Source organism: Lysobacter sp. P5_C4 (assembly GCF_054049695.1).
The window spans coordinates 170,599-226,057 of sequence record NZ_JBFULX010000001.1 but is presented as its reverse complement, the minus strand read 5'-3'; the positions used below and the strand labels follow the sequence as shown (position 1 = coordinate 226,057).

Here is a 55,459-nt window from a genome sequence, read left to right as displayed (position 1 = left end):
CGCACGCGACGCCTGCGGCGAAGACAACGCTACAAACGAGGATCACGAATGCGCGCATCGACATTTCCCATGACGACACACGATGCAACGCTACATCCGCGGGCGGAGCGGACAATGGATGAGCAACTCCCGAAGTGGCATCACGAACCCGACTGCGCGTTCCAGCGCATCGCCGGGGCACCTTCACGATGGCGATGGTGAGCGGCGGGAAAAAAGCGACAAGCGGTGTCCGGCTGTGTCCGCTTGTCACAAAGTCGCGACGTTCTTTCGGTTGCAAGCGCCGCTGGCTGTACGCCTGAGTACGGCAGGTTTGCGAGGTCGGCGCGGACAAGGATGGTTTGCGAATGAGGGGTTGCGACGAAGCGCCGCCGCGACAGGGTCTCCTCCACAGATGGGCGTCAGCGTTTCCGCACAGACGAGGCCGGCATGACGCCGGTGCGGGCAACGACGGCCCCGAAGGCGCCAGTCATGAAAACAAGAAAACTCGAAGCGGCGTTGGTCGGTGCGTCGACCTTGGCCGTGATCCTCTCGGGATCGATACTGGCGGTCGCGCAGAGCGGCCCGGGCAACATCATCGTCGACCCGGGCCCGCCGGCTATCACGCCGGCATTCCTGTTCGAGCCCGAGGTGACATTCGATTCCTTGAAGAATGTTGCGCTGTGGCGAGAACTCGAACAACTGCTCGACAACCCATACGCGATAACGCGCTGCAACGTCGAGGGCAATGCGCAGGGTTATCCCTCGTACTGTTCGACCATCCGGCGCAGGCCATCCTTCCTGCCTGCCGGTTGCAGCTACGATGTCACCACGGGTTTGCCACGGTGCAGGAACAACCTGCTGCCGCCATTGCTCTTGCACCCGTTGAACTACAACCCGACGACGGGTGAAGAATTCCATCTGCTCAATCCGGATTTTGCCGGCGTCGACGATTTCGCCGGCCTCGGCCCCATCACGGCCGGTGCGGATCGAATCGACCCGGACGAACCTGCGATCGATTACAACAGCCCGCTCGTGGCAGACACGCCGACGTGCATCATTCTTGAGGGTGAAGAATTGTGCGGCGGAAGCCCCGGTGAACCGGCGAACTACTCGCTGCCCGCGGTGTGCGGCAACAATCCGCTCACCAACTTCGTCGAGTTCCGCGCAGCTTGCGCGGGAAATACGGGGCGCCTGTACGACCCCGCGCGCGGCGTGATCACCTCACTCGAAAAGCCCACGGTCGATGGCGACTTCGCCATCAATTCCATGGCCCGCCTGGCGGCGGACCCGGCGAATTTACAGCCCTCGAATCCGAGCGATTACTACCGGAACATCACCTTCGCGACGGTGATGGGCAAGGCGCTGTTCTGGGACATGCAACTGGGCAGCGATGGAGTGCAGTCCTGTGGCACCTGCCATTTCGCCGGCGGCATCGACACCCGCACCAAGAATCAACTCAATCCCAACCATCTCGGCGGCGATTCCGATCTCGAAATCTTCGCCAATCGCAACAACGGTACTGAACCACAGAACGTCAACCAGGACGTCGTGGCCAGCGACTTCCCGCTGCACAAGATCGCCGATCCCGACAACCCGGCCGAGCCGCAACTCGACCCGCAGGACGTGATCAGCGATACCAACGACGTCATGTCCTCGATGGGCGTGCAGTTCGCGCGTTTCGGGGATATCCCGACGCCGGGCACCGCCGCATTCACGCCAGCGACCAACGGCGTGCGGGCCTTGTTGCCCGATGTCGGCATCGCCGATCCCGACCCGATTCCGCTGTTCCAGGGATTGCGGCGCGTCGAACCACGCAACACGCCGACGATGTTCAACGCCGGCTTCAACTTCGACAACTTCTGGGACGGCCGCGCACGGCACGATTTCAATGGCGGCAGCGTGTTCGGCGCTTCCGATCCGCAGGGACATGTCTTCTTCAATCGCGCCAACGGCACATTGGTGCAGACGCGGCAGATCATCCGCTTCTCATCGATCGCCTCGCTGTTGACGGGGCCGGCGCTGTCGGAGTTCGAGATGTCTTTCCTGGGTCGCAGCTGGCCGAAGATTGGCAAGAAGCTGTTGCAGGGCAACGGCACCGCCGCACGCCCGAACGTCACGCCGCTTGCGAACCAGTTGGTCTCCACGAGTGACAGCGTGCTCGGGCCGTACTCCAATCGTGGCGGCTCCTGGTGCCAGGCGCTTGGTCGTCCCACCGGAGCGAACCGCCCCGGTCTGTGCCTGACCTATCGCGAACTGATCGAGCGGTCCTACCGCCAACGCCTCTGGAACAACACGACGCAGCATCTCAACGGTTCATCCAACCCGTGCAATGGCGGCGCATCGAATGGTGTCGTGACCCCGGCCGGTTGCGATCCGTTCGACGGCTACGTGATGACGCTCGCAGCCGGTGCATCCACCCCGGCCAACACGAACCAGTTCACGCAGATGGAGGCGAACTTCTCGCTGTTTGCGGGGCTGGCGGTGCAAGCCTGGATCGAAGTGCTGGTGTCCGACGACACGCCATTCGACCGTTTCATGGACGCCAATCCGGACGTGTTCAAGAACCTGGGCGAAGCGGGCGAGCCGGGCCTCGTGCTCGACATCCCGCTGTGCTCGGCGACAGGCAATGTGCAGCCGTGCATGCGGCCGGTGGAGGGCTTCCGGCGCACGACGCCGCCAGCCGGCACGCCGGACCCCCTGTTGGGCATGGACCTGTTCTTCGGAAGCAACCTCACCTTGCGCAATCCGGATTTCCGATCCGCGCGCTGCGGTGAATGCCATGCCGCCGGCAACCTGACCGACCACACGTTCGAGGCAAGCAACCAATTGTCGCTGGGCGACTTCATCGCGGAGTTCTCCATCCCCGGCGTCGAGTTCACGATCGAGCCGTTGGGTCGGTCGCGCAACATCACCGGTTTCCTGCTCGAAGCCGAGATCAATGGCAACGCCCAGGACGCGATCGAACGCAACATGATCAATCAGTCGCTGTTCCCCAATCCGGCCGATGGTCTGTCGTACCCGGACGGTGCGGCGTTCTTCGACAACGGTGTGTACAACCTCGGCGTTCGTCCCATCGACGAAGACGAGATGCGTGGCGGCCTCGATCCCTGGGGCTGGCCGCTGTCGCTGTCGGTGCTGATGATGAAGAACGTCGGTGGCGTGAATCAGCAACCGAACCAGCCGATCGCCGACTTCGATGCCACGGCCGGCGTGACGGGCGGTCTGTTCGAGGAATCCCCGCAGGACCAGACGATCAATCCGGGCTTCGAGGAAGAGCCGGCGAATCCGCGGTTGCCGCCTTGGCTGGCCCCGTGGGTGAACCACGTCAACGTCGGTGACGCGCATCCGGAAATCGACGAAGTGTTCGGCGGCCTCAACACACTCATGGAGACGCCGATCATCGAGGGATTCATCGACGTGCTCGGCCCGTTCAATCCGGCGGCTGTTCTCAACGAAGGCACCAACGACGCCACCAGTCCGCTGATGGGGACGTGGCCGACCGTCAACCGCGTCGGGCGCATGGGCAGTGTCAAAGCGCCGCAGTTGCGCAACATCGAGTTGACCGGACCGTACTTCCACAACGGCGGCAAGCTCACGTTGCGGCAGGTCGTGGACTTCTACTCGCGCGGTGGCGATTTCCCGATCACCAACGCCGCGCACCGCGACTTCAACATCCTGAGCCTGAGCCAGGACGTGCAGGCGCAACTCAGCGAACAGGAGAAGAATGCGTTGGTCGACTTCCTGCTCAAGCTCACCGACGAGCGCGTCGCGCGCGAGCAGGGTCCGTTCGACCGTCCGGAAGTCTTCGTGCCGATCGACGGCCGCGCGCCGCGCAATTCACTGGGTCGCGCGCAGTTCCTGACGGAGAGCAGCACGCCTGTTGCTGCCTGCGGAGGCGCGCCGTGCTTCATGCAGGTGACCAACGTGGGTGCGGCGGGCCATGCGACTCGGTTGCCGTCGTTCCTGAATATCGCTCGTACTCGCCAGCCCGGACCGAACAACGATCACTTCGATCGTTGACACCGAGCCGGAGGAGCCGCGCCATCCCTGCGCGCTTGCAGGGATGGCGCTTTGAGGGGGGGCATGAACGGTTATCGCGTCTCCGCCGTACTGTTGATGATCGCTGCCGCGATGCTGGCATACCGCGCCCTGCGCGTAGATGCCGAAGCACCGCCGGCGCCCCCGCCGAAAGTCGCGCAGGCCGCGGTCTCCGCGCGGCACGCACCCATCGCGCCGACGCCTCGCGCGCAGGGGCAACACATCGCACGATTGGTCCCGCGCAAGGAGGAGTTCGTCGTGGCATTCCGACTGGACTCGACGCTCACGCGCGGCATGTATCTCGGCGATCGTTGGGTGTCACCCGAGCGCTATCACTTCGCGCAGCCGGGCGACATCTACGTAGTGCAGGCGAAGATGCAACGCGTCGATCCACGTAGCGAACGCAACGACATCGTGTCGACGTTCGATGCGCTGGACAAGACGATGATCGACGTGGCGCCCGGCGGGAAGCCCAATGAATGGACACTGGTCGTCATGAAGCCCGGCACGAGCCGGGTGATCGCGAAGTCGGGTGAACATACCCGCGTGCTGGATGTACGCGCCCGGGAAGTAAATGGCGGCATGCAGGTTGAGATCAATCAGTGACCCATGCGGCGGATGAGGGCGACATGGCACCAATGAGCGCGTTTCGATGTGCAAACGGGGACTACCTGCTCGTGCCCGTGTCCGCGGCCGCCCAGCAGGGCGGCGACGATCGGCCTCTGTCCCGTCTTGGCACGGTGACCTGCCGTCACCTTGACGAAACGGTTCGCGCCACCATCGGGCTGCAGCTTGAGGAGCAGGGATTTGCGCGCATCTCACGGGCGCAGTTTTTCGCACCCAACGACAGTATCTAGAAGACAAGCAGTGGATGGGAGCGTTGCTTAGTGGGGCGGAAAACGAAGACGTTGGACCAGGACGTACGGCGGAAGGCCGAGGACGTGGTGACGTTTGTCCGCTGGGGCGCTGAAACGAAAACGCCCCGCGAAGTGTTGTTCAAAGCAATTGCGTCCAGCCACGCACCTTTGGAGCCGTAACGTCGCTTCGCACACGCCTAACTAGTCTGTGCTTCCGTCTCGCTGCTCTCGCGCTGCTCCAGAATCTTGGCGACCTGTGCGTCCGCGGCAACCCGATGTTGCAGGGACTTGCACATCTCGACACCCGCCGATGTCAGTGCAAGCCCTTCCTCAGCCTCAACCACCAACCCGCTTTCGATCATTCGATCTCGCACTACGGAGTCACCATCCGTCAGGGCGGATTGCTGAGAAACCCTCTGCAATACATCAAGCAACGCGAGGTCTTCGAGGGAGATTATTTGGTTCATGCCTTTCCGATGTGTACGTGCAGTGAGTGTTGCCGGGATCAAACTATAACAACCGGACGGCTCCGGCGAGTCCAGGGATCAGGCCGTCCGTCGGTCATGTCCCTTGTTCGAAACTGTTCGCGCTTTGGCTGGGGCCACGAAGCTGGCCACCCGGCGCGTGAAGGCTCGTTCAGCGTCCTGTTGCTGGTATTCACACGAACCCAGCCTGCGCTGCGTCCTTGGCCCCGCTCAAAAATGCCGTACAAACTCTCAATCCTGCCTTGCTGGGATGGCGAAGGTTCAATCTTGGAACTCAACTACGCTGGGGCCGTGCCCTTCGGTGAGCGGTCCCGCGCGCTCGACGACATGTCAGCGATGCTGACTTCAACCACGATGCGTCGCATCCTCGTCGACTTCTCGAAGGCTCATTTGCATGGTGGAAACGATGCGGAACGTGTCGATTTTCTTTCGAAGAGCATCACCGCGCAGGGCTTTGATGGGTGCCGCGTGGCCATGATTGGGCTGAGGACAGAGGATGCGCGAACAGTCGATACCACTGCGCAGGTGCGACAATTGAACGCGCGCCAATTTTCAAGTCGCCAAGACGCGCTGGATTGGTTGTGTAATTCGATCCGACCTCAGTTCATTTCGTAGAGGCGAAATCTGTTCGGCCTCGGCCCATAGCAGCCCCAATTGACCACGTCCAGCCATGGCATAGTCACGCCACGCCACGCCCAGTCGCCACCTACAACGAGCAAGATCCCTGACCTGAAGCCGCGAGCGCGGAATGCCGCGGCAACATTGTCCCCGATGCTGTCCGCAACAGCAGCGGCGCTAGCGCCCTGGAACTGGCCCATGGCCGCAGTTGTGGATCACGTAGTCATGTCCGGCGTCAGTCCTGTGGACCTTCGCTAGACCAATGCGTGCTGTCTCCCGCCGCACGCGTGTAATGGGATGAGACGGCGCCTAGAGAGAGATCGTCCTGCGGTACGCGCACCTGGCGGCGGATCACCTGCGGGGCGCAGCGTGCCGGATCGACGACACGTTTTTGGCACAAACGAAAAGCCCGCAACGAGTGCGGGCTTTGCGTAACATCTTGAATCGCATGGTGGCCGGGGAGGGAATCGAACCCCCGACACGGGGATTTTCAAGGCACAGTCGAAGTTTGCGAGTTTCTAAATCAATCAGCCACTTACGGCGCTTGCCCCCTGTTCAAACCGTAATTGAAGTGTTGGTCAACGCACTTGGGTTGGGCCACAGGATGTCCGCTTTCGACCCATTGCGGACACTCGCCGGCTGTGCGCCGATCGATGGAGGCATGCAATCATGCGGCCAACCTTCGGCGCTCCTGACCACCCGCATGCTCCGCATCGCTTCCGCATTTCTCGCTCTTGTTGCCCTGTTCGGCTGCGCTCCGAGCGAAGCGGTGCAACCTCCGGTGAATCCACGCGCCATCGCCGTCTTGGTCTCCACCGATCCGTGGCTGATGGTCATTGGATCGGACACACCAAGGGTTGCGCTCTACGACGACGGGTACGTCATCTACGCGGAACAGACATCCGAGGACCAGTACGTGCACATGGCGGCGCGTCTGACGCCGTCCGAGCTGGCTCGCGTCAAGGCCAAGCTCCTCGCGTTCACTACCGATCCTGTTCCCACACAAATCAACCTGCGACCTGGTTGGACCGATCAACCAGAAACCAACATCGCCCTCGATGTCGACGGACACAAACTGATCACCTACATCAACGGCCGACTTGGGCCGGTCGAGGAACTTGACGGAACATTGCGCAAGCCGGCCAACGCCGACCCGCTGCCCGCACAGGTCGAAGGCTTGATTCAATACCTATCCGAGTTTCGCGTTGCGAATGCCAAGCCATGGGTCCCCGAACAACTCGAGGTGATGCTCTGGGACTACGGCTACGCGCCGGAAGCTTCGATCCAGTGGCCCTCCGACTGGCCGGGCTTACATGATCCGACCACGCTGAAGCGCGGAGACGACTCCTATTCCGTCTTTCTGCCAGGCAAGCAGGAGGAGAAGTTGATTGAATTCCTCGCGACCCGGAAGGACAAGGGTGCGATTGAAGTCGACGGCAAGAAGATGGTCGCCTCCTATCGACGGGTATTCCCGCGGTGGAAAGACGCGTTTCGCGGGTAGCTGGGGCGCGGAGAATTGGTGTCTGACCCTGCCTTCTGCGGAGGAAGCCGAGTGACCGCTTTCGACCCAAAGCAGACATTCCACAATGGCACTCGGACCCGCACAGGATCACGGAATGAAAATCAGCGATCAAGCTGTCCTAGCCAGGTGTGCGCAATGACCAGCGCGGTTAGTTTTGACCGATATTGGGGTACGCGCCTGTCACGCATTGAGAATGATTGCCACGCTATGACCGTCGTCTTTGAGCTGTATTGGACGGCTGACGCGAAACCTTGCGGGGCGCGCTTGCGATTCAATGGTGTTTCAAAATTTGATTTCACGGCTGAAAGATTGTTCAACAGTGATGTGGTCGAGTTGATATCTCTGGAAGGCGAGGTCGTGAACAGTGGCCTTCGGGTTATGGGCGAGCTTTCGAACTACGAGTTCACGATTATTTGCCAAAGCGTCGATGAAAAAGATATTTGAGTGAGCAGCTCACCGCTGGCGCGTCTCTGCGGCTTTGGACGTCCGCTTTTGGCCGATAGCGGACGCTCAAGAGGGGCGGGGGTTTGCAGACTTCTTGCAGACACGAAAAGGCCCACAAAGAAAGTGCTTGATTCTGCTGCATTAGGTGGTGGCCGGGGAGGGAATCGAACCCCCGACACGGGGATTTTCAAGGCACAGTCAAAGTTGGCGAGTTCTTAATTCAATCAGCCACTTGCGGCGCTTGCCACCTATTCAAGCCGTAGTTGAGTCGTCCTCTAGGGCAGTTGAGCGAGGCCACGGATGTCCGCTATCGGCCAGAAGCGGACATCCCGTCTATTCGGCAGGGTCGAGCTGCACGCCTTCATTGGTGTTCGCACCAGTTGGCTGCGGTCAGCCCCTACCGCACTGCGGTATCGATAACGCTTTCAGCAACGATATACCGCGACGGGACTTCATTCTTTCTCCACCGATAGACCCCGTACAGATCTATGGTGACGTTGCTCGCTCTTGGCCCTGGATAGCCTTCCCAAACGAGGTTCATCATCTTCTCTATCTCGGGCGCGCCCTCTAGGTTGCTTGGCACGTCCAGTACGACAACCGCGTCTTTGCAATTGTCGTCATAAAGCAAGATAACCGAATGGGCAGAAGGCCTAACCATGGATTTTAGGTGAACTCGACTGCCTGCGAACTTTTCCGGGTTTGCCACCAGCTGGCATACGCTCGTATGAACCAACGCATTTTCCGTGTTCGACGTAGGCGAGCTTGCGCAGCCAGTAAACAGCGAACCGAGAACGCTCGCGAGTCCAAGCAACGCCATGTCCATCAACCGTTTCATCGCGCCCCCTTTGATACGGCGTCACGGTATGCGGACGCGGTCCGGCCAACAAGCCCTTCGAATGCCTGCACCTCGAATAAGGATCGAATGTCCGCTTTGGGTCGAAAGCGGTCACCCAAGCTCGATGTCCGCTTTCGGCCAAAAGCGGACATTGGCTTCCCGGGTCTCACTCGCCATCAGTGTTCCAACCAGCTCGCCCACGGCACATCGCTGGGGTGAAGCGCGATGCCATCAAGAACGAGCGCTCGCAACGGAGCTGCTTCCTCCGAGGCAAGAACGCGCCCGTCGATCACGATGTCGACTGGCCCGAAAAGCATGAACTGCCCTGCTGTTGCCGGGCGGAAACGCTGCATCAAAACAATCGGCTCGTCCATGCCGTGAGTCCAGGCGGAAACGATAAGCACGTCCGCGTTTATGGTGCCGCCAGGCTCGGACCACAAACCCTCGCGACCGAAGCCCCAGTCGTCGATGTGTTCTTTGAACTCCGCAAGGCTGGCTTTACCGTTTTCGATAGCCTCTGCTTGCGACTCGGCCTCAAAGGGGACCAGTTCCCGATTGTCGTCCTTCGTGACAATCGCGAACGGGCAGACAAGTTCACCTTCGCCCAGATCGGACGCAATCAACGCGGCGTGCGCCAACACCATGCCGCCGAAGCGAACTGATCTATCGATCGGCGAACGTAAGGTGCGTTCAACGTGCATTGGACGGTGGGGCCCCCGATTCCTGAGGCCGAGATGATAGACCGGACCAAATGTCCGCTATGGGTCGAAAGCGGTCATTCGAGGTCAGGGCTTATCCCGTAGTTCTTCCGGAAGCGGTGGACGAACGTGCGGAAGGTCTTCTTCCCGAGAAGCTCCGAACGCCATGTAGTTGGCGCGACCCTGGGTGAGGCTGAGGTCGCCATTGGGGCCACCCCGCATGACGTCGGCGTCGAAATCGTCTTGGCCGTCGTCCTCCCAGTAGCAGACAGCGCAGACTTGGAATGTTCCGCGCTCACGCAGCGTCTTGTAGGCGCAACATGGGCAGCGAAGTGGAAGTTGATTTTCAAGACACATGCATGGTTCCCGGTGGATGAGCGGTGCCCGCATGTCCGCTTTCGGCCATAAGCGGTCATTCGTTACCGGCTGCGGCGAGAGCAAGCAGCTCATTGATTGCGGCCATCGAGAATGCCTTGGTGTACACAAGCTCTCTGCGCCCGCCTTTGATCTGCACGTAGACGCCAATTGGAATTCCTGAAATGGGCGCCACACGCGACGGGAAAATCGCGCCGATGTCGCTATACGGCACGCCCCAGGCCCGGCGCCACGAGCGATACGCGATGCCGGACGACGAGAAGGTCAGCCGATAGCGAGAAAGCCAAAGAAACGCTGTTGCCATGGCCGYGAGGCAAAACACAACGGGCATCACCATGCCTTTGGCCTGAAACTCCACCCAACCGAACTTCGCGAGCACAGCGGCAGCCGGCACGAGCGGAATGCCGAGCAGCGTTAGCCAAAGCGCGTAGCTTCCGAAGTCGGCGCGATAGACGCGGTCAGTTTCCATCCGACGAGATTATCCGACACGACGCCAGCCGCGGTGGTCGAACTGCGGGCCGCGCGCCCCAATGTCCGCTTTGGGTCGAAAGCGGACATTCGGCCACCTGGCCCGCCCGGGGCTACAGCCGGTCACGTAGTGACCACTATTGACCCAAACGGACATTCCGATCCCCGCTGATACGATGCAGGCAATCTGCGATTGGGCGCAGGTTGGCCTATTCGATACCAGTGAAGGAACGCGTATGAACCTGCAGGATTTCCTGAAACGAGCGTTGGTCGAGATCGTCAACGGCGTGGCTGACGCAAGTGAAGCCGCGCACGAGAGCGGGGCGAGCTTGGGGTCGTTCAAGTTTTATGGGCGGACCGACTTAGTGGGGAGAATCACCGACAGCCGAGGGCGCCCTGTCGCCCACGTTGAGTTCGACATCGTCTTGGCCGACGGAACGGCCACTGACACGAAAGGTGGCATCGGCGTCTACTTGGGCGCCGTGGGTCTGGGCTCGCAGGGCGCTTCTCATGGGGAGTCTTCGACGCATTCTCGGGTGAAGTTCTCGGTCCCAATCATCTTTCCTCCCGCGAAGGGGACCGATAGCGACGGAACTTTTTCCTGAGGCAGCGGGGCTAAGTCGTGGCCAAAAAACGCGTTCGAGTGAATGTCGCGGGGCGAAAAATAGCTCTGACTCCCGATCAGGCTGCCAGGATCAATTCGAGAGTTGCCGAGTTTGCGCGACTTGAGCGATCGATCCATGGTCTCTTCAGCGAGCGATGGATTCCAAAGTATCTCAGGCGAAGCGGGCTACCCATTAGCTGGTCCTGGGCGCACGAGCTTAGCGTCCCCGAGCTTGTCTATTTTCTTTCGCAACTAACCGATTCTGCGGAACTGCTGGTAAAGGCTGCGGGCGAGAACAGATACGAAGACCTGCTAAACGGCTTGGATAGCATAGAGGCAGACGAAAGCAACTTGCGATGCAAACGGCGAAAGGTCGTTGTTGTAGTCGCGCTGCTGATTGCGCTCTCTTACTCTTGTCGATCCATCGGCCTCTATTCCCTGTCAATTCCAGAGCTTGTGAGCAAGGGATTGGATGGTGATGCGGTTGCGCTTCGGCACGCAGCCTCAGTTGATCCAAGCGTAATAACAATGCCGTCCGTTGCGTCACACCTGGCCAAACTCCAACTCGGAGGAGATAGGAGAGCATTGGCGTTGGTCTTGCGTGCTGCGGTAAAAGGTCCGAGTAAGCAACTGCAGCCAAGCTGGCAGTTGCGATACATGGAGCGCGTTTTTAGAGAAGGCGGGACGGTCGAATCGTACGGACGGGACGCAGTATTCCGCTTGGTCACTGAGCGCCTAAGACTTTACGACTCGCGTGGCGCCGACCCGTTCAAGGGACTCTTTACTGCATTTGAGCGATGGGAAGAAAGCGCAACCACATAGTTTTGCTATTCCGTGTGGTTTGGCCCAGGAAAACCAAGGCATAGCTTCCATGTTGCTCCAATTCCGGAGCGACTAGGAAGAATGCGATGAACGGGGAATTCGAGTGCCGCCATGCGGCGGACGACGGCCAGAAGGCCGCGGGAGCGGCCTTGGCCGGAGCCGCAGCGGGTGCGCCACCCAGTATCACAGCACCCGCAAACTGCATCAGACCGCTCCGGCATGGGGTGGACAGCTTGTATCTGTCCTTTCCCGGATCAGTCGACCCAGAGCTTGCAGTCTGGTTACAGCAGTGCAAGGACCGCGCTCAATCGGCAAACGAGCATGTCGCTTCACTTGCCGGGATTAGCCTTCAAGATCACCAGTTCTTGGTGATGCCGCGCGGCCGGGGGAGGTTCGCCTTCGTGCTGGAAGACAACTGGTTCTCTATCCAACTGTCCAATGCATCAGCGGGAGTCTTGCCGTTGGCGTTGGTGCAAATCCGAAGTGAGTATTTGACCGCCGTTGGACCCGAAGAAGCAGTGCGCGCAATTACAGCGCTGGTTGAAAAGATGGGGCAGTTGAGCGGTCCGCCGAAGATCAGCCGCATCGATCTCTTCGCGGACTTCTGTGCTGACTATGACCTGGCATCACTTCCCGGGCACCACTGGGTGAAGCGCTGCAAGACGCGGGCGATCCACGAAGAAGGCGATGCGCGAACCGGCGTAACGTTTGGCCCCGGCAATGAAGTCAGTGCACGTCTTTACAATAAAACGCGCGAGATTCAGAAGTCCGGAAAGGACTACATGCGACCGTTGTGGGCAATGGAGGGTTGGAACGGGCAGGAGGATGTCTGGCGCATGGAGTTCCAGATTCGCCGCGAAGGCTTACCGGAGCCGATGCTGGGACCAGCCAGTGAAGCGCTGGCCATGTGCGGCAATTTGTGGGGCTATCTTTGCGCGGAGTGGTTAAGGCTTGCGATTCCTTCGGAATCAGACGACACCCGCAGCCGGTGGCAGACCCATCCGGTGTGGGAAGACTTGACTCGCTTGTGGGATATCGACCCGGAAGCGCCGCCGATGACTCGGGTACCCAAGCGCCGTCTCCCTTCTGATGACCGCCTTTTTCGACACGGAATTTCGGGCCTGTCGGGCTACATGGCGCGCGAAGGCATCACCGACTTCGATCATGGATTCGGGGAGTTCCTGCACGCGATGGAGGCGTACTGGAGCGACCCGCAGCGCCAATTCCCGGAAGGATTGCAGGACTACATCCGCCGCAAAACGAAGGCCAAGGCGCGTCGTTACAACGTGCGCTTGGACGACCGATGAGCGGGGGTGTGCCATGCGCTCATTCGACCTGGAGGAAGCCGCGCGCTTCCTCCGCATGTCGCCCGCCGTCCTGCGCCAGCATGCCCGCCAAGGCCGACTTAAAGCGGCCAAGCCGGGCAAGCGCTGGGTATTCCTCGAAGACGACCTTGCCGCGTATCTCGGCCAGCTTTACGCTGGCCGCAGGCAAGCGCCGCTAAGTGGCTCCAACCGGGAGAAATCCTCATGGGGGCTATACAGACGCGGTGATGTCTGGTGGGTCCGAATCACCGCACCAAACGGCACGCGAGTACGCAGTTCTACTGGGACTGACAACGAAGCCCACGCGCAGGAGTACCACGACCGGCTCAAGGTCCGGTTGTGGGAAGAGCAAAGGCTAGGAGTCAAACCCGAGCGAAGTTGGCAGGACGCGGCCGTGCGATGGGTGAAGGAAACACGCGACAAGCGAACGCATGGAAAGGATGTGGCGAAGTTGCGGTATTTGCATCGCTTCTTGGGTCACTTGCAATTGTCGCAAGTGACTCGGGATGTGGTCGATGCAATCGCGGAGCGAAAGACGCGCGAGTCGAGTCCGAGCAACGCGAACCGCTACCTGGCACTCATCCGGGCGATCCTGAGGCGCGCACGGGACGAATGGAATTGGTTGGACACCATTCCGAAAGTCCGGCTGTACCGGGAACCGAAGGGGCGCATTCGCTTCTTGTCCCCGGAGGAGGCACAGCGGCTCCTTGCGGAGTTGCCGACGCACCTTCGGGACATGGCGCAATTGGCACTCGCCACGGGCCTGCGACAGCGCAACGTGTCCTTCCTGCGGTGGGAGCAGGTGGACATGGCCCGCCGTGTTGCATGGATCCATCCAGACGAAGCCAAGGCCGGACGGGCCATTGGCGTCCCACTCAACGAGTCCGCTGTCGAGGTCTTGCGCCGGCGGCTCGGGCAGGACAGCGCGCACGTCTTCACCTATGAAGGGAAGCCCGTGGCGCGGTGTTCGACGAAAGCGTGGAAAGCGGCGCTGTCACGGGCCGGGATCGAACGAACGTTTCGCTGGCACGATCTGCGCCACACCTGGGCGTCGTGGCACGTACAAAGCGGAACGCCGTTGCAGGAGCTAATGGAGCTAGGCAGTTGGGCTAGCTACGAGATGGTCCTGCGGTACGCGCACCTGGCGGCGGATCATCTGCGGGGCGCCGCGTGCCGGATCGATGACACGTTTTTGGCACAAACGAAAAGCCCGCAGCGAGTGCGGGCCACGTAAAACCTTGAAATCACTGGTGGCCGGGGAGGGAATCGAACCCCCGACACGGGGATTTTCAATCCCCTGCTCTACCAACTGAGCTACCCGGCCAGCGAGCCGCGCATGTTACGGAAAGGGCGGGGGCAGGGCAAGCCGGATGGCCGCTGAATAGCGTGCGGGCGGGCTTGAACCGCGTGCGTTGCTCGGGAGCAAGATGCATCAGGCGGCCCCGCAATGAGGCTGCGATATGGAGGTTCCAATGAAAGGCCAGCTGCTTTCCGCGATCGCGGCGGTCTCCGCGACCCTGGCGCTCGCCGCATGTTCCTCGGGCATGACGCGCGCCGAGCGTCTGTCCCTCTACGAAGCCAACGCCGGCGCGCCGATGGCGAAAATCAACTACTTCGCGCCGCAGGGCTGGGAGGAAGTCGACAGCAACCACATCGTCGTGACCATGCGTCCGAAGGAAACCTATCTCATGCGTCTGAGCGGCCCGTGCCTGGATTACGACAACGGCGCGGCGGCGATGCTCATCTCCACGCAGACAGGCAGCTGGGTGCAGGCGAAGTTCGATCGCGTGGCGTTCGGCGGCTCGCCCATGCATTGCCGCATCGAGGAGATTCGCCCGCTGGATGTCGATGCCGTGCGCGCGCAGCGCAAGGCGATGTCGATGTGAGGCCTCAGGCGTCGGGCGCGACGTAACCCGCGGGTTTGTCGGCGCCGTCGCCGAAGAGGTACTTCTCCATCTCGGCCTCGAGCATCGCGCGATGCTTGGGGTCGAGCGGGGACAGGCGATTTTCGTTGATCAGCATCGTCTGGTGCGCGAGCCACCGTTGCCAAGCCGGCTTGCCGACGTGTTCGAACACGCGCTTGCCCACCGGGCCGGGCCAGGGAATGAAATCGAGGCCGTCGGCCTGGACCTGGTCGACGACGCAGAACACGGTACGTGGCATTTCATTCTTCCAATAGTTTGCGGACCGGCGCGGGGAGCCCGAGCGTGCCCAGCGACGCGCGTGGGATCCAACGCAAGTCGTCATTATCGCTCGCGCGCGGTGCCTGCGTGTTTCGCCACCGCAGCGGCTGGATGTGCAGGCGGTAATGCGTGAACCCATGCGCGACGGGCGCCAGCGTTTCGGCGGTGTCAAACTCGGCGGCGATGTGTTCGGCGAACCAGGCGCGTGCGGCCTGCCGATCGGCGTACTCGGGGAAGGACCACAACGCCCCCCAGATGCCGGTGGCGGGGCGGCGCTGCAACAGCACCTGGCCCTGCACGTCTTCGATCCACAACATCAGCGCGCTGCGTTCGGGCAGCGGTTTGCCGGGCTTCGGCGTCGGCAGCTCGGCCGTGCGGCCTTCTCGCAAGGCCGCGCACGTGGTTTGTATCGGGCACGACACGCACGCCGGATCGGCGCGCGTGCACAGCGTGGCGCCGAGGTCCATCTGCGCCTGCGTGTAGTCGGCCATGCGCGCATCGGGCAATTGCGATTCGGCGATCGCCCACAACTGTTTTTCGACTGCGGGCAGGCCGGGATGGCCTTCGATGCCGTGCACGCGCGCGAGCACGCGCTTGACGTTGCCGTCAAGGATCGGAAAGCGATCGCCCCATGCCTGCGAAAGGATCGCGCCCGCGGTACTGCGGCCGATGCCGGGCAGGGCGATCAATGCGTCGAGATCGCGCGGCAATTGGCCGTCGTGCCGTTCGACGCACGCGTTCGCCGCGGCATGGAGATTGCGCGCACGTGCGTAGTAGCCCAGGCCCGCCCACAAGGCGATCACCTCGTCCAGTGGCGCCGCCGCAAGTGCGCGAACATCCGGCAAGGCGGCGACGAATCGTTCGAAGTACGGAACGACGACGCGCACCTGCGTCTGCTGCAGCATCACTTCCGACAACCAAACGCGATACGGCGTGCGGGGATGCTGCCAGGGCAGATCGTGGCGGCCGGAGACATCGAACCAGGCAAGCAGCCGGCCGGCGAACGAATCGGATTCGATCATGGCGCCGCGGTTTCGAGCGCGGGATCGTGCAGGCGCACGTCGACGCCTTCCAGGATCGCGCCGCCGACATCGAGCGTCGGCGTGGTGAGGCGGCCGCCCAAGGGCGGCAGCGGTGAAGTCGGCGGTGCATCGATCCACGCGAGGACCGCAGGCAACGCGAAGCGCGCATCCAGGCGCGTGTCGTCGCGCGCCAGTTGCAAGCGCGCAACCGCGGAGAAATCGAAGGGGCCCGCGTAATCGAGCACGACCGGCATCGGCGAGTGCGATTGCCCGATCGGCGGCGGCAATGCGGGCCAGGCGTCCGGCCAGGTCGCGAGCGTACCGGCGAGGTGCAGCATGGCTTTGTCCGTGTACGCGAACGCCACGCGCCCATCGAGTGTCGGAACAAGCCCCTTGCCCCGCAACGCGATGCCTGCCGGCGACAGCGAGACGGCGCCGCCTTCGACGCGCAGCGGGCCGTTGAGCGCGAATGCGAAGGGCAGATCGACGTCTTTCTGCGTGTAATGCGCAACGATCGATGCACGCAAGGGCGCGATCCGAACGCCGTGATCGTCGACGTGCAACGGGCCCGAGACGCGCAAGGTCGCGTGCATGCGGCGACCGGGCTGTTCCAGGGTGAGCGTTCCGTGCGCGCCGAGGCCGGCGTCGTTCGCCGGCGTCGTCATCGAGAGCGCGAGCGCGAACGGCACGCGCGTATCGGCGGCGACGTATCGGCCCGAGACATCGGCCGTCAACGGCGTCTGCGGCATCACGCGCGGTACGTCGAGCGCGATCGCATCGACCGACCAACCCGCGCCCACCACCCGTCCATCGCGCACGCGCAGGCCATCGGACAAGGTCGGGGTTGTCTGTTCGCCCTTGGGCCGCGATGCGAGCCACGCCTGCAGCATCGATAGATCGAGCACCGGTGCATCGAGTTCGACGCGCTTGATCGCGAGGTCCTTCCCGCGCGAACGCACGGTCGACCAGGGCACGGAAACATCGACCCGATCGGCGCGCAACAACGGACGCGCCGCACCGGGCGCGCGCGCTGCGACGTCGCGCAAGACCAAACGCGGTCCGCCCGCCAATCTGTATTCCGATGTGCCGCGTGCCGTGATTTCGAGCCCGAGCGTCGAGCCGAGCTGCGACATCACGAACGACGCAACGCGTTGCGGCCGCGACGCCCACCATGCGACGAGCGCCAGCAGCAGCGCCACCGCCGCGCAGGCCAGCAGCCACCGGCGCGCGCGTGTCATCAGGCGCCGAGGGATTCCGGGAGCAAGGCGTCGACGAAGGCCTCGGCGTCGAACACGCGCAGATCCTCCGGACGCTCGCCGATGCCCGCGTAGCGGATCGGAATCCCGAACTCGCGTGCGAGCGCGAACACCACGCCGCCCTTCGCGGTGCCGTCGAGCTTGGTGACGACCAGGCCCGTGACGGTCACCGCCTGGTTGAACTGTCGCAATTGCGAGAGCGCGTTCTGGCCCGTCGTGCCGTCGATCACCATCAGCACTTCATGCGGCGCGGACGCGTCGACCTTCGCGATCACGCGGCGGATCTTGCCGAGTTCGGCCATCAGGCCTTGCTGCGTGTGCAATCGCCCGGCGGTATCGGCGATGAGGATGTCGACGCCGCGCGCCTTGGCGGCATTCAACGCATCGAACGCAACGGATGCTGCATCCGCGTTCTGTCCCTGCGCGACGACCGGTACATCGTTGCGATCGCCCCAGGCCTGCAATTGCGCGACGGCGGCGGCGCGGAACGTGTCGCCCGCGGCGAGCATCAGGCTGCGGCCTTCGTTCTTGAAGCGACGCGCGAGCTTGCCGATCGTCGTGGTCTTGCCGACGCCGTTGACGCCGACGGTCAGCAACACGAAGGGCCTGGCGCCCGGATCGATGAACAAGGGCTGCGCAACGGGCGCGAGCATCGCGATCAATTCCGCGCGCAGCGAACGCAGCAGCGCCCGGGCGTCGGCGAATTCGCGTCGTTTCATGCGCTGGCGCAGGCCTTCGAGCAATTGCGTCGTCGCGGCCACGCCGACATCGGCGGTGAGCAACGCGGTCTCGATCTCGTCGAGCAGGTCGTCGTCGAGCTTCGGATTGCGCGAGAACAGACCGCCGAGGCTCCGCGCGAAGCCGGTGCCACGCAGGCGCTCGCGCCAGCCGGGCTTGCCGGCCTGGGCAGGCGGGGCACGTTCGACGAAGGGCGGTTCGACCACCGGTTCGAAATTGCGGTCGATCTCGACGGGCGCGACATCGGGTTCGGCAGCCGCCGGCTCGACCTCGGGCAGCGCGTCGGGGCGCGGTGCGTCGGTCGGAAGGTCGGTCGAAGGCGGCGCGCCGTCGTCGGATTTCTTGCGTCGGAACCAGCGCATGCGGCCGCGGCATTCGATCGTGGAGAATGGCCGGCATGGTAGCACCCACCCCCCGAACGCCCCGATGACGCGCCGCGACCCTTCCGCGGGGCACGTCCGCATCATCGGCGGCCGCTGGCGCGGCACGAAGTTGCGCGTGCCCGACCGCCCGGGCCTGCGCCCGAGTTCCGATCGCGTGCGCGAAACGCTGTTCAACTGGTTGATGCCCATGCTGCCCGGCGCGCAGGTGCTCGATCTGTTCGCGGGCACGGGCGCGCTCGGGTTCGAAGCGCTTTCGCGCGGCGCGGCGAGCGCGGTGCTGGTCGAACATGATCGCGAAGCCGCGGCGTGCCTGCGCGAGGTCGCCGCGCGATTGCACGGCGGCGACGCCGCGCAGATCGTGCAGGCCGACGCGATGGCCTGGCTGCATGCGCAGCCCGCGGGCAGTTTCGACCTCGCCTTCGTGGACCCGCCGTTCGACGCGAACCTGTGGGGCGGCGTGCTGCCCGTGCTGGCCCCGCGCTTGCGCGAGAGCGGCTGGTTGTACGTCGAGGGCCCCGCGGCCGACGACGCGCCGCCGCCCGAGGGCTGGCGCCTGCACCGCGAAGGCCGGACGCGCGAGGTGCGCTATGCCCTCTACCGGCGGGTTACACTCGCCGGCGACTCCTGAGCCGATGACGCGCACGCAATGCCCGTTGCCTCCCGCATCGCGGTTTATCCCGGCACGTTCGATCCGATCACGAACGGGCACGTGGACCTCGTCGACCGCGCCGCGCCGCTGTTCGAGCGCCTGATCGTCGGCGTGGCGCAGAGCCCGGGCAAGGGGCCGGCGCTACCGCTGGATTTGCGCGTGGGCCTGGCCAGGCAAGCCTTGTCGCGCCACCCGAACGTGGAAGTGCGCGGCTTTTCCGGTCTGCTCGCGCACTTCGTCACCGAACTGGGCGCCGGCGTCCTGCTGCGCGGCCTGCGCGCGGTGTCGGATTTCGAATACGAGTTCCAGTTGGCGAGCATGAACCGGCACCTGATCCCGGGTGTCGAAACGCTTTTCCTCACGCCCGCCGAGCAATACGGTTTCATTTCCTCGTCGCTGGTACGCGAGATCTCCCGCCTCGGCGGCGATGTCTCGGGGTTCGTGCCGGCGGCGGTCGCCGCAGCGCTGCAGGCCGAATGGCAGCGCACTTCCGTCTGATCGACTTTCCAGTTCCAGGGGGTTCCACCATGCAACACAAGCTGCTCACGATGTCCCGCACGGCGCTGCTCGCGCTGCTCGCCGTCGTCGCCCTGTCGGCGTGCAAGAAGGAAGAAGCGCCGAAGGCCGTGGCCGCAGCGGTGGCCGTGCCCACCAACGGCGACCCGAACGCCTGGCAGGCCTACGCCAGCGACGTGGTCAAGAAAAACATGGACGGCGTGACCAGCGCGCCGTTCGTGTACTTCCTGCCGGCCGAATCCGACCCGAATTTCCAGGACCAGTACGACGCGCAGATGGACAAGGTGAAGATGGATCTCACCCGCGGCATCCTGGAAGGCAACATGCTTGCCTTCGTCTCGCCGGCTTCGGCGAAGATGGGCGACCTGGTCGTCGCGGCGTTCACCGATGTCCCCGCCGATTCGATGAAGGGCGTCAAGGTGCTCTTCATCGGCCAGTCGGCCGACAACGCCCGCGTCCAGCCCGTGGTGCTGAAGTCGGGCGCCAAGTACGTGTTCCAGGAAGCGAAGTAAGCAAAACCCGGCGCGTGGCCGCGTGCCGGCCACGCGCACCGGTTGCAGACCCATGTCCCTCAAGATCAACGAGCTCTGCGTCAACTGCGACGTCTGCGAGCCGGTCTGCCCCAACAAGGCGATCACACAGGGCGAAGCGATCTACGTGATCGATCCGGCACGCTGCACCGAATGCGTTGGCCACTTCGACGAGCCGCAATGCGTCGTCGTCTGTCCGGTGGAATGCATCGACCTCGATCCGGCGCACCCCGAATCCAACGAGCAACTGCTCGCCAAACTCCTGCGACTGCAGCAGGAAGACCGCCCCATGGAGCCTCCTGCATGACGCCTGCGTTGCGCCCGGTCATCCGGCATGCCTTTACTTTCTGCGCGACGCTGTTGCTGTTCGCGACCTTCGAAGCCGCGGCCGCCGACGCGCGCGCTGCACGCCCGCAGCATCCGCCGGGCACCGTCATCGCGAGCGCGCAGGCGCTGGCGACGGACGCAGGCTTCGAAGCGATCCACAACGGCGGCAATGCATTCGACGCCGCGGTCGCCGTGTCCTCCGTGCTCGCGGTCGTCGAACCGATTTCCTCCGGCATCGGCGGCGGCGGGTTCTTCCTGCTGCACGATGCGAAAACCAATCGCGATGTATTCGTCGACGCGCGCGAAACCGCGCCGGAATCGGCGACGCCCGAGGCCTACCTGGACAAGCAGGGCGAACTGGACGTCGACCGCGCCGAAAACGGCCCCTGGTCGGCCGGCATCCCGGGTTTGCCCGCGGCGCTGGTGCACATCGCGTCGAAGTACGGCCGCCTGCCGTTGCGCACGACGCTGGCGCCCGCGATCCGGTTGGCGCGCGATGGTTTCACCGTCTATCCGCGTCTCGAACGCGGCTACGGCAGCCGCCGCGAAGTGATGGAGCGTTACCCCGGTACGCGCGCGGTCTTCCTCGCCGATGGCACGCCACCCAGGGCCGGCGAAATCCTCAAACAACCCGATCTCGCGCGCACGCTCGAATTGCTGGCCGAGAAGGGCCACGAGGGTTTCTACAAGGGCGAAGTCGCCGAAAAATTGTTGAAGGGCGTCGCCGACGAAGGCGGCAAGTGGACCGCCGCGGAACTTGCGGGTTACCACGTGCGCGAACGCGATCCACTGCGCTTCAAGTACCGCGGTTGGGACGTCGTCACCGCACCGCCGCCGTCCTCGGGGGGTGTCGCGCTCGCGCAGATGCTGCAGATCCTGGAAGGCTGGGACCTGGCGAAACTCGACGAGCCGCATCGCATCCACATCGCCGTCGAGGCGATGCGCCGCGCGTTCCGCGATCGCACGATCTACCTGGGCGATCCCGATTTCGTCACCGTGCCGATGGCGCGCCTGATGGACCGCCACTATGCGGCGGGCCTGCGCGCATCGATCCATCCGGACAAGGCGACGCCCAGCGCGTTGATCCCGGGGCAGCCGGCGCCGCTGGAAGACGACGAGACCACGCACTTCGCGATCATCGATGCCGATGGCAATCGCGTCAGCACGACGCAGACGGTCAACCTGTTGTACGGCTCGGGCATGATCGCGCCGGGCACGGGCGTGCTGCTCAACGACGAGATGGACGACTTCGCGCTGCGCCCCGGTACGCCCAATGCATTCGGCGTGATGGGCTTCGAAGCCAACGCGCCCAAGTCCGGCAAGCGCATGCTCAGCTCGATGACGCCGACCTTCCTGGACAACGGCGACAAGGCGATCGCGATCGGCGCGCCCGGTGGCAGCCGCATCATCACCGAGGTGCTGCTCGGCATCCTCGGTTACGACGCGGGGCTGACGCCGCAGCAGGTCGCCGCGTTGCCGCGCTTCCACCACCAATGGATGCCCGACGTGATCTCGGCGGAGAAGGGCGCGTTGTCGCCGGAAACGGTGAAGGCGCTCGAAGCGATGGGCCACACCGTCAACGCCGCCGAGCCGACGTGGGGCAACCTGCAGACCGTGCAATGGGATCGCCGCGCAAATGCGTTGTCGGGCGGAAGCGACCCGCGCAATCCGGTCGGCAAGGCCGAAGTCCGGGTAAGCGAGACGAAGGGCAAATGAGCGAACAACCGCCGAAGAAGCCGACGCTGCACCACGTGCCCGCGATCCTGACGGGCGCGGCGGCGCTGATCGCGTCGCTGACCGCGGTGTACGTCAACGTGCGCGGCGATCGCAATCCGCCGCCGCCCGCGGCCGCCATCGCGCCGGCGGCGCCGCATGTCGTTGCGCAGGCACAAGCCGCGCGCGAAACGCCCAGGCCCGTCGATCGCTTCACCGTCGTCGTCGACCGCATCGCCGTCGAACACGATGGCTCGCCTGGCACCACCGATTGGCGCTTCACGGTGGAAGCCGACGACGATGCCTTGTTCGCCTTCCAGCAGGATGACCTGGACGACACCGGCGGCCGCAACGTGGCGGTGCCCAAAGACGCCTCGGGCGTGCTGCGCCTGGAAGGCCGTCCGGGTGCGCGGATCGTGATCAAGGGCTGGCGCGGGCGCCTGTTCGGGCTCGGGCGGGCGCCGGATGCGACGGGCGCGGGCCTTCTGTCGGCCAGCGGCGTGATCGGCGCGATCCGCGTGGCCGCGAGCGAACCCGAAGGCGGCACGTTCGTCTTCCATCTGTCCGCCGATCCGGTGCGCTAGCGATCCGTTAACCATCCCGCGGCTTACAATCGGCCGCATGAAGCTCTGGTCGATCCTCGGCAACTCGCAGAAGCTCGATGGCGGCGCGATGTTCGGCAACGCGCCGCGCGCGTTGTGGTCGCGCTGGTCGGCGCCCGACGAAGCCAATCGCATCGCGCTGGCCTGCCGCGCGTTGCTCGCCAGCCCGCTCAACGGCAAGACGGTCCTGTTCGAAACGGGCATCGGCGCGTTCTTCGATCCGAAGATGCGCGAGCGCTACGGCGTCGTCGAAGAACGCCACGTGCTGCTCGAATCCTTGCATGCCGCCGGCTTCGAACATGAAGACGTGGATGTCGTCGTCCTCTCGCACCTGCACTTCGACCACGCCGGCGGCCTGCTCGCGCCCTGGGCCGAAGGCCGCGCGCCGGAACTGTTGTTCCCCAATGCGACCTATGTCGTGAGCAAGGAATGCTGGGAGCGCGCGAACCATCCGCATGCGCGCGACCGTGCGTCCTTCATTCCCGAGTTGCAGGCGCTGCTGGAAAACAGCGGGCGCCTGGAATTGGTCGAAGGCACGCATACGCCGGCGCTCGGCAGGAGCGTGCGCTTCCACTTCAGCGACGGGCACACGCCCGGTTTGATGCTGTCGGAAATCATCGGTCCGGATGCGAGCAACGGAGAAGCGCACGGCGGCGTGGTCTTCTGCGCCGATCTCATCCCCGGGCGGCCATGGGTGCACGTGCCGATCACGATGGGCTACGACCGCAACGCCGAATTGCTGATCGACGAAAAGCGCGAATTCCTGGAAGACAAGCTCGCGCGCAACGTGCATCTGTTCTTCACGCACGATCCCGGATGCGCGCTGGCGCAAGTGGTGCGCGACGCGGCCGGCCGCTTCGGCACGACACACGAAGTGGCCGAACTGCACGCGCGGGCCCTGGCGGCATGAGCCCCGCGCTGCGCGGCATCCTCGCGCTGCTGATGTTGCTCGCGGCGGGATTCGTGCACGCGCAGGAAGGCGACCCGGTGTCCGATGAAGTGGTGCGCGACCGCGAGTTCGGCGTGAGCGCGCGGCATTTCGGCCTGGAGCGTCGGGTCGAGATGTTCCAGTGGCGCGCGAAGGACGGCGGTTACGAGCGCGTCTGGAGCGAAACGCCCATCGATGCGGGCGGTTACTCGCCGGGCCACGAGAACCCGGAATTCCCGATGCGCGGCCGGCGCTGGACCGGGCAGCGCGTGACGCTCGACGACAAACCCCTCGACCGCAGCGTGATCGAGCAATACGGTCAGTGGCGCTTGTTCCGCCCGAATTTCTCGGCGCTGCCGGGGAATCTGGCGGCGACCTTCCAGCCCGAAGGCGACGGGCTCGGCAGCGCGGAGAATCCGCTGGATCCGCAGATCGGCGACCTGCGCATCGGTTGGCGCGAATTGACCTTGCCGCCGCTGAAGGGGCGCGTGTCGCTCGAACGCGGGACCTGGTTCCCGATCGCCGGCGATCCGCTGGATGCGCGCGACGACCCGCCGTTGCCGCAACTGGCGGCAAGCGCGGCCGCGGTGCCGCTGCCGACGACGACGCTGCTGTTCGCCGCGCTGCACGCGCTGATGTTGATGGCGTTGACCGCGCAGGTGTCGCGTTTGCGCACGAAGGCGGGCGTCGGCATCGGTGCCGGTGAATCCAACGACCTGCGACGCTGGATCCGCGTGCATGGCAACTTCACCGAGTACGTGCCGCTGACGTTGCTGCTTCTGGCACTGCTCGAAATCGCGGGCATCGGCCGCCAGTGGATCTTCACCGGCGGCGCGCTGTTGTTGCTCGGTCGCGTGTTGCACGCGTGGGGCCTGGGCCGGCACGCGGGGACGTCGATCGGGCGATTCGTCGGGATGGTGCTGACGATGGTGGTGCTGGGAAGCGCGGCGATTGCCGCGCTCCGGATCACGATGCGCTGATCAGGCCGCCGCGGCCTGCGCCTGCCGCGGACCTTCCACCAACGCACGCTTCACCATCGAAACCAGCAGATCGATCTCTTCGCTGTCGACCATGAAGTGCGGGGTGAAGCGCAGCGAATTGGCGCCGCCATGGATCACGCCCATGCCGTGTTCGCGCAGCCATTCTTCGGTCGAGCCCACGCCGTAGCCCTTGAACTGCGGCGCAAGTTCGCACGAGAACAGCAGGCCGGTGCCCTGGACCTTGGTGATCAGGCCGCCGAGTTCGGACTTCAGCGCTTCCAGCTTGGCGATGGCTTCCTTGCCGCGCTCGCGGATGTTGGCGCGCATCGCCGGCGTGAACTGTTCGAGCACCGCGACCGCGACATCGAGCGCGCGCGGGTTGGTGGTCATCGTGTTGCCGTAGGTGCCGGCGCGATACAGCTTCTCGGCGCGCTCGCTGACGGCGAGCACCGACAGCGGGTACTGCGCGGCGTTGAGCGCCTTGGAATACGTTTCCATGTCCGGCGCTTCCAGGCCTTCGAAGCCGGGGTAGTCGACGATCGACAGCACGCCGTTCGCACGCAGGCCGGCCTGGATGGAGTCGACGAGGAACAGCGAACCGTGCGTCTTCGTCAGCTCGCGCGCGGCGGCGTAGAAGGCCGGCGGCACGCTGCGGCCCGGGTCGCCTTCGCCCATCACCGGCTCGAGGAACATCGCCTCGATGAACCAGTTGTTGGTGTCTGCATCGGCGAAGACCTGCTTGAGCTGGTCGATGTCGTAGGGCTCGACGGTCAGCACCGTGTCCTCGCCGCGGAAGCTGGCAAGGTGCTGGATGTAGGTCTTGCGCGAGGAATCCGAATACAGCGCCGGGCGCTCGGTGCGGCCGTGGAAGCTGCCCTTCACCACGATGCGCTTGATGGCGCGGCCGGCGTGCTTTGCGCCCGGGTCGGTCATCAGCTTGGTGTTGACATCCGCGATGCGCGCGGCGAGCGACACGCTCTCCGAGCCGGAGTTCAGGCACAGGAACTTGGTGTACGGGCTGCCGCCGCGCGTGTGGCCGATTTCCTTGCGCATCGCGCGGTCGAAGCGCAGCTGCGAAAGATTCGGCGTCATGATGTTGGCCATCGCCTGCGGGCGGGCCATCGCGGCGATCACTGCGTCCGGCGTGTGGCCAAGACCCAGCATGCCGTAGCCGCCCGAGTCGTGGAGCACCGCGCCCTTGAGCGTGACCACCCACGGGCCGCGTGCGGCCAGCGCGACGTACGGGTTCACCGCGTCCATCGAATAGAAGTTGACGTAACCGTCCTGCACGGCGCGGATCTGCGCATCTTCGTCCAGGTCCAGCAGGTCGGCGAACTCGCCGCGCACGCGCGCGTATTCGGCGGCGGCGGCGGCGATGGCGTGCGCGAGTTCGGGGTGGTTCGCGGACAGACGCAGCAGCGTGGCGTCGTCGAGACCTTGCGTCCGACGCTTGCCGCCATGGGCGCGCAGGGGGGCGAGGGGAGCGAGCAAAGCGTTGGCGTTCATGGCACGAACCTCGGGAAAATCTTGACGATGGGAACCCTCGAAAACAAAAACGCGGCGGGGCCGCGCAGTGCGTGTTTCCTTGGGATTTCAAAAGCTTGCGCGAGTCTACCACCCGGCACCCCCCGATATAACCCCCGCCGGCCGCTACACTAGGCGGCCTTGTTCGACCGGCCCGCGGGCCACCTGCCTTGAAGCGCTCCGACTTCCATTACGACCTGCCGCAGGCGCTGATCGCGCAGGCCCCGCTGCCCGAACGCTCCGCGAGCCGCCTGCTGGTCGTCGAACCCGCGCCCGCGCCCCTGCGCGACCGCGGCGTGCGCGATTTGCCGGAGCTGCTGCGCGCCGGCGACCTGCTGGTCTTCAACGACACCCGCGTCATCCCCGCGCGCCTGTTCGGCCGGAAGGCCAGCGGCGGGCGCGTGGAAATCCTCATCGAACGCCTGCTGCCGGGTGAGGAAGCCCGCGCCCAGGTCGGCGCAAGCAAATCGCCGAAGGCCGGCGCGCGCATCGCACTGGACGCGGGCGGCGAAGCCGAAGTGCTGGGGCGCGAAGGCGAGTTCTATCGCCTGCGCTTCCACGTCGATGGCCCGTTCGCCGATTGGCTGCAGCGCGCCGGCCGCCTGCCGTTGCCGCCGTACATCCAGCGCGACGCCGACGCCAGCGACGATGCGCGTTACCAGACGGTCTTCGCCAGGGAAACCGGCGCCGTCGCCGCGCCGACCGCGGGCCTGCATTTCGACGATGCATTGCTCGAGGCGTTGCGCGCGAAGGGCATCGCATTCGGGCACGTCACCTTGCATGTCGGCGCAGGCACGTTCCAGCCGGTGCGCGTGGAGGAACTGGCCGAACACCGCATGCATTCCGAATGGCTCAACGTCGGCGCCGAGCTGGTGGAAAAAATCAACGCCACGCGTGCGAACGGCGGACGCGTGATCGCCGTCGGCACGACGGTCGTGCGTGCCCTCGAATCGGCACGCGTCGATGGCGTGTTGCAAGCGTTCGCCGGCGAAACGTCGATCTTCATCCTCCCGGGCTATCGCATCGGCAGCGTCGATGCGCTGCTCACCAACTTCCATCTGCCGGAGAGCACCTTGCTCATGCTGGTGTCCGCGTTCGCCGGCAAGGCGCGCATCTTCGAGGCCTATGCGCACGCGATCGCGCAGGGCTACCGGTTCTTCTCCTACGGCGACGCGATGCTGCTGTGGCCGTCGAACGAGGCGGGCGCATGAGCCGCATGCGTTTCGAATTCCTCGGCCAGGACGGCGGCGCACGCCGCGGGCGCCTGCATTTCCCGCGCGGAACGGTGGAAACGCCCGCGTTCATGCCGGTGGGCACGTACGGGTCGGTCAAAGGCGTATTTCCCGAAGACATCCGTGCGCTGGGCGCCGAAATCATCCTCGGCAACACCTTCCACCTGTATTTGCGCCCCGGGCTCGAAGTGATCGAAGCGCATGGTGGCTTGCATGGGTTCGCGCGCTGGGACGGGCCGATCCTCACCGACTCCGGCGGTTTCCAGGTCTTCTCGCTCGCGCATCGCCGCAAGATCACCGAGAAGGGCGTGACCTTCGCGGCGCCGACCGATGGTTCGACCGTCTTCCTCGGCCCGGAGGAAAGCATGCGCATCCAGCGCGTGCTCGATTCGGACATCGTGATGATCTTCGACGAATGCACGCCGTATCCGGCGACGCAGGAAGTCGCGCAAGCGTCCATGCAACTCAGCCTGCGCTGGGCCGAGCGTTCCAGGCGTGCGCACGAAGGCAACGACGCGGCGCTGTTCGGCATCGTGCAGGGCGGGGTGCATCACGACCTTCGCAGCGCATCGGCCGCGGGGTTGCGGGAGATCGGCTTCGACGGCTATGCGATCGGCGGCCTTGCGGTCGGGGAACCCGAGCACGAACGCAACGCGATGCTCGACCACACCTGCCCGCAGCTTCCGGACGACCGTCCGCGCTACCTGATGGGCGTGGGGCGGCCCGAGGACCTGGTCGAAGCGGTGGCGCGCGGCGTGGACATGTTCGACTGCGTGATGCCCACGCGGAACGCGCGCAACGGCCACTACTTCACCGGCACCGGCACGGTGCGCATCCGCAATGCCAAGTACGAGAAGGACACCAGGCCCATCGAGGCGGGCTGCGGATGCCCGACGTGTTCGGGCGGCTATACGCGCGCGTACCTGCGCCACCTGGACCGCTGCAACGAAATGCTGGCGCCGATGCTCGGCACCCTCCACAACCTCTGGTACTACGAAAAGCTGATGGCGGACATGCGTTCCGCCATCGAGCGGGGAACCTTCGCGGCGTTCAGGGAGTCTTTCCACGCCGCCCGCGCTGCTTCCCCGGGGGCGCAGCCCACCCACGTGGCATAATCCCCCGCCTTTTCACATTGCCGGACCCAGCTAAATGGACCTGCTCGACCTGTTGATCGCCCCCGCCCACGCCCAGGCCGCCGCTCCGGCCGCCGGCGGCAGCATGTGGCAGACGCTTTTGCTCCCCGTCGTCTTCATCGGCCTGATGTACTTCCTGATGATCCGCCCGCAGATGAAGCGCCAGAAGGAACACCGCGGGATGCTCGACAAGCTCAATCGCGGCGACGAGGTGATCACCAGCGGCGGCATCGCCGGCACGGTCACCGAGCTCGGCGACAACTTCGTCACCGTCGAAGTGGCCAACGGCGTGCAGCTGCGCGTGCAGCGCGGCGCCATCGCCAACGTGCTTCCGAAGGGCACGCTGAAGTCCACTTGATCCACTAGTTTTTTCCGAAGACTTTTCACGAAACGCAGTTGCGGCGGCCGTCCGGGTCGCCGCGGGGTCGCCCGATGCTCGAATACGCGCGCTGGAAATACGTCGTCATCCTGCTGGTCCTGGTGCTGAGCACGCTGTACGCGTTGCCCAACATCTATCCGCAGGATCCCTCGGTGCAGGTCACCGCCAACCGCGGGTCGACCGTGGATGCGACCACCAAGTCGCGCGTCGAGGGCACGCTGAAGAAGATCGGCGTCGCCCCGAAGACGGTGGAGCTCACCAAGGACGGCAACCTGCTCGTTCGCCTGCGCGATCCGAACGTGCAGATCAAGGCGGCCGATGCGATCCGCGAGGCGATGGGCAGCGACTATGTCGTCGCGCTCAACCTCGCCTCGACGGTGCCGGACTGGCTGCAGAAGATCGGCGCGCATCCGATGCTGCTCGGCCTCGACCTCCAGGGCGGCGTCCACTTCCTGATGCAGGTCGACCAGCAGGCCGCGCTGGCCAAGCGTTTCGAAGCCACGGCCGAAGACGTGCGCGTGGCGCTGCGCGAGGGCGGAGTGGCCTACACCTCGGTCGAGCGCCGGCCCGACAACAGCATCATCGCCACGCTCGCTTCCAACGCCGATCCGGCGAAGGCGCGCAGCCTCCTCGCCAAGCAGCTGCCCACCCTGCAGCAGCTCGACAGCGACCTGTCGAACCAGGTCGTCGTGCGCATCCCGCAGGCGGAACTGGACAAGGTGGCGACCGATGCCATCGAGCAGAACGTCAGCACGCTGCGCAACCGCATCAACGAGCTCGGCGTGGCCGAGCCGATCATCCAGCGCCAGGGCACCGACCGCGTGGTCGTGCAGTTGCCGGGCGTGCAGGACACCGCCGAAGCCAAGCGCATCCTCGGCGCCACCGCGACGCTGGAATTCCGCGGCGTGCACGAAGGCAGCATCGAAGATGCGGTCAAGGGCAACGTCCCGCCGGACGCGCGCCTGTTCACCGCGCGCGGCCGCAACGGCGGCCCCAGCTATCCGGTGCTGTTGAAGAAGCGCGTCATCGTTTCGGGCGAACAGCTCGTCGGCGCGCAAGCCACGCGCTCGCCGGACGACGGCTCCCCGGCGGTGTCGATCACGCTCAATGGCCCGGGCGGCCAGCGCATGTTCGACTACTCCAGCGAGAACGTCGGCAAGGGCCTGGCGGTCGTCTACATCGAACGCATCCCGGAAGTGAAAGTCATCGACGGCAAGGAAGTGCGCAGCACCAAGGTGAAGGAAGAGGTGATCTCGGTCGCCAACATCCGCGAACCGCTGGGCAAGAACTTCCAGACCTCGGGCCTGGACAGCCCGAAGGACGCCTCCGACCTCGCGCTGCTGCTGCGCGCAGGTGCGCTCGCGGCGCCTATGGAATTCGTCGACGAACGGACCGTCGGTCCGAGCCTGGGTGCGGAGAACGTCGAGCGCGGCATGACGGCGGTGCTTTACTCCTTCTCCTTCGCGCTGGTCTTCTTCCTCGTCTACTACCGCATGTTCGGCATCGTCACGTCGGTTGCGTTGCTCATCAACCTGCTGATGGTGATCGCGGTGATGTCGATCCTCGGCGCGACCCTGACCTTGCCGGGCCTGGCGGGCATCGCCCTGACAGTCGGCATGTCGGTGGACGCGAACGTGCTGATCAACGAACGCATCCGGGAAGAGTTACGCCTGGGAATGCCGCCATTGGGTGCGATCAAGGAAGGCTACGAACGCGCGGCGGGCACCATCGCCGACGCCAACATCACGGCCATCCTCGCGGGCATCGCGCTGTTCGCCTTCGGCACCGGCGCGGTGAAGGGCTTCGCCGTCTCGCTGATCGTCGGCATCCTGACGTCCATGTACACCGCGGTGTCGGTCTCGCGCGGCATCGCCACGCTGATCTACGGCCACCGCCGCAAGCTCAAGTCCATCGCGGTCTGATCGGGAAGCCACGCAAATGAAACCGTTCAACGTCTTCCCGTACGACAGCAACATCAACTTCATGCGCATGCGCTGGGTGTCGCTGACGATCGCGGCGCTCATCATGTTCGTCGGCATCTTCGCGATGGTCGACAAGGGCTTCAACTTCGCGCTGGACTTCACCGGCGGCGTGGGCGTCGAGCTGCGCTTCCAGAAGCCCGCGGATGTCGACGGCATCCGTTCGCGCCTGGAAAAGGCCGGCTACGCCAACGCGGTGGTGCAGACCTTCGGCACCGGCAGCGACGTGCTCGTGCGATTGCAGGATCGTCCGCATGGTGCGGCGCAGGCCGGCGGCACGTCGTCCAGCATCGCGCAGGAAGTCCGCACGCTCGCCTCTTCGCCCGACAACCAGGCCGAGGTCCGCAGCAGCGCGCAGATCTCGCCGCAGGTGGGCAAGGAACTGGCGCAGAACGGGCTGTACGCGCTGTTGTTCGTGCTGGTCGGGTTCGGCATCTACATCTCGGCCCGCTTCGAATGGAAGTTCGCCGCGGCGGCGATCGTGACCACGCTGCATGACGTCATCGTCGTTGCGGGCTGGTTCGCGGTGAGCGGGCACGAGTTCGACCTGACGGTGCTCGCAGGTGTGTTGTCGGTGATGGGCTACTCGATCAACGACACGATCGTGGTGTTCGACCGCGTGCGCGAAAACTTCCGCGGCATGCGCGCGCCGCCGTACGAGGTGTTGAACAAGTCGGTCAACCAGACGCTCTCGCGGACGGTGATCACCTCGTTCGTTGCCTTCCTGACGGTGTTCGCGCTGTACGTGTACGGCGGCGGTTCGCTGCGCGGCATGGCCGAGTCGCAGATGATCGGCATCGTGATCGGTACGCTGTCCTCGATCTTCGTGGCCTGCCCGCTGCTGATGTGGTTCGGCGCTAGCAAGCAGGACCTGATGCCGAAGGCGCGCGACGAAGCGGCGCTGGCGCGTCGTCCGTAACGGCCGGCGGGACAGGAAAGAAAAAAGCCGCGCAATGCGCGGCTTTTTTCGTTGCAACGTTTCGTCGATCAAAACGCGGCGGCGTATCCGGAACTCACGATCGCCTTCTGCAACTGCTCGCTGAGCTTGAGGTTGCCCGCCACCAGCTGCCGGCCGAGGATGCCGCGCTGGTCCATCGGGCCGGTCGAGGCGCCGCGGAAGTCGGTCACCCGGCCGCCGGCTTCACGCACGAGCAACACGCCCGCGGCGATGTCCCACGGCTTCACGCCCGCCTCGAAGTAACCATCGACGCGACCGCAGGCGACGTACGCCAGGTCGAGCGCCGCCGAACCGGTGCGGCGGATGTCTTCGGCATCGCGCAGCAATTCGCCGACGCAGGCCAGGTGGGGCGCGAGGCGTTCGCGCTCGCGCGGCGGGAAGCCGGTGATGAGCATCGCGCCGGTGAGATCCTTGCGCTCCGTCACGCGCAGCTTGCGGTCGTTGAGCACCGAGCCGCTGCCCTTGCTGGCGGTAAACAACTCGTTGCGCAACGGATCGAAGATCACCGCGTGCTGCGGTTCGCCACCTTCGACCAGCGCGATCGACACGCACCAGTGCGGGATGCCGTGGAGGTAATTGCTGGTGCCGTCGAGCGGATCGATGACGAAGGTGGAGCGGCCGCGGCCGCTGGCGCCGGTTTCCTCGCCGAGGATCGCGCAGTCGGGCATCGCACGCTTGAGCTCCTTGACGATCTCCGCCTCGGCCAGGCCGTCGACTTCGCTCGCATAGTCCATGCGCTCTTTTTCAACGACGTTGAGCGCGTCGAGGCGGTTCATGTGGCGCAAAAGCACGTTGCCCGCGGCGCGGGCGGCCTTGACCATGACGGTGACGGCGGGTTTCTGCATGGACGGGGCCGATCGCGAGGGTCGCGGAGTTTAACATTCGCGCCATGAGCGAACCGATTCCCCCAGCGTCCCCCCTCGAAAGCCTCGCGCGCGATCGCGTCCGCATCGTCCTCGTCGGCACCCAGCACCCCGGCAACATCGGGGCGGCGGCCCGCGCGATGAAGACGATGGGCCTGGCCCGGCTGGTGCTGGTCGCGCCCGAAAAGGCGCCCAATGCCGATACCGTCGCGATGGCCGCAGGCGCCGAGGACCTCGTCGCGCAGGCGCCGGTCTTCGCATCGCTGGCCGATGCCGTCGCCGATTGCGCCCTCGTGCTCGGCTGCACCGCACGCAGCCGCCGCGTTCAACTGGAACAGCTCATGCCGGACGAAGGCGCCGCCCGCGCGCTGTCCCTCGCCACGCAGGGGCAGGCGGCGCTGGTCTTCGGCCGCGAGCGCACGGGCCTGACCAACGACGAGCTCCAGCTCTGCCATGCGGCGATCCACATCCCGTCCGATCCCGCCTTCAGTTCGCTCAATCTCGCCGCGGCCGTGCAGGTGTTGAGCTACGAAGTCCGCCGCGCGGCGCTGGGCGGGGAGGCCGCCGAACGGCCCGCGGACGCCCCTGCGCTCCCGGCATCGGAAGAGGGTCACGCGCCCCATGCCGAGCTCGAAGGCTTCTTCGCCCAGTTGGCTGAAACGCTCGATGCCATCGACTTCCACAAGGGCCGCACCCCGGATTCGGCAATGCGCAAGCTCCGCCGGTTGTACCTGCGCGCCGGCCTGGGCAGCGCCGAAGTCCGCCTGCTGCGCGGCGTGCTGGCCGATACCCAGCGGATGGCGATGCTCGCAGGGCGCACGTATCCGCCGGCAGGGCCTGACGAAACTGCCTGTAACGGCGATCAATCCCTGTCTCCGCGCGGATAAATGGGCTAGGCTTCCCGCAATTGGGGGAGTCAGCAGGGCTTTGCCTTTGGTTGCGTTCCGTCGCATTGCCGCTGGGCTGTTGTGCATCGCCGCGGCGCTCACATCCCCCCTGATCCATCGCGACGCCCGTGCGGCGGACGCGACGGGCGTGGACGACGCGCACGTGCTCGTCCTCGGCCGCATCAGCGACGATCCCAAGGAACATTACGAACAACTCAAGCCGCTGCTCGACTACGTCGTGCCGCGCATGGCCGATGTCGGCATCCGCGAGGGCCGCATCCTGATGGCCCACGACGTGCAGCAGATGAACAGCTACCTGCGCCGTGGCCGCGTCGACTGGGTCACCGAAACCGCCGGCACCGGGATGCTGCTGAAACAAGGGTCGGGCGCGCAACCGTTGCTGCTCACCGAGCGCGACGGCGTCAGCGAATACACGAGCGTGTTCTTCGTGCGCAAGGACAGCGGGATCCGAAACCTGGCCGACATGCGCGGTCGCCGCGTCGCATTCCAGAATCCCTATTCGACCAGCGCTTATTACGTGCCCGCGTCCGAACTGCTCGACCAGGGCCTGAAGCTCGAAATCCTGCTTTCGCCGATGGACCGCGCCGAACCCGGCAGCGTCGGTTACCTGTTCGCGCGCACCGAGTTGAACATCTCCACGTGGGTGCACAAGCGCATGGCCGATGTCGGGGTGATGAGCAACCTGGACTGGCAGAACCCGCAACGCGTTCCCGCGGCGTTCCGCGCCGACCTTGCGATCGTGCACGAAACCTCGCCGTACCCGCGCGCGCTGGAAATGGTGCGCGGCACGATGGACCCGAAGGTCGCCGCACGCCTGCGCGAAGTCCTGATCGAAGCCTCCCGCGATCCCGATGCGCGCGAGGCGCTGCTGCGCTTCTTCAAGACCACGCGCTTCCTGCCCATCGACGATCGCGCGCAGCGGGCGCTGCAGCACATCGGCGGCGGCGTGCAGCGCATCCGCGCGGAGGTCGAATGACCTTGCGCTTCGGGTTGCAGGCGAAGTTCCTTGCCGGCATGGCCCTGGTCCTGCTCGGCGTGCTCGCGCTGATGGTCGTGATGTGGCAGCGCCAGGAAACGATGCAGGCGCAGGTCTTCGACGTCGGCCGCCAGACCATGCGCGAGCTTGTCGGCGAGCGCCTCAAGCGCCGCGGCGAGGCGGGCGTGCAGCAACTGGCCGACTCGCTCACCAACCCGATGTATTACTCCGACCTGGATGCCATCGGCACGCTCGCGCGCGCGGCGATGCGCCAACCCGACGTCGCCTACGTGCTCGTGTTCGACCCGCAGGGCCGCATCGTGCACGACGGCTCCGGCGACATCCCGGCCTTCGGCCAGCCGATGAACGATCCCTTCGCCTTCGAGGTCGTCACCGCGCGCAACACGCACGTGCAGAGTTCCGATCGCATCGTCGATATTTCCGCGCCGATCATGATCGGCGACCAACGCCTGGGCGGCGTGCGCATGGGCTATTCGCTGTCGGCACTCAAGCGCGACGAGGACAGCGCGAACGGCGCGATGCACGCGCGGCTGGAAGCGATCGGCCGCAAGCACGTGGTGTGGATCGCGATGATCGGCGCTGGGCTGCTCGCGCTTGGTGCGATCGTCGTCGCACTCGTGCAGAAGACGCTCGTCCGACCGATCCGGCAACTTGCCGATGTCGCGCAGGAAATCGAGGCCGGCAACTTCGAGACCGACGCACCGGTGACCAGCCGGGGGGACGAGGTCGGCGACCTGGTGCGCGCCTTCGGCCGCATGAGCAGCAGCGTGGCGCGCCACGACCGCGACATTCGCCGCATGGCCTACAGCGATGCGCTGACGGGCCTGGCCAATCGCCTGGCGTTCCGCGAGTCGCTCGACCGCCGCCTGCTGCAGTTGCGCGGCGCCGGACGACAACTGGCGTTGTTGTTCGCCGACATCGACGACTTCAAGCGCGTCAACGACACGCTCGGCCACGATGCCGGCGACGAAGTGCTCGTGCAATTCGCCAACCGCATCCGCGAAACCGTCGAACGCATGGGCGGCGAGGGTGCGATGCTCGCGCGTTTCGGTGGCGACGAATTCGTCATCCTCATCGAAAGCGTGCTCTCGCCGACGGGCAACCACGGCGACGTCCGCACCGCCGCGAGCCGCCTGGCCGAAGCGCTCGTCGGCGAGCTGAGCCGTCCGATCGTGGTGCAGGAACGCCAGGTGTTCCTCGGCACGTCCATCGGCATCACGCTGTTCCCGGAAGACGCATCGGGCTCGACGATGCTGATGAAGAACGGCGACATCGCGATGTACCAGGCGAAGGTCGCCGGCAAGAACTGCCATCGCTTCTATTCGCGCGCGATGGACCAGGCGGTCGAACGCCGCGTGCGCATGGAACAGGACCTGCGCGGCGCGTGGGACCGCGGCGAACTGAGCCTGGCCTACCAGCCCGTCTACAGTCTGGCCGACAACCAGTTGCGCGGCGCCGAAGCACTGCTGCGCTGGCAGCATCCGGAGCACGGTGCGATCGCGCCCTCGGTGTTCATCGATGTCGCCGAACAGAGCGGCCTGATCGAAACCATCGGCCCGCAGGTGCTGCGTGCCGCGTGCGAAGACACGGTGCGTTGGCAACAGGCGCATCCGAAGGCCGACAAGTTGTTCGTCTCCGTCAACGTGTCCCCGCGCCAGCTGCGCAGCGGCGATCTCCCGCGCGTGGTCGCGAGCACGTTGAAAGACACGGGCCTGGAAGCCGAACGCCTGCACCTGGAGCTCACCGAAACCGCGGTCATCGGCGACGAGATCCACGCGAGCGGCCTGCTTTCGCGCCTGCGCGCGTCGGGCGTGAAGATCTGGCTCGACGATTTCGGCACGGGCTTCTCCGGCCTGAGCCACCTGCGCCGCGTGCCGGTCGACGGCGTGAAGATCGATCGCAGCTTCATCGCCGACGTCCTGCGCGATCCCGACGACCTGGCGCTCACCACCGCGATCATCGCGATGGCGCACTCGCTGGGCATCACGGTGGTCGCCGAGGGCGTGGAGAAGGAAGGCCAGTTCGACATCCTGCGCGAACGCGGCTGCGACCTCGCGCAAGGCTATTGGCTCGGTTATCCGATGAACGCCCACGACTTCGGGCAGTTGCTGACCTGACAACGCGTCAGAACAACAGGTCGATCCCGTGCGCGGCCTGCAAGGTCAGGTTCCAGCTCAGCGCCGCCGCGATCAACCCCACGATCCACGCGACCAGCATCAACACGCCATCGCGTTCCAGCAGCGCGAGCGCGAAGGCAAGCAAGGTCCCGCCGAACAGGTAATTCGTCAGCGGAATCGGCAGCGACAACAGGAAGCCGAGCAGCAACAACAGCAAACCCGTCACGACACTGGCGATGCGACTATCGAGCATCCAGGGCATGCGCGGACGCACGAGTTTTTCCAGGCGCGAAAGTATCGGCGCCAGGCGTCTGTCGAATGTCGCGATCGCGTGGCGATGCAGGCCGCGCTTGCCGATGAAGTCCGGCAGCCAGGGCTTGCGCAGGCCGATGCACAGTTGCACGCCGATGAACATCAGCAACGGGCCACTGATCGCGCCGCCGATGGGAATCGGGATGAAGGCGGGCAGCACGGACACGAAGGCAAGCATGCCGAACGCGCGACGGCCGAGGCCGGAGAGCAGGTCGCGCAAGGTCAACAGATCGTCGGGATTGCCTGCCGCGAGCGCGTCGAGGATGGCGCGCGTCCCGTATTCGGCGTGCGGCGCTGCGTCCTCGCCCTCATGCATCGTGGGTTCCCCGATCCAGGCGCTGCAACAGCAGCTTGTCCACGCGCGGGCCATCGAGGTCGACCACTTCGATGCGCCAGCCGTCCCAATCGAAATATTCGCCGACGTTGGGAATGCGCCCGAAGTGCGCGATCGCCATGCCCGCGGCGGTGTGGTAGTCGAACTCTTCGATGTCGGGCAACGCGATGCCGCCCAACAACTCGCGCACGTCTTCGATGGGCAATGCGCCGTCGACGAGCAACGAACCGTCTTCGCGGCGCGCGACCATCGCATCGGTTTCATCGGTCTGCATCGACTGCAGGCGGCCGAGGATCGCGCCCATCACGTCGGTGACGGTGACCATGCCCTGGATCTCGCCGTATTCGTCGACGACCAGCGCGATGGACTGCTGTTCCTCGCGGAAGATCTCCAGCAGCTTGAGCGCATGCGTGGATTCGGACACGAAGACGGCGGGGCGGATGTCGCGGAACAATTCCGGTTCGGTCTTGGCGAGTTCGTCGAGCAGCGTCTTCACTTCGAGCACGCCGATCACGTCGGCGTCGGTGCCGCGATACACCGGATAGCGCGAGTAGGGCGTCTCGCGCATGGTTTCGAGGTTGTCCTCGCGGTCGGCCGCGGCATCGAGCCACGCGATGCGCATGCGCGGCGTCATCAGGCTTTCGGCGGTGCGATCGCCCAGGCGCATGACGCGCGTCATCATGTTGCGTTCGTCGGCGTCGATGACGCCCTGCTCGTGGCTTTCGCTCACGAGCAACTGGATTTCCTCTTCGGTGATCGCGCCGCGCGCGTCGTCCTTGATGCCGAGGATGCGCAGCACCAGGCGGTTGATCGATGCGAGCGTGGCGACGAGCGGGCGCGCGCCGCGCTGCACCCAGTGGATGGGGATGGCCACCGCGCTCGCGATGCGCTCGGGGTTGGTCAGTGCCAGGCGCTTGGGGATCAACTCGCCGAAGATCACCGACGCGGCGGTGATGACGACGACGGCAACGACCGTCGCGATCTTCCCGGCGTAGGCGTCGAGCCACGGCAGGGGCGGCATGTTCGCGGTGATCACCGCGCCGAGCGATTCGCCGCCGTAAAAGCCGGTCAGCACCGTGATGGCCGTGATGCCGACCTGCACGGTCGATAGCAGGCTGTCCGGATGCTCGGCCAGCGCAAGCGCCGTGCGCGCGCCGCGGCTGTCCTCGCCCATCTGCTTGAGCTTGAACTTGCGCGAAGTCATCAGCGCCATCTCGGACATCGCGAAGAAGGCGTTGATGACGATCAGGCAGGCGACGATCAGCAGCTCGAGCACGCGGGCGGGTCCATCCAGGGGAAGGCCGTGGGGTGTTCGGCGGGGGCGGTCGGGGCGTCGTCCATGGGTGTGCGCGGGGGCGCGGCGGCATCATAGCAGCCGGCCCGAAGGCCCACTGTCATACGCCTGTAATATGACTGCCTGTCATAATTGCGCCTTCTTCCCGTCAATACCGTGAAACGGAGCCGCCCCGCATGTTCTCCCTGCAGACGATCTTCGGACAGGGCAAGCAGTTCTACAGCCTGCTCAACGACGCCGCGGTCGCCGCCCACGACAGTACGGTGGCCCTCCACGAAATGCTGAAGTCGCCGGCGCGCACCCCGGCGCTGGAAGCCTTCAAGCTCGCCCGCCAGCGCGAGCGCGTTGCCTCCGACAAGATCAGCCAGGCGCTCGTGGACAGCTTCATCACGCCGATCGAACGCGAAGACATCGAGTCGCTCGCCTCGGCGCTGTACAAGATTCCCAAGCAGGTCGAGCGTTTCGCCGACCGTTTCGCGCTCGCCCGCCATCGCCTCGAAGGCATCGACTTCGCGCCGCGCGCGGCGATGCTCGAGCAGGCCGCGCAGGTCGTGGTGAAGATGGTCGCCGAGCTGCACGAGCTGCGGCTGGAACCGATGAAGCAGCTCAACGATCGCCTGCGCGTGATCGAGGCCGAGGCCGACCGCCTGATCCTCGAGTTGCACCGCGACATTTATTCCGGTCGCCTGGACGCCGCGGAGATGTTCCTGCTCAAGGAATTCTTCGAGATCCTGGAGAAGGCGATCGACCGCTGCCGCGAGGCAGGCGTCGTCGCCTATTCGATCGCGCTCAAGAACAGCTGACGCAAGGGCGCCTGCATGCTCACCCTCGTGCTGCTCGTGGTGGCCTTCGCGCTGATCTTCGAGTTCATCAACGGTTTCCACGACACCGCCAATTCGATTGCGACGGTCGTCGCGACGAAGGTGTTGTCGCCCGGCCAGGCGGTGATCCTCGCCGCGGGCATGAACCTCATCGGTGCCTTCTACGGCACCGCGGTGGCGAAGACGATCGCCTCGGGCATCGTCGATACCGACGTGGTCGCCGTGACCTCGCAGGTGTTGATCGCAGCGCTGCTCGGCGCCATCGCCTGGAACCTGATCACGTGGTGGCGCGGGCTGCCCTCGTCTTCGTCGCACGCGCTGATCGGCGGCTTGTGCGGCGCGGCCTTGTCGGCGGCGCACAACAACTGGCATTCGCTGATCTGGTCCAAGCTCGGGGACGCGGGGTGGGCGACCAACAAGGGCCTGCTCTGGAAAGTGTTCCTGCCGATGATCAGTTCGCCGTTCTTCGGCTTCCTGCTCGGCGTGCTGATCCTCGGCTTGTTGTACGCGATCATCGCCGCGCTGTATCGCGCGGGCGGGCCGCTGCGCCGCCTCTCGCGCCCGCGGTGGGTCAACGCGTTCTTCGGCAAGGCGCAATTGGGGTCGGCGGCCTACATGGGCTTCGCGCACGGCAGCAACGATGCGCAGAAGACGATGGGCATCATCGCGCTGGCGATCTTCGCCGCGCAGACCGAAGGCGCGTTGAACGGCTTGCCGGAGTGGCTGTCGTTCCTGCACCCGGATGGCGGCAAGGATTCGATCGACAGCTGGATCGTCGCCACCTGCGCACTCGTCATGGCGGCCGGCACCGCGGCCGGCGGCTGGCGCATCATCAAGACGCTCGGCCACAAGATGGTGAAGCTGCATCCGATCGATGGTTTCGCCGCGGAAACCGCGAGCGCCACGATCCTCGTCACCGCCGCACACTTCGGCATGCCGGTGTCGACGACGCATTCGATTTCCACCGCGATCATGGGCGTGGGGTTCGCGAAGAACCCGCGCGCGCTGAAGATCACCGTCATCGAGCGCATCGTATGGGCGTGGATCCTGACGATCCCCGCCGCCGGCGGCATCTCCTACGGGTTGTTCCGGCTGTTCGAGATGGTCGGCTGGACGTAACGCGCGCGGTTACAAGCGCGGGTCAGAGCAGGTCGCCGCCAGCGGAAAGCGCGCGCTCCATGCGATCGCCCATGCCGCCGATCTCCAGGATCAGGCGGTCGACTTCGGAAGGCGAGACGCAATCGTATGGGCGGTTCTCGCACAACGTCAGGTAAGGCACGCCATCGAGTTCGCCGATGGCCAGATACCCCACGCGGCTTTCCCAATTGAATGCGAGCGCGCGGCGCGCATCCAGGCCCGTCGTCGGCGCGACCGCGGTACTCACGCGCAGGTAATTGCGGCCATCGTCGTCGACCATTTCCGACAGGAAGATGGCCTGGTGCCGCGTGCCCTGTTCGAGCGAGAGTTCGATGCACATGACATACGGCTCCTGCATCGTGATGCGGAAACTGCCTTGGCCAAGGTGCGTACGGATCTGCTCGAAGTTCTGCATGCCGGGGTCCGGGGGGCGCGGAATCGCTATGCTAGACCCTCATGGCCGACCTGTCTCCCGCCGAGCGGATCATTGCCGCCATCCGTGCCATTCCCCCGGGCCAGGTCGCCGGATACGGGCACGTGGCGCGCCGCGCGGGGCTGCCGGGGCGCGCTCGCATGGTCGCGCGCGTGCTGCGTGAACACAGCGCGCCGGACTTGCCCTGGCATCGTGTGTTGCGCAGCGACGGGAAGATCGCCTTCCCGCCGAATTCGAAAGGCTATCGCGAACAGACGCAGCGCTTGCGCGCCGAAGGCGTCGACGTGCGCGCCGGTCGCGTGCGCATCGCCGACTCGGTGGCCGACCTCGACGGCAACCTCGACGCCGCGCTCTGGCGTCCGCGCTGAGGTCAGCGGGGGCGGCGGCGCATCCAGGCCGCGATGCTGCGGCGTTCTCTCGTGGCGGGCAGCACTTCGTGTTCGAGTTCGCTCAGGAAACAGACGCTGCCCGTGCGCGGCGCGATGTCGATGTCGCCACCCTCGAGCGACAGACGCAACGCCCCGCCGTCGTCGTCGCGCCAATCCGGATTGAGATAGGCGACGAAGGAAATCACGCGCGCATCATCGTCGCGGAAGCGATCGCGATGCCGCGCATAGCGCGCACCGGGCGGGTACGCGGCGTAATGCGCCTCGACTTGATCGGCGCCGAGGAACAGGCGGCGGTTGAGTTCGATGCGCAAGCCGTCGAGCGAAGCCAGGAATGCGGCGGCCGCGGGACCGGTGCGCGCATCGTCGAGCCAAAGCGTCGCATCGCCGCGAATGTCCGCGCGCTGCCCGAGCGAGGCGCCACGGCCGATTGCCGCGGAGGCGAGGGCGCCGGCGGCCTGCAGGCGGTCGAGGTCTTCACGCAGCGCCTGTGTGGTGGCGGCGTCGGGGAAATCGGGGAGGCGGCACGCGCCGCCGGTGCGCAGGGCGTCGGCGATGGCTGCGACGTCGTGCACGGCGGCAAGCGCGATCATGCCGTTATGATAGCCGCGCTCCCCCGAATCCCCCGTCGCAGAGAGCCACTCCCGCATGTTCCCCCGCCTGCCGCCCGTCACCAAGGCGCTGCTGATCGCCAACGGTGTTGCGTTCGTATTGCAGATGTTCGCGGGCCACGCGCTCGACATCTTCCAGCTCTGGCCCATCGGCCTGGACCAGCGTTACACGGACGCGGCGCCCTTCATGCCGTGGCAGCTGGTCACGTACGCATTCCTGCACGATCCGCAGAACCTGTTCCATCTGTTGTTCAACATGCTCGCGCTGGCGATGTTCGGCGCGCCGCTGGAATACACGTGGGGCAACAAGCGGTTCGCGACGTATTACTTCGTGTGCGTCGTCGGCGCGGCGGTGTGCCAGCTCGTCGTCGGGTGGTGGGCGATGCAGTCGGGCCACGACGCGGGGCCCACGCTCGGTGCATCGGGCGGCATCTTCGGTTTATTGCTCGCCTACGGGATGTTGTTCCCGAACCAGCGCGTGATGTTGTTGTTCCCGCCGATCCCGATGAAGGCGCGCACGCTCGTCATTGGTTATGGCGTCATTGAACTGCTGCTCGGCATTTCCGGCGCGCAGCCGGGCGTCGCGCACTTCGCGCACCTGGGCGGGATGTTGTTCGGCTGGTTGCTCATTCGCTATTGGCGCGGGCAGCCGCCGTTTGGTCGGAAGCCACCGCAGAGGCCGCGGATCGTTCGCTGACAGGCTTGGTTCGGCGACACCAGAAGGGCGCGACGTGCCGCCGCATTGGATGGCCTCATTGCTACGCAAGAGCTCACGCTCCGCAATGAGGCCCTCCAACGCGACGACCGCCACGCACCACGCGTCGGGTTGCTCGACACCCACGTTGGAGTGGGTTTGCCGACGTCGGACCGATGCGCGCCTACAGCCAGCACACCAGACGGGCGGCACCTTGCCCGTCGAGGACATCGCGGCATACGTGTATGCACGCGACTAGCGCGATGTCCTCTCTCGGGCATCGGCGCCTTCGCGGCGATCTGATCAGGGCTCTCGCGTTCTTGCGTGCTTAAGAGCGGGCTCTGCAGTCAGATCGCTACGAGGAACGTCGCCTGCCACACGGTGACGCAGCACGCCGGTGCGCGCGCCGAGGTGGGTGACGTTCCGTCCGTCTGGTGTGCTGGCAGTAGGCGTGCATCAGTCAAATGGCATCGCAACCATTCCCCACGGCGCTGTCGCGAAACCATAAGCGTGGTGCGTAGCGGTTGCCGTGTTGGAGGCCACATTGCGGAGCGTGAGCTCTTGCGTAGCAATGTGGCCTCCAATGCGGCGGCCGATGCGCCGCACTGGTGGAGCCGAACCCGGCCGAAAACGCGTTGTCTCCGCGCAACTGCTGTTACGGCCAGACGCGAACCGGATCCGCCGACACCATCGCGCTACCCGCCTTGCACGCATAAGCCTCACCGAACGCAGGCAGATTCATCAGCGGACCATTGACGCGCCACTTGCCCGGCGCATGCACGCTCGTCGCCGCGCGTGCGGTGGCTTCCTGCGCACTGCTCTGGTTGGCCCACAGGTTCGCCCAACCCTGGAAGAACGCCTTCTGCGCCGTCGAATCCGCGGCGGCGTTGCCGTTGCGCCAGGCATCCCATGCCAACTCGACGCCGGACTGGTCGGCGACATTCGCATTGAGCGACTGCGATCCGTTGAGCTTGACGCCTGTCAACGCCGGATCCTCGAACTGCCCGTACTGCGTGGTCACCTTCTGCCCGAGCGCATTCCACGCATCGTTCTCCGCCGGCGTCCACCAATCGCGCACCGTGGCCTTCGCATCGACGAAGCGCCCCTTGTTGTCGACCGCATGTCCGAGTTCGATACCCACCAGCCCACCGAACGCACCGTATTGCGACGCCGGATCCGCACTCATGTCGAGCACCGGGGCCTGCAGCATCGCGGCGGTGACGATCAGGCGGTTCTGCGCGATGTCGTAGGCCAGCGCCGGCTGCTGCGGCAGCACGTCCCAACGGCGATCGGCGTTGCCGCGGCCGATGCGCTTCATCTCTTCGCGGTGACGCCAGGTGGAGGCGATCAGCATGTTGCCGCCGAAACTGCCGCGACCCATCGGCTGCACGCTGTAGTCGAGGTCGCGATGCGGCGTGCCGATTTCGATCTTGAGCGCGTCGACCTTCGCCTTTGCCTCGGCTTTTGCGGTCGCACCCATCCACGGACTGCGAACCACGGCGCGGCCAAGGGCGGCCCGCACGTCCGTCGCGATCTGCTCGGCCCGCGATTTCGTCCCCGCCGGCACGTAACGCGCGGCGTATTCGTGGCCGAGCATCGGGCCGGCCGCGGTGTTGATCGCGTCGAGCACCTGGCGCCAGCGTTCCGGCGGCGTGGTTTCGCTGCGCAGCACGCGGCCGCGGAACTCGAACTCGGCGTCGCGCCAGGCCTTCGCCAGGTACGGCGCCATCGCATTGCCGACATGGAAGCGCAAATACGCCTGCCACTGCGACGGCGGCAGGCCCGCGGCCATCGCCTCCAGTTGCGCGAACAACTGCGGATTGGAGATCGACACCGTGTCGTCGGTGACGCCCTGCGCCTTGAGGAATTCGGCCAGTTGCAGGCGCTTGTAGGTCTTGCCGATGTCCTTCACCGCAACCGGTGCGTAATTGCCCTGCACATCGCGCAGCGACACGATCGGCTTGCTCGCCTGCGCGATGCGCGTTTCCAGATCGATCACGGCCTTCGCGTCGGCGGCAAGGCGGTCGGCGGGGGTGCCCGAGAGCGTCAGGATCTTCTTGACGTAATCCTCGTAGCGCGACATCACCGCGCGCGTGTCGGCATCCCCGCGCGTATAGAACGCCGGGTCCGGCATGCCGAGGCCGCCCTGGCTGAAGTAACCGATGTGGCGCGACAGATCGCGCAAGTCGATGTCGGCCCCGAAATTGAAGGCCACCGGAATGCCGACCTGGTGCAGCGCGGCGATCGCCGGAGCGATGTCCTTGGCCTTGCGGATGCCGTCGATGCGCGAGAGCAGCGGCGCGACGGGATTGGCGCCGCCGCGCTCGACCGCGGCCTCGTCCAGGCCGCTCGCCCAGAAATCGCCGAGGAGTTTCTGCACGTTGCCTTGCGGGCCCTGCATCGCGGCGTCGAGGAGGTCGCGCTGTTGTTGCAGCGAACGCTCCGTGAGTTCACCCATCGCCGAGACGCTGCCCGTCGCCGGTACCGGATGCGCTTTCGCCCAGTCGGCGGTGGCGACGCTGTAGAAGTCCGTGCACGCCGTCGGCGCAGGCGGTTCCTTGGGCTTGGAAGATTTTTTTTTCTTCGCCGCCATCGCATCGGGCGTGGCCAGGCCCGCGACGAGGACCAGGCCGAGGGCAAGGGCGAGGGGAGCAAGTCTTTGCGTCATCGCGTGCAACTCAAGGAAAAAGACCGCCCGAGTGTAGCAAGCGCTCCGGCTGCGGCAGGATGAACGGAAGCGGCAGCGCATCACAAAAGGAAGGCCCGGTTTCCCGGGCCTTCCTTGCGTGCTTGAAACCAGGCGCCGTTACCAGATCACGATGCGCTTGCCGTCGCCACGCACCATCGGGTCGGTCGGCTTGCACGAGAACGCGGTGGCGAACTCGGGCATGTTCGACGGCGCGCCGATCGCGCGGAAGCTGGCGAGCGCGTGCTCGTCGGTGGCGATGCGGCGGTCGATTTCCTTCTCCGTCATGCTGCGGCGCCAGACGGTACCGAAGTTGAGGAAGAAGCGCTGGTCGTTGGTGAAGCCGTCGGTCTTCGGGTCCGGCGCGCCGGCGGTGGCCTTCTTCATCGCCTGGTAGGCGACGTTGAGGCCGCCGAGGTCGGCGATGTTCTCGCCCAGCGTCAGGTTGCCATTGAGCTTCTTGCCGGGCGCGGCTTCGTAACCGTCGAACTGCGCGACCAGCATGTCGGTCAGGCCCTTGAAGCCCTTCGCGTCGGCGTCGGCCCACCAGTTCTCGAAGTTGCCGGTCGGCCCGAAACGCCGGCCCTGGTCGTCGTAGCCATGGATCATTTCATGGCCGATGACCGCACCGATGCCGCCGTAGTTGGTCGCATCGTCGGCCTTCGGGTCGAAGAACGGCGGCTGCAGGATCGCGGCGGGGAAGGTGATCTCGTTGGCCAGCGGGTTGTAGGACGCATTGACCGTCTGCGGCGTCATGCCCCATTGGGTCTTGTCCACCGGCTTGCCGATCTTCGACATCTCGTACTTGTAGTTGAAGGCGTTGGCGGCCATCACGTTGCCGATGTAGCTGTCGCGCGAGGTTTCAAGGCCATCCCACGGGCGCCACTTGTCCGGGTAGCCGATCTTCGGCGTGAAGGCCGACCACTTTTCCATGGCCTTCTTCTTGGTCTCCGGGCTCATCCACTTGAGGTTTTCCAGCCGCACCTTGAGCGCGTCGCGCAGGTTCTGCACAAGCATTTCCATGCGCGCCTTCGACTCGGCGGGGAAGGCGACCTGCACGTACATCTGGCCCAGCGCTTCGCCGGCCTGGCTGTTGGTGGTGGACAGCACGCGCTTCCAGCGCGGCTTGATTTCCTTCTGGCCGCGCATCGCCGCGCCGTAGAAGTTGAAGTTTTCCTGCACGAAGGCGTCGCTCAGGTACGGCGAGGCCTCGTCGATCACGTGGAAGCGGAAGTAGTGCTTCCACTGTTCGATCGGCGTGTCGCTGCGCATCTTGTTCCATTCGGCGTGGAAGGCCGGCATCGCGAGCGAGAACGCCTTCGGCGCGGCAACGCCCTGCGATTTGAAGAAGTCTTCCCACGAGAAGCCGGGCGTCAGCTTGTCGGCGTCGGCGGGCGAAACGGCGTTGTAGTACAGCGAGATGTCGCGCTGCAGTTCTTCGCTCGACTTGGAGGCCTTCGCAAGACGCGTTTCGAACGCGAGGATTTCCTTCGCCTGCGTCGCGGCATCGGCGGCGGGCGTGCCGCCCAGCTCGAGCACCTTGGCGATGTGCTTGACGTAATCGTCGCGGTTCTGCTGCTTGTCGGCGTCGAAGTAGTAGTTGCGATCGGGCAGGCCCAGGCCGCTCTGCGTGGCATAGGCGGTGTTGATCGACGAATCATGGAAGTCGGCTTCGGGGCCGAAGTCGAAGATCGACGCTTCGCCCTTCGACGCGGTGTCGCGCAGGTAGGCGGAGATCGAATCGGCGTCGGTCAGCTTGTCGACCGCGGCCAGGCGCGATTCGAGCGGCTTGATGCCCTGCGCTTCGATCTTCGCCTCGTCCATGCCGGTGGCCCACAGGTCGCCGACGATCTTTTCGACGCCCTTCGCGTTCTTGTCGGCGGCGGCCTGCTCGGCGAGCTGGCGCTGCACGGCGGTGGAGCGCTCGTCGATCATTTCGAACGCGCCCCACGAGGTGCGGTCGCCCGGGATCGGGTTGGCGGCGAGCCACTTGCTGTTCACGTAACCGTTGAAGTCGGTGCACGCGTTCTTCGAGGTGTCGAGATCTGCGGTGCGGAAGGCGTTGAGGCCCGGCAGCTTGCTCTCGTCGAGCGTGAGCTTCGGCGCCGCGGCCTCACCCGGGGCGGCGACGTTGCCGGCGGGCTTCTCGCCGGGCTTGCATGCGGCGAGGGCCGCAAGGATGGACAGGGACAGCAGCAACACCTGTGGTTTACGGCGCACGGGACACTCCGGGATTTGTGGGCAAGATCAGGCGCCCACGCTCGGGCGACTGCGGACTCTAACGTCTGCCGCGGGCGCGGGCGGGGTGTCGAAGGTCACGGCAGGGAATGCTTGAACGGAAGTTTTACAAAATACCGTTCAACAACAACAGGGCGGTTCAGCGATTCAGGACAGGGCCGCGGCGTCCCGCAGTTCGTGCGCGCGCGCCTGCCCCAGATAGGAGGTGATCCCCCGCTTGAGGGCGTAGATCAACGGGATCAGCGCGATCGCCGAGAGCATCTTGTAGGCGTAGTTCACCGTGCTGACCGCGAGGAACAGCGACATCGACCAGTGCTGCGGCCCGATCACGAACGCGATGTAAAGCACGACGAAGCTGTCGACGAGTTGCGAGACCGCGGTCGAACCGGTCGCGCGCAACCACACGTGCTTCTCGCCCGTGCGCCGGCGGATGCGATGGAACACCGAGACGTCGATCAGCTGGCCGATCATGAAGGCGATCACCGAACCCCCGATCGTCCACAGGCCTTGCCCGAACACCGCGGCGAACGCTTTCTGGTAATCGGGCACGCCCTGCGATTGCGCCGCGCCGACCCACCAGCTCGCCGGCGCAAGCGAGATCGCGGCGAAGGCGAACGCGAATCCGTAGATGATCAGCACCACGGCGATCCAGGAAATCATGCGCACGCCGCGCCTGCCGAAGAACTCGTTGATGACGTCGGTGAAGATGAAGACCATCGGCCACAACAACGTGCCCGCGGTGAAGCTCAGCGAGCCGGTCTGCCCGAACAGGTTCCACTGGAACGGCGTGATGCCGAGCGTGTCTTCGAGCGCGAAGATCTTGACGCCGATGAATTCGGCGAGCACCGCGTTGACACAGAAGAACGCCGCCAGCGCGATGAACAGCCGCGTGGCGCGGTCGTCGAGGGGATGCGGGTGCATCAGGCGTCGGCAGGCGCGCGCGGCGGCGGCGCGAAGGGAATCGAATCCGGCGAAACCGCGCCACCGGAAATGATGAAGCTCATCGCCTGGTCGACGGTCCAATCGGTCGGCGTCATTTTTTCGACCGGCACGATCTCCAGATAGCCGCCCGTGGGGTTGGGCGTGGTCGGTACGTAGACCGCTGCCAGTTCGCGCCCGGTGCCTTGCTCGCGCATCACGCGCGTGACGAAGCCGATGCTCTTCATCTCGTTGTGCGGGAAGTCGATCAGCACCACGCGTTGCGTGCCATCGGGCTTGGTCTGCAGGATGTCGAGCAACTGCCGCGCGCTGCCGTAGATCGTGTTCGCGAGCGGAATGCGTTGCACCAGGCGTTCGAACCACCGCAACATCGTCTGCCCGACGACGACGCGCGCCATCACCCCGGACAACAGGATCACCGCGAGCGTCGCGACCAGCGCGAGTGCCGTCTGCACCCAGGGTTCGCCCAGCCAGCCGAGCGCCTGCGGATTGCGCGCCGCGATGGTGGCGAGCAGCGGACCGATCAGGGGCCGGCTGATGTCCGACAACATGACGAAGACGAACTTCACCACGACCCACGTCAGCCAGATCGGCAGCAGGGTGAGGACACCGGTGATGAAGAGCCGGCGGAGACTGGGACGGGTCGAAGGTTTGCGCATGGCGCCCATTATGGGGCGCCGAACCGTCAGTCGTGTACCAACTTCACGCTGACGTCGTCGTAGCCACGCTCGCGTTCGACCGCGCGCGGTTTCGGCCCGCGCCAACCCGTGCCCGCGACCGAACCGCCGCGCAGCCAGGTGGCGTAGTTGCGTGCGCCGGTTTGCGACGGCGTGGCGCCGACTTCGTTGCTGGTCGGCAAGCGCACCCGGGTCCCGTTGCGGCTCGCCCAATGCGCGTAGGCCTCGGCGTCTTCGTAGGAGATGCAGACGACGGGTTGCGTGTCGGATTGTTCGAAGCCCGGTTCGCGCCAATCGCGAGGCTTGACGATGCGCAGGAACGACATGCGTTCGCGGCACAGCGCCGATGCGCGACCGGTGGCAGCGACGAAGCGCGCGTATTCGCCACGCGTCAACGTGCGCAGCGTCGGCTGCACGGTCGCACTGTCCGTGCCGGCGGCGACCTCGGTTTCGGTCGCGCCCACGCTGGCGACGTTGATCTTCTCGGCGCGCGCACGCAGCGAATCGCCGAGCGCCTGGTCGCCGGCGAATTCGTTGGCGAGCGCGGCGGCGGCGAGCGCGTCCTTGCGGTTGCGGTCCTTCTCGTCGGCAGCCACGCGCTTTTTCAGTGCTTCGGCGGCCTTCTCGTGGATGCCGTGCAGGGCTTCGGCGCCAAGCGGCGCGGTGCGGTCGGCGAATTGCGTCGCGCGCTGCAGGTAGTCGCGTGCGCGATCGGCTTCGCCGCGACGCAGGCGCATCGCCATTTCGTCGCCGAGCGAACCGAGCACGCCGACGATGAGCGGCGGCAGGCCCGCGTGCGCGGAATCGGCGTCCCATGCGGCGAGGACGCTGTCGTAGGCGTTGTCGCCCTGCGGCGCGGTGAGCTTGCGCGATGCCAGTTGTTGTTCGGCGGCGGTGACCCATTGCTGCGCCGGGGATTCCGGTGGCGGCTGCAGCATGCGTTCGACGACTTCGGGCACGATCGGCTTGCGGATTTCGGGCAAGGTTTCGACGCGGAAGAAGTCGTCGGTGCCGCTGTCGTGCTGCGAGGCCACGCCGATCATCGCCGCGCACAGCAACCCGCCGCCGATCAACAGCGGCTTGGGCATCAGGCGCGTGCGACGCCAAAGTTGCGCGATGTTCGCGAACACCGCTTCGATCGAGAAACCGCCGCGCTCGATGCGGTCGAGCGCTTCCAGCATCTGCTGCGCGCTGCGGAAGCGATGGGCGGGCGACTTGGCGAGCGACTTGTCGATGAAGCGCTGCCAGTGCATCAATTCGGCGGGCAGGCGCGGGATCGGATCCTTGGCGTGCATCACCGCCATCGACAGCGCATCGGCGGCGTTGAACGGCAGCATGCCCGTCAGCATTTCCCATGCGAGCACGCCGATGCTGTAAAGGTCGGCGCGGCTGTCGACTTCTTCGCCGCGCGCCTGTTCCGGCGGCATGTACGCGGTGCTGCCGACGGCAAGGCCCGTCATCGTCAGGCGCGGATTGACGCCCTTGCGCAACGCGATGCCGAAGTCGGCGAGCAGCGGTCGCTCGGCGTCGTCGAACAACACGTTCTCGGCCTTGACGTCGCGGTGCACGACGCCGCGCACGTGCGCGTAGTCGAGCGCTTCGAGCAGGGACCGCAGCGTGGCGATGACGCGCGACTGATCCTTCGTGCGGCCGTCCTGGCGCGTGATCCGCTGGCCAAGGTGGCCGCGGGCGAGGTAAGGCATCGCATAGAAGGGGAGATCGTCGGCGGTGCGGCCGACTTCGTAGATGCCGACGATGTTGGGGTGGTCGAGGCGGGCGATGGTGCGTGCTTCGTTCTCGAAGCGGCGCCGGCTGACTTCATCGGTGAGCGCCTCAGGCAGCATCACCTTGAGCGCGACCTTGCGGCCCAGCGACTCTTGCTCGGCGAGGTACACCGTCGACATGCCGCCCTGGCCGATCTCGCGCAACAGGCGAAAGCCTGCGATGCGAGGCAGCGCACCGGCGGCGTCGGAATGCGACGACGTATCCACGCTCATTGTTGACGGTCCCCTGTTCCGTGGCGGAAGAATACGCTGGCGCAACACGACCAGCCAGCAGCGGGGAGACCGTTGGCGGCCATGTTCCTGATGGGTTCATGCACCGGGGCGCGTGAAGGGCACGTTCACGCGACGTGTTGCGTCGCAGCGTGACGCCTGGCGTCGCTACGTGATGCCCGTCACCCGTGCGTGCGTCACACCAACAACAACGAGGCCATGCGACGACGCATGCGGCCGACAAGTTCGGCGTCGTCGACGACCTGGAAAGCATCGATCAGCGCCTTGCGGGGCAGGCCGTCTTCGAAGGTGCGATCCAGGCGCAGCATCTCTAGGAATTGTTCGAGACCGGCTTCCGCATCGCCTGCGACGATGCGATGGACGCCGAGCAGGTGGCGTGCGCGCAGGTCTTTCGGGTCGCTCGCGATCGCCGATTCCAGGACTTGCGGCGCAGGCGCATCTTTCAACAGCGCGGCGAACCCGAGGCGCGCGCGTGCCCGCACGGCGCGATCGTCCTGCGCGAGGTTCGCGGGCAGGGCATCGAGCAGTTGTTCGGCTTCGTGCGTGTTGCCGGTCTGCAGCAACGCAAGTGCGAGGTCGAGGCGGTGTTCGGGTTTGTCGGCTTCGGTTTCGGTGAGCTTGCGCAGGCGCATGACTTCGGCATGCGGGTCGGCCGGCGGCTCGGGGGCGATTTCCTCGGGCGCCTGTTCCTCCTGCGGCGCGCCGGGCGCGATGCCGTGGTGCGTCAGGAACTCGCGCAGCTGGCCTTCGGGCAACGCACCGGGGAAACCGTCGACGAGCTGGCCGTCCTTGACGAGATAGACCGTCGGGATCGACCGCACCTGGAAGGCGGCGGCGAGCTGCTGCTCCTTGTCGACGTCGACCTTCGCCAGGCGGAACGCGCCGTTGTATTCGGCCGCGAGCTTTTCGAGGATCGGGCCGAGCGACTTGCACGGGCCGCACCATTCGGCCCAGAAATCCACGAGCACGGGCGCCTGCATCGAAGCTTGCAGGACGTCGGTCTCGAAGGTTTCGGCGGTGGCGTCGAAAACGTGCGGGGAAGCGGTGGTGGCCATGGCGATCGTCGAAGTGGGATGCGCCACAGATGGGGACGCCCCTGCGGCGCGGCAAGCCCGCACGCTAGCATGGCGACATGCGACCACCGTCCACCCGATCTGCACGCCTGCCTTCCGTCCGCCTGGTCACGGCCCTCGCGCTGCTGGGCTTCGTCGCCGCGCTGCTGGGGTTCGGCGCGGCGCTCAGCGGCTTTTCCCACGCGACCCATCCGGTCGCGCTGCTCGGCGCACGCGGCGTGCCGCGTTGGTGGGCGTTCGACCTGCTCGGCTTCCTGCTGCCCGGCTTGCTCGCCTGGGCGGCGACCGTGCGCCTGTCCATCGCCGATCGCGCGCGCGATGCGGACAGCCGCATGCTGGGCGTGGGCTGGACGTTGTGCGCATTCGCGGCGCTCGCCTTCGCGGCGCAGGGCGTGTTGCCGGTGGATGCGGCAAAAGGCTTCGGCTACGGCGTGGGCAAGATGCATACGGCCGCATGGACCGTGTGGTGGCTCGCGTTCGTCGCAGGCAGCGTGCTCCTTGCGGTGGCATGGCGGGGACGCGTGGCCTTGCGGTTCGCGACAGCGTTGGTTGCCGCGTTGGTGCTGGCGTTCGCCATGTTCGTCGCGGTGCCCGATGCGCCGGCGATGGGGCAGCGCATCGGGATCGTCGCGTGGCTCGCATGGCTTGCATGCGTTGCGTGGGGCGTGTTCGACCGGCGGAGCGCATCAGCCCGGTGACGCCGGACAGGTCGCCACCGGGATGGCGTCGGCCGGTGCCGGCCCGATGCTGCAGGGAAGTGCATGACCTTCCAGGAACCACGCTGCAACGTTCGCCGGAACGCGCGCGAGGCCATCGCGACCCACGCGCGCATGCGTTGTCCCCGACGCATCGACGACACGCGCGCCGAAGGGGGGCGCACCGCCGTCGCCGACCACGATGCGGACGAAGTGCATCGGGCGATGCGTGCCCGCGAGGGGGACATCGATGATGGCGCCCGCGCGCGGAACCACGTTGCGCTCGGTCCAATCGAAGACCACGTCCGGCGACGCGCCGCCCACCTCGATGCCCACGCGATTGCGCCGATAGGGCGACAACTGGGGCACGAGCGCATGCCCGCGCCGGTCGAGCCGCACGTTGGGCGCCTGCAGCACATGGGCACCGGCGCCGTGGTCGGCGCGGACGAGCGCGATGGTGTCACCGAGCGTCTGACCGACCGTGACGCCATGCGGATGCACGAGCACGCCGCCTTCGGCCGTGACCGATGCCTGGCGCACTGCAGGCGACACGCTCAGGCCCGCATCGATGCGCCCTGCTCGCCCTGCGTGGCCGAGCGACGCACTGCTCGTCGTCGTGCCGCCACGCGCATCTTCGGCACGCGCGAAGCCGAGGCTCCAGGCATTGCGATCCCGCAGTACACCGCCGATGCCGGATTGCAGGTCAAACCGTCGCGCACCCGCGCGTGCGTGCGCATGGGCGAACGATGCGCTTCCGGTGTCCCGCAATCGCAGTGGCAGGGTGAGCGACAGCACTGCCTCATTGCTTGCATGACGCGCGATCTGCCGCGTGTGCTCGATGGTCGCGTTCAACACGGCACCGCTGCGCTTGGTGGGGATCGACCAACCCAGGCGGGCGCTGCGTTGCCTGCCCGCGATGGCATGGAAGCGACGATCGAAGATGGAGACGTGCAGGCCGTGCCGCCGGTCCTGGAAGGATTTCTGGAGCGTGGCATCGAATCGCTGGCGCTCGCGAAACGGGCCGGGGGCCTGGGTCGCTTCCTGCAACGAATGGTAGGAAACGGGGGTCCGCGTCGCGCCGAGTTGCAAGGTCGTGCGCGCTGACGGTACGTCCGTCGTGAAGGCCGCGCGCGTGGCCACGCCGCGGGCGAGCCCGGCCTGGCGCGACGTGCGCGCGTGCATGCGATCGATCGACCACGCACCCGCGCCCGACGCGAACGCGACACCACCCAACACTTGCGTGTGGCCCGTGGTGGCCTGTGCGGCCGCACGCACCGTCACGCGATCCTGCACGCCCGATTCCAGTGCGCCTGCGACGACGGGCGCGTCCCGCGTGTCGCGGTCCGGCACCCAACCTGCGACCAGCCCGAACCGCATGCGCCCGGCGCGCAACAACCCGGGCATCGTGGCGTAGGGAAGGACGAACGTACGCACGCGACCATCGGCTTCCACGATGCGCACGTCGAGGTCGCCGCCACGCCCGAGTGGATTGACGTCTTCGAGCGCAAACGGCCCCGGCGGCACCGTGGTATCGAACAACAACCGCCCGGCCTGGTGCACCTGCACGCGCGCATTGGTGTCCGCGACCCCGCGAACCGTGGGGGCGTTGCGCTGTTGCGATGCGGGCAACATGCGGTCATCGGATTTCAGCCGCACGCCGCGCAGCGAGACCGGGTCGAACAGCAGGCCGGTGACGTTGAAGTCGCCGAGGGTCAGGCGTGCGTCGAAGCGCGACACGTCGCGTTCCAGGTGTGCGGAGAGCGTGTCGCTTTCGCGACCCTGCGCCGGGCGCCAGAGGTGCGTACTGCGATGGCGCAACCGCCAGGTTCCTGCGTTCATCCCGGCGTCGAGCCGCAGGCTCGCCTGGTCGAAGGCCTGGAGGCCCTGTGCCCGGGACCGCAACAGGTTCGCGCCGTAGGCGAGGCGGAAGGCGGTGATGCCTGCGTCGGGCGGCGTGGCGTCGGGGGTCGCAGCGCGGGCAACCAGCAACGCCTGTGGGATCGAAACATGCAACGCGAGGTCGCCCGGTTCGTAACGTGCGCCCGCAGCCGAATGGAGGACATCGACCCTCGGGCACGGGTCATCGGCGAATGTTTTGCGAGCGTCCGCGAGACGCGCGATGTCCAC

At 65.6% G+C, this 55,459-nt stretch carries 53 protein-coding genes, 1 tRNA gene and 1 pseudogene (2 of these 55 running past the window's edge); 31 read left to right on the top strand and 24 right to left on the bottom strand.

The genetic code is table 11. From position 1 onward, the window contains the following. Positions 1–331: the 5' portion of a tetratricopeptide repeat protein gene (locus ACXJJ8_RS00975; RefSeq protein ID WP_499026337.1), read on the bottom strand. It extends 878 nt beyond the left edge of the window; the window shows 331 of its 1,209 coding nt (coding positions 1–331); it begins with the start codon at positions 329–331; the stop codon falls past the left edge of the window. A 137-nt stretch (positions 332–468) separates the two neighbouring features. On the opposite strand from ACXJJ8_RS00975, the gene ACXJJ8_RS00970 reads away from it, so the two are divergent. The 3 genes from ACXJJ8_RS00970 (at position 469) to ACXJJ8_RS00960 (ending at position 4,874) form a co-directional block, all read left to right on the top strand. Next, entirely contained in the window at positions 469–3,999 is a 3,531-nt protein-coding gene (locus ACXJJ8_RS00970; protein ID WP_499026336.1) for a hypothetical protein, read from the top strand. Positions 4,000–4,062: 63 nt separating this feature from the next. Further along, complete coding sequence (locus ACXJJ8_RS00965) at positions 4,063–4,623, top strand: hypothetical protein (RefSeq protein ID WP_499026335.1); 561 nt, start codon at positions 4,063–4,065, stop codon at positions 4,621–4,623. 23 nt (positions 4,624–4,646) lie between these two features. Further along, complete coding sequence (locus tag ACXJJ8_RS00960) at positions 4,647–4,874, top strand: hypothetical protein (RefSeq protein WP_499026334.1); 228 nt, start codon at positions 4,647–4,649, stop codon at positions 4,872–4,874. 197 nt (positions 4,875–5,071) lie between these two features. On the opposite strand, the gene ACXJJ8_RS00955 is transcribed toward ACXJJ8_RS00960, so the two are convergent. After that, positions 5,072–5,341, bottom strand: a complete 270-nt coding sequence (locus ACXJJ8_RS00955) for a hypothetical protein (protein WP_499026332.1) — start codon at positions 5,339–5,341, stop codon at positions 5,072–5,074. 285 nt (positions 5,342–5,626) lie between these two features. Between ACXJJ8_RS00955 and ACXJJ8_RS00950 the strand changes: the two genes are divergently transcribed. The 3 genes from ACXJJ8_RS00950 to ACXJJ8_RS00940 all read left to right on the top strand — a co-directional run bounded on the left by ACXJJ8_RS00950 (position 5,627) and on the right by ACXJJ8_RS00940 (position 7,943). After that, positions 5,627–5,974, top strand: coding sequence for a hypothetical protein (locus tag ACXJJ8_RS00950; protein ID WP_499026331.1), 348 nt, complete (start codon positions 5,627–5,629; stop codon positions 5,972–5,974). A 607-nt stretch (positions 5,975–6,581) separates the two neighbouring features. Next, positions 6,582–7,478: a hypothetical protein gene (locus tag ACXJJ8_RS00945; RefSeq protein WP_499026330.1), complete on the top strand. Its 897-nt coding sequence runs from the start codon at positions 6,582–6,584 to the stop codon at positions 7,476–7,478. Between the two features lie 156 nt (positions 7,479–7,634). Continuing rightward, on the top strand, positions 7,635–7,943 hold the full coding sequence (locus ACXJJ8_RS00940) for a hypothetical protein (protein ID WP_499026328.1): 309 nt from the start codon (positions 7,635–7,637) through the stop codon (positions 7,941–7,943). Between the two features lie 397 nt (positions 7,944–8,340). Here ACXJJ8_RS00940 and ACXJJ8_RS00935 read toward each other — a convergent pair whose 3' ends face one another. From ACXJJ8_RS00935 to ACXJJ8_RS00920, 4 genes are all read right to left on the bottom strand, one after another. After that, a complete protein-coding gene (locus ACXJJ8_RS00935) occupies positions 8,341–8,778 on the bottom strand; it encodes a hypothetical protein (protein ID WP_498960352.1) in 438 nt (145 codons plus the stop codon). Between the two features lie 176 nt (positions 8,779–8,954). Beyond that, complete coding sequence (locus ACXJJ8_RS00930; RefSeq protein WP_498960350.1) at positions 8,955–9,479, bottom strand: hypothetical protein; 525 nt, start codon at positions 9,477–9,479, stop codon at positions 8,955–8,957. Positions 9,480–9,563: 84 nt separating this feature from the next. Beyond that, positions 9,564–9,833, bottom strand: coding sequence for a CPCC family cysteine-rich protein (locus tag ACXJJ8_RS00925; RefSeq protein ID WP_498961248.1), 270 nt, complete (start codon positions 9,831–9,833; stop codon positions 9,564–9,566). 55 nt (positions 9,834–9,888) lie between these two features. Further along, positions 9,889–10,320, bottom strand: coding sequence for a hypothetical protein (locus ACXJJ8_RS00920; RefSeq protein ID WP_499026327.1), 432 nt, complete (start codon positions 10,318–10,320; stop codon positions 9,889–9,891). 235 nt (positions 10,321–10,555) lie between these two features. On the opposite strand from ACXJJ8_RS00920, the gene ACXJJ8_RS00915 reads away from it, so the two are divergent. The 3 genes from ACXJJ8_RS00915 (at position 10,556) to ACXJJ8_RS00905 (ending at position 14,304) form a co-directional block, all read left to right on the top strand. After that, entirely contained in the window at positions 10,556–10,924 is a 369-nt protein-coding gene (locus tag ACXJJ8_RS00915; protein WP_498960346.1) for a hypothetical protein, read from the top strand. Between the two features lie 907 nt (positions 10,925–11,831). Further along, a complete protein-coding gene (locus ACXJJ8_RS00910; RefSeq protein ID WP_498960344.1) occupies positions 11,832–13,052 on the top strand; it encodes a 3-isopropylmalate dehydratase small subunit in 1,221 nt (406 codons plus the stop codon). A gap of 13 nt (positions 13,053–13,065) precedes the next feature. After that, a complete protein-coding gene (locus ACXJJ8_RS00905; protein ID WP_499026326.1) occupies positions 13,066–14,304 on the top strand; it encodes a site-specific integrase in 1,239 nt (412 codons plus the stop codon). A gap of 14 nt (positions 14,305–14,318) precedes the next feature. Here ACXJJ8_RS00905 and ACXJJ8_RS00900 read toward each other — a convergent pair. Beyond that, positions 14,319–14,394, bottom strand: a tRNA-Phe gene (locus ACXJJ8_RS00900). 148 nt (positions 14,395–14,542) lie between these two features. Here ACXJJ8_RS00900 and ACXJJ8_RS00895 point away from each other — a divergent pair. Beyond that, positions 14,543–14,956 carry a DUF6491 family protein gene (locus ACXJJ8_RS00895; RefSeq protein WP_499026325.1) on the top strand — a complete coding sequence of 138 codons (414 nt, stop codon included), beginning with the start codon at positions 14,543–14,545 and terminating at the stop codon, positions 14,954–14,956. Positions 14,957–14,960: 4 nt separating this feature from the next. Here ACXJJ8_RS00895 and ACXJJ8_RS00890 read toward each other — a convergent pair whose 3' ends face one another. The 4 genes and pseudogenes from ACXJJ8_RS00890 to ftsY form a co-directional block, all read right to left on the bottom strand. Then, positions 14,961–15,233 carry an oxidative damage protection protein gene (locus ACXJJ8_RS00890; RefSeq protein WP_499026323.1) on the bottom strand — a complete coding sequence of 91 codons (273 nt, stop codon included), beginning with the start codon at positions 15,231–15,233 and terminating at the stop codon, positions 14,961–14,963. Position 15,234: 1 nt separating this feature from the next. Beyond that, entirely contained in the window at positions 15,235–16,275 is a 1,041-nt protein-coding gene (gene mutY, locus ACXJJ8_RS00885) for an A/G-specific adenine glycosylase (protein ID WP_499026321.1), read from the bottom strand. After that, positions 16,272–17,513, bottom strand: coding sequence for an AsmA family protein (locus ACXJJ8_RS00880; RefSeq protein ID WP_499026320.1), 1,242 nt, complete (start codon positions 17,511–17,513; stop codon positions 16,272–16,274). Before ACXJJ8_RS00880 ends, mutY begins: the two co-directional genes overlap by 4 nt. After that, positions 17,513–18,445: pseudogene (gene ftsY / locus ACXJJ8_RS00875) on the bottom strand (signal recognition particle-docking protein FtsY); the annotation flags it as partial. The pseudogene ftsY and the gene ACXJJ8_RS00880, both read right to left, overlap by 1 nt. 184 nt (positions 18,446–18,629) lie before the next feature. Between ftsY and rsmD the strand changes: the two are divergent. The 8 genes from rsmD to ACXJJ8_RS00835 are packed head-to-tail and all read left to right on the top strand — an operon-like array spanning position 18,630 to position 24,897. After that, positions 18,630–19,280, top strand: a complete 651-nt coding sequence (gene rsmD / locus ACXJJ8_RS00870; RefSeq protein ID WP_499026319.1) for a 16S rRNA (guanine(966)-N(2))-methyltransferase RsmD — start codon at positions 18,630–18,632, stop codon at positions 19,278–19,280. A gap of 18 nt (positions 19,281–19,298) precedes the next feature. Continuing rightward, positions 19,299–19,799 carry a pantetheine-phosphate adenylyltransferase gene (coaD, locus tag ACXJJ8_RS00865; RefSeq protein WP_499026318.1) on the top strand — a complete coding sequence of 167 codons (501 nt, stop codon included), beginning with the start codon at positions 19,299–19,301 and terminating at the stop codon, positions 19,797–19,799. Positions 19,800–19,828: 29 nt separating this feature from the next. Beyond that, positions 19,829–20,329: a hypothetical protein gene (locus ACXJJ8_RS00860; protein WP_499026317.1), complete on the top strand. Its 501-nt coding sequence runs from the start codon at positions 19,829–19,831 to the stop codon at positions 20,327–20,329. A 52-nt stretch (positions 20,330–20,381) separates the two neighbouring features. After that, a complete protein-coding gene (locus ACXJJ8_RS00855) occupies positions 20,382–20,654 on the top strand; it encodes a YfhL family 4Fe-4S dicluster ferredoxin (RefSeq protein WP_499026316.1) in 273 nt (90 codons plus the stop codon). Beyond that, positions 20,651–22,390, top strand: a complete 1,740-nt coding sequence (ggt, locus tag ACXJJ8_RS00850; protein ID WP_499026315.1) for a gamma-glutamyltransferase — start codon at positions 20,651–20,653, stop codon at positions 22,388–22,390. The genes ACXJJ8_RS00855 and ggt overlap by 4 nt, the downstream gene beginning before the upstream one ends. Beyond that, complete coding sequence (locus ACXJJ8_RS00845; RefSeq protein ID WP_499026314.1) at positions 22,387–22,971, top strand: hypothetical protein; 585 nt, start codon at positions 22,387–22,389, stop codon at positions 22,969–22,971. The genes ggt and ACXJJ8_RS00845 overlap by 4 nt, the downstream gene beginning before the upstream one ends. Positions 22,972–23,008: 37 nt before the next feature. Then, a complete protein-coding gene (locus ACXJJ8_RS00840) occupies positions 23,009–23,899 on the top strand; it encodes an MBL fold metallo-hydrolase (protein ID WP_499026313.1) in 891 nt (296 codons plus the stop codon). Continuing rightward, positions 23,896–24,897, top strand: coding sequence for a TMEM43 family protein (locus ACXJJ8_RS00835; protein ID WP_499026312.1), 1,002 nt, complete (start codon positions 23,896–23,898; stop codon positions 24,895–24,897). Before ACXJJ8_RS00840 ends, ACXJJ8_RS00835 begins: the two co-directional genes overlap by 4 nt. Here ACXJJ8_RS00835 and ACXJJ8_RS00830 read toward each other — a convergent pair whose 3' ends face one another. Further along, positions 24,898–26,403, bottom strand: a complete 1,506-nt coding sequence (locus ACXJJ8_RS00830) for an aminotransferase class III-fold pyridoxal phosphate-dependent enzyme (RefSeq protein ID WP_499026311.1) — start codon at positions 26,401–26,403, stop codon at positions 24,898–24,900. 188 nt (positions 26,404–26,591) lie between these two features. Between ACXJJ8_RS00830 and queA the strand changes: the two genes are divergently transcribed. The 5 genes from queA to secF all read left to right on the top strand — a co-directional run bounded on the left by queA (position 26,592) and on the right by secF (position 32,063). Next, complete coding sequence (queA, locus tag ACXJJ8_RS00825; protein ID WP_499026310.1) at positions 26,592–27,632, top strand: tRNA preQ1(34) S-adenosylmethionine ribosyltransferase-isomerase QueA; 1,041 nt, start codon at positions 26,592–26,594, stop codon at positions 27,630–27,632. Beyond that, on the top strand, positions 27,629–28,768 hold the full coding sequence (gene tgt, locus ACXJJ8_RS00820; protein WP_499026309.1) for a tRNA guanosine(34) transglycosylase Tgt: 1,140 nt from the start codon (positions 27,629–27,631) through the stop codon (positions 28,766–28,768). The genes queA and tgt overlap by 4 nt, the downstream gene beginning before the upstream one ends. 34 nt (positions 28,769–28,802) lie before the next feature. Further along, positions 28,803–29,144: a preprotein translocase subunit YajC gene (gene yajC, locus ACXJJ8_RS00815; RefSeq protein ID WP_499026308.1), complete on the top strand. Its 342-nt coding sequence runs from the start codon at positions 28,803–28,805 to the stop codon at positions 29,142–29,144. Between the two features lie 74 nt (positions 29,145–29,218). Beyond that, positions 29,219–31,087, top strand: coding sequence for a protein translocase subunit SecD (gene secD, locus ACXJJ8_RS00810; protein ID WP_499026307.1), 1,869 nt, complete (start codon positions 29,219–29,221; stop codon positions 31,085–31,087). A gap of 16 nt (positions 31,088–31,103) precedes the next feature. Further along, entirely contained in the window at positions 31,104–32,063 is a 960-nt protein-coding gene (gene secF / locus ACXJJ8_RS00805; RefSeq protein WP_499026306.1) for a protein translocase subunit SecF, read from the top strand. Positions 32,064–32,131: 68 nt separating this feature from the next. Here secF and ACXJJ8_RS00800 read toward each other — a convergent pair whose 3' ends face one another. Beyond that, positions 32,132–32,947 carry an inositol monophosphatase family protein gene (locus ACXJJ8_RS00800; RefSeq protein ID WP_499026304.1) on the bottom strand — a complete coding sequence of 272 codons (816 nt, stop codon included), beginning with the start codon at positions 32,945–32,947 and terminating at the stop codon, positions 32,132–32,134. Positions 32,948–32,991: 44 nt separating this feature from the next. Between ACXJJ8_RS00800 and ACXJJ8_RS00795 the strand changes: the two genes are divergently transcribed. The 3 genes from ACXJJ8_RS00795 to ACXJJ8_RS00785 all read left to right on the top strand — a co-directional run bounded on the left by ACXJJ8_RS00795 (position 32,992) and on the right by ACXJJ8_RS00785 (position 36,987). Beyond that, complete coding sequence (locus ACXJJ8_RS00795; RefSeq protein WP_499026303.1) at positions 32,992–33,852, top strand: RNA methyltransferase; 861 nt, start codon at positions 32,992–32,994, stop codon at positions 33,850–33,852. 109 nt (positions 33,853–33,961) lie between these two features. Beyond that, a complete protein-coding gene (locus ACXJJ8_RS00790) occupies positions 33,962–34,849 on the top strand; it encodes a phosphate/phosphite/phosphonate ABC transporter substrate-binding protein (RefSeq protein ID WP_499027178.1) in 888 nt (295 codons plus the stop codon). Further along, the gene (locus tag ACXJJ8_RS00785) at positions 34,846–36,987 is read left to right on the top strand and encodes a putative bifunctional diguanylate cyclase/phosphodiesterase (RefSeq protein WP_499026302.1); all 2,142 of its coding nucleotides are present in this window, start codon (positions 34,846–34,848) and stop codon (positions 36,985–36,987) included. The genes ACXJJ8_RS00790 and ACXJJ8_RS00785 overlap by 4 nt, the downstream gene beginning before the upstream one ends. A 7-nt stretch (positions 36,988–36,994) precedes the next feature. On the opposite strand, the gene ACXJJ8_RS00780 is transcribed toward ACXJJ8_RS00785, so the two are convergent. Both ACXJJ8_RS00780 and ACXJJ8_RS00775 read right to left on the bottom strand, forming a co-directional pair. After that, a complete protein-coding gene (locus ACXJJ8_RS00780) occupies positions 36,995–37,615 on the bottom strand; it encodes an exopolysaccharide biosynthesis protein (protein ID WP_499026301.1) in 621 nt (206 codons plus the stop codon). After that, a complete protein-coding gene (locus ACXJJ8_RS00775; protein WP_499026299.1) occupies positions 37,608–38,909 on the bottom strand; it encodes a hemolysin family protein in 1,302 nt (433 codons plus the stop codon). Before ACXJJ8_RS00775 ends, ACXJJ8_RS00780 begins: the two co-directional genes overlap by 8 nt. 194 nt (positions 38,910–39,103) lie before the next feature. On the opposite strand from ACXJJ8_RS00775, the gene ACXJJ8_RS00770 reads away from it, so the two are divergent. After that, positions 39,104–39,730 carry a DUF47 domain-containing protein gene (locus ACXJJ8_RS00770; RefSeq protein ID WP_499026297.1) on the top strand — a complete coding sequence of 209 codons (627 nt, stop codon included), beginning with the start codon at positions 39,104–39,106 and terminating at the stop codon, positions 39,728–39,730. A 15-nt stretch (positions 39,731–39,745) separates the two neighbouring features. Then, the gene (locus ACXJJ8_RS00765) at positions 39,746–40,867 is read left to right on the top strand and encodes an inorganic phosphate transporter (RefSeq protein WP_499026295.1); all 1,122 of its coding nucleotides are present in this window, start codon (positions 39,746–39,748) and stop codon (positions 40,865–40,867) included. Positions 40,868–40,889: 22 nt separating this feature from the next. Here the strand turns inward: ACXJJ8_RS00765 and ACXJJ8_RS00760 are convergent, their stop codons facing one another. Continuing rightward, positions 40,890–41,300 carry a hypothetical protein gene (locus ACXJJ8_RS00760; RefSeq protein WP_499026293.1) on the bottom strand — a complete coding sequence of 137 codons (411 nt, stop codon included), beginning with the start codon at positions 41,298–41,300 and terminating at the stop codon, positions 40,890–40,892. A 41-nt stretch (positions 41,301–41,341) separates the two neighbouring features. Between ACXJJ8_RS00760 and ACXJJ8_RS00755 the strand changes: the two genes are divergently transcribed. After that, positions 41,342–41,686 carry an MGMT family protein gene (locus ACXJJ8_RS00755; protein ID WP_499026291.1) on the top strand — a complete coding sequence of 115 codons (345 nt, stop codon included), beginning with the start codon at positions 41,342–41,344 and terminating at the stop codon, positions 41,684–41,686. Between the two features lie 2 nt (positions 41,687–41,688). Here ACXJJ8_RS00755 and ACXJJ8_RS00750 read toward each other — a convergent pair whose 3' ends face one another. Beyond that, complete coding sequence (locus ACXJJ8_RS00750; protein WP_499026289.1) at positions 41,689–42,297, bottom strand: 2OG-Fe(II) oxygenase; 609 nt, start codon at positions 42,295–42,297, stop codon at positions 41,689–41,691. Positions 42,298–42,352: 55 nt separating this feature from the next. On the opposite strand from ACXJJ8_RS00750, the gene ACXJJ8_RS00745 reads away from it, so the two are divergent. Then, positions 42,353–43,012, top strand: coding sequence for a rhomboid family intramembrane serine protease (locus ACXJJ8_RS00745; protein ID WP_499026287.1), 660 nt, complete (start codon positions 42,353–42,355; stop codon positions 43,010–43,012). A 652-nt stretch (positions 43,013–43,664) separates the two neighbouring features. Here the strand turns inward: ACXJJ8_RS00745 and ACXJJ8_RS00740 are convergent. From ACXJJ8_RS00740 to trxA, 6 genes are all read right to left on the bottom strand, one after another. Further along, positions 43,665–45,677: a M13 family metallopeptidase gene (locus tag ACXJJ8_RS00740; RefSeq protein ID WP_499026285.1), complete on the bottom strand. Its 2,013-nt coding sequence runs from the start codon at positions 45,675–45,677 to the stop codon at positions 43,665–43,667. A gap of 138 nt (positions 45,678–45,815) precedes the next feature. Next, a complete protein-coding gene (locus ACXJJ8_RS00735; RefSeq protein WP_499026283.1) occupies positions 45,816–47,915 on the bottom strand; it encodes a M13 family metallopeptidase in 2,100 nt (699 codons plus the stop codon). A gap of 165 nt (positions 47,916–48,080) precedes the next feature. After that, the gene (locus tag ACXJJ8_RS00730) at positions 48,081–48,854 is read right to left on the bottom strand and encodes a queuosine precursor transporter (protein ID WP_499026281.1); all 774 of its coding nucleotides are present in this window, start codon (positions 48,852–48,854) and stop codon (positions 48,081–48,083) included. Beyond that, positions 48,854–49,531, bottom strand: coding sequence for a DUF502 domain-containing protein (locus ACXJJ8_RS00725; protein WP_499026279.1), 678 nt, complete (start codon positions 49,529–49,531; stop codon positions 48,854–48,856). Before ACXJJ8_RS00725 ends, ACXJJ8_RS00730 begins: the two co-directional genes overlap by 1 nt. A 26-nt stretch (positions 49,532–49,557) precedes the next feature. Beyond that, on the bottom strand, positions 49,558–51,546 hold the full coding sequence (locus ACXJJ8_RS00720; RefSeq protein WP_499026277.1) for a bifunctional serine/threonine-protein kinase/formylglycine-generating enzyme family protein: 1,989 nt from the start codon (positions 51,544–51,546) through the stop codon (positions 49,558–49,560). 194 nt (positions 51,547–51,740) lie between these two features. Next, positions 51,741–52,619, bottom strand: a complete 879-nt coding sequence (gene trxA, locus ACXJJ8_RS00715; RefSeq protein ID WP_499026276.1) for a thioredoxin — start codon at positions 52,617–52,619, stop codon at positions 51,741–51,743. Positions 52,620–52,696: 77 nt separating this feature from the next. Between trxA and ACXJJ8_RS00710 the strand changes: the two genes are divergently transcribed. Continuing rightward, positions 52,697–53,335 (top strand): DUF998 domain-containing protein, encoded by a 639-nt coding sequence (locus ACXJJ8_RS00710; protein ID WP_499026274.1) that lies wholly within the window; start codon positions 52,697–52,699, stop codon positions 53,333–53,335. On the opposite strand, the gene ACXJJ8_RS00705 is transcribed toward ACXJJ8_RS00710, so the two are convergent. Continuing rightward, on the bottom strand, positions 53,324–55,459 hold the 3' portion of the coding sequence (locus ACXJJ8_RS00705) for a fimbria/pilus outer membrane usher protein (RefSeq protein ID WP_499026272.1). It continues 273 nt past the right edge of the window; the window shows 2,136 of its 2,409 coding nt (coding positions 274–2,409); its start codon lies off the right edge, out of view; it ends in the stop codon at positions 53,324–53,326. The genes ACXJJ8_RS00710 and ACXJJ8_RS00705 overlap by 12 nt on opposite strands.

Bases quoted from the DNA above. Each gene is read 5' to 3' on its own strand.
- secD (WP_499026307.1), top strand. From the start codon at position 29,219: ATGCTCGAATACGCGCGCTGGAAATACGTCGTCATCCTGCTGGTCCTG.
- ACXJJ8_RS00785 (WP_499026302.1), top strand. From the start codon at position 34,846: ATGACCTTGCGCTTCGGGTTGCAGGCGAAGTTCCTTGCCGGCATGGCC.
- ACXJJ8_RS00930 (WP_498960350.1), bottom strand. From the start codon at position 9,479: ATGCACGTTGAACGCACCTTACGTTCGCCGATCGATAGATCAGTTCGC.
- ACXJJ8_RS00945 (WP_499026330.1), top strand. From the start codon at position 6,582: ATGTCCGCTTTCGACCCATTGCGGACACTCGCCGGCTGTGCGCCGATC.
- ACXJJ8_RS00940 (WP_499026328.1), top strand. From the start codon at position 7,635: ATGACCAGCGCGGTTAGTTTTGACCGATATTGGGGTACGCGCCTGTCA.
- ACXJJ8_RS00880 (WP_499026320.1), bottom strand. From the start codon at position 17,513: ATGACACGCGCGCGCCGGTGGCTGCTGGCCTGCGCGGCGGTGGCGCTG.
- ACXJJ8_RS00845 (WP_499026314.1), top strand. From the start codon at position 22,387: ATGAGCGAACAACCGCCGAAGAAGCCGACGCTGCACCACGTGCCCGCG.
- ACXJJ8_RS00720 (WP_499026277.1), bottom strand. From the start codon at position 51,546: ATGAGCGTGGATACGTCGTCGCATTCCGACGCCGCCGGTGCGCTGCCT.
- ACXJJ8_RS00765 (WP_499026295.1), top strand. From the start codon at position 39,746: ATGCTCACCCTCGTGCTGCTCGTGGTGGCCTTCGCGCTGATCTTCGAG.
- ACXJJ8_RS00895 (WP_499026325.1), top strand. From the start codon at position 14,543: ATGAAAGGCCAGCTGCTTTCCGCGATCGCGGCGGTCTCCGCGACCCTG.
- ACXJJ8_RS00965 (WP_499026335.1), top strand. From the start codon at position 4,063: ATGAACGGTTATCGCGTCTCCGCCGTACTGTTGATGATCGCTGCCGCG.
- ACXJJ8_RS00960 (WP_499026334.1), top strand. From the start codon at position 4,647: ATGGCACCAATGAGCGCGTTTCGATGTGCAAACGGGGACTACCTGCTC.
- secF (WP_499026306.1), top strand. From the start codon at position 31,104: ATGAAACCGTTCAACGTCTTCCCGTACGACAGCAACATCAACTTCATG.
- ACXJJ8_RS00830 (WP_499026311.1), bottom strand. From the start codon at position 26,403: ATGAACGCCAACGCTTTGCTCGCTCCCCTCGCCCCCCTGCGCGCCCAT.
- ACXJJ8_RS00910 (WP_498960344.1), top strand. From the start codon at position 11,832: ATGAACGGGGAATTCGAGTGCCGCCATGCGGCGGACGACGGCCAGAAG.
- coaD (WP_499026318.1), top strand. From the start codon at position 19,299: ATGCCCGTTGCCTCCCGCATCGCGGTTTATCCCGGCACGTTCGATCCG.
- ACXJJ8_RS00710 (WP_499026274.1), top strand. From the start codon at position 52,697: ATGCGACCACCGTCCACCCGATCTGCACGCCTGCCTTCCGTCCGCCTG.
- ACXJJ8_RS00745 (WP_499026287.1), top strand. From the start codon at position 42,353: ATGTTCCCCCGCCTGCCGCCCGTCACCAAGGCGCTGCTGATCGCCAAC.
- ACXJJ8_RS00890 (WP_499026323.1), bottom strand. From the start codon at position 15,233: ATGCCACGTACCGTGTTCTGCGTCGTCGACCAGGTCCAGGCCGACGGC.
- ACXJJ8_RS00970 (WP_499026336.1), top strand. From the start codon at position 469: ATGAAAACAAGAAAACTCGAAGCGGCGTTGGTCGGTGCGTCGACCTTG.
- ggt (WP_499026315.1), top strand. From the start codon at position 20,651: ATGACGCCTGCGTTGCGCCCGGTCATCCGGCATGCCTTTACTTTCTGC.
- yajC (WP_499026308.1), top strand. From the start codon at position 28,803: ATGGACCTGCTCGACCTGTTGATCGCCCCCGCCCACGCCCAGGCCGCC.
- ACXJJ8_RS00915 (WP_498960346.1), top strand. From the start codon at position 10,556: ATGAACCTGCAGGATTTCCTGAAACGAGCGTTGGTCGAGATCGTCAAC.
- ACXJJ8_RS00730 (WP_499026281.1), bottom strand. From the start codon at position 48,854: ATGCACCCGCATCCCCTCGACGACCGCGCCACGCGGCTGTTCATCGCG.
- ACXJJ8_RS00760 (WP_499026293.1), bottom strand. From the start codon at position 41,300: ATGCAGAACTTCGAGCAGATCCGTACGCACCTTGGCCAAGGCAGTTTC.
- ACXJJ8_RS00855 (WP_499026316.1), top strand. From the start codon at position 20,382: ATGTCCCTCAAGATCAACGAGCTCTGCGTCAACTGCGACGTCTGCGAG.
- rsmD (WP_499026319.1), top strand. From the start codon at position 18,630: ATGCGGCCGCGGCATTCGATCGTGGAGAATGGCCGGCATGGTAGCACC.
- ACXJJ8_RS00905 (WP_499026326.1), top strand. From the start codon at position 13,066: ATGCGCTCATTCGACCTGGAGGAAGCCGCGCGCTTCCTCCGCATGTCG.
- mutY (WP_499026321.1), bottom strand. From the start codon at position 16,275: ATGATCGAATCCGATTCGTTCGCCGGCCGGCTGCTTGCCTGGTTCGAT.
- ACXJJ8_RS00750 (WP_499026289.1), bottom strand. From the start codon at position 42,297: ATGATCGCGCTTGCCGCCGTGCACGACGTCGCAGCCATCGCCGACGCC.
- ACXJJ8_RS00935 (WP_498960352.1), bottom strand. From the start codon at position 8,778: ATGAAACGGTTGATGGACATGGCGTTGCTTGGACTCGCGAGCGTTCTC.
- ACXJJ8_RS00740 (WP_499026285.1), bottom strand. From the start codon at position 45,677: ATGACGCAAAGACTTGCTCCCCTCGCCCTTGCCCTCGGCCTGGTCCTC.
- tgt (WP_499026309.1), top strand. From the start codon at position 27,629: ATGAGCCGCATGCGTTTCGAATTCCTCGGCCAGGACGGCGGCGCACGC.
- ACXJJ8_RS00925 (WP_498961248.1), bottom strand. From the start codon at position 9,833: ATGTGTCTTGAAAATCAACTTCCACTTCGCTGCCCATGTTGCGCCTAC.
- ACXJJ8_RS00800 (WP_499026304.1), bottom strand. From the start codon at position 32,947: ATGCAGAAACCCGCCGTCACCGTCATGGTCAAGGCCGCCCGCGCCGCG.
- trxA (WP_499026276.1), bottom strand. From the start codon at position 52,619: ATGGCCACCACCGCTTCCCCGCACGTTTTCGACGCCACCGCCGAAACC.
- ACXJJ8_RS00860 (WP_499026317.1), top strand. From the start codon at position 19,829: ATGCAACACAAGCTGCTCACGATGTCCCGCACGGCGCTGCTCGCGCTG.
- ACXJJ8_RS00795 (WP_499026303.1), top strand. From the start codon at position 32,992: ATGAGCGAACCGATTCCCCCAGCGTCCCCCCTCGAAAGCCTCGCGCGC.
- ACXJJ8_RS00780 (WP_499026301.1), bottom strand. From the start codon at position 37,615: ATGCATGAGGGCGAGGACGCAGCGCCGCACGCCGAATACGGGACGCGC.
- ACXJJ8_RS00755 (WP_499026291.1), top strand. From the start codon at position 41,342: ATGGCCGACCTGTCTCCCGCCGAGCGGATCATTGCCGCCATCCGTGCC.
- ACXJJ8_RS00725 (WP_499026279.1), bottom strand. From the start codon at position 49,531: ATGCGCAAACCTTCGACCCGTCCCAGTCTCCGCCGGCTCTTCATCACC.
- ACXJJ8_RS00955 (WP_499026332.1), bottom strand. From the start codon at position 5,341: ATGAACCAAATAATCTCCCTCGAAGACCTCGCGTTGCTTGATGTATTG.
- ACXJJ8_RS00840 (WP_499026313.1), top strand. From the start codon at position 23,009: ATGAAGCTCTGGTCGATCCTCGGCAACTCGCAGAAGCTCGATGGCGGC.
- ACXJJ8_RS00835 (WP_499026312.1), top strand. From the start codon at position 23,896: ATGAGCCCCGCGCTGCGCGGCATCCTCGCGCTGCTGATGTTGCTCGCG.
- ACXJJ8_RS00770 (WP_499026297.1), top strand. From the start codon at position 39,104: ATGTTCTCCCTGCAGACGATCTTCGGACAGGGCAAGCAGTTCTACAGC.